The organism is Bacillus sp. WP8 (assembly GCF_000800825.1).
GTDB classification, from domain to species: Bacteria; Bacillota; Bacilli; order Bacillales; family Bacillaceae; genus Bacillus; species Bacillus safensis.
Window position 1 is genome coordinate 2,128,804 of sequence record NZ_CP010075.1, and the last position, 57,671, is coordinate 2,186,474.

At 42.0% G+C, this 57,671-nt stretch carries 61 protein-coding genes and 1 other annotated feature (2 of these 62 only partly in view); of the genes, 15 read left to right on the plus strand and 46 right to left on the minus strand.

Annotated elements, in window-relative coordinates:
- On the minus strand, nt 1–81 hold the 5' end (the start) of the coding sequence (locus QR42_RS10590) for a YqkE family protein (protein ID WP_039179706.1). The gene continues 144 nt to the left of window position 1, outside the view; only the first 81 of its 225 coding nucleotides appear in the window; its start codon is at nt 79–81; its stop codon lies off the left edge, out of view.
- A 123-nt stretch (nt 82–204) separates the two neighbouring features.
- Here QR42_RS10590 and QR42_RS10595 point away from each other — a divergent pair, with 123 nt between their 5' ends.
- Nucleotides 205–1,131: an alpha/beta hydrolase gene (locus QR42_RS10595; protein WP_039179708.1), complete on the plus strand. Its 927-nt coding sequence runs from the start codon at nt 205–207 to the stop codon at nt 1,129–1,131.
- A 26-nt stretch (nt 1,132–1,157) separates the two neighbouring features.
- On the opposite strand, the gene QR42_RS10600 is transcribed toward QR42_RS10595, so the two are convergent.
- The 5 genes from QR42_RS10600 to QR42_RS10625 all read right to left on the minus strand — a co-directional run bounded on the left by QR42_RS10600 (nt 1,158) and on the right by QR42_RS10625 (nt 4,829).
- Entirely contained in the window at nt 1,158–2,420 is a 1,263-nt protein-coding gene (locus tag QR42_RS10600; RefSeq protein ID WP_024428051.1) for a response regulator aspartate phosphatase, read from the minus strand.
- 300 nt (nt 2,421–2,720) lie between these two features.
- Nucleotides 2,721–2,960 carry a YqkC family protein gene (locus tag QR42_RS10610; protein ID WP_024422884.1) on the minus strand — a complete coding sequence of 80 codons (240 nt, stop codon included), beginning with the start codon at nt 2,958–2,960 and terminating at the stop codon, nt 2,721–2,723.
- A gap of 12 nt (nt 2,961–2,972) precedes the next feature.
- Nucleotides 2,973–3,299, minus strand: coding sequence for an iron-sulfur cluster biosynthesis family protein (locus tag QR42_RS10615; RefSeq protein WP_039179713.1), 327 nt, complete (start codon nt 3,297–3,299; stop codon nt 2,973–2,975).
- 79 nt (nt 3,300–3,378) lie between these two features.
- Complete coding sequence (locus QR42_RS10620) at nt 3,379–4,353, minus strand: GNAT family N-acetyltransferase (protein WP_039179717.1); 975 nt, start codon at nt 4,351–4,353, stop codon at nt 3,379–3,381.
- Complete coding sequence (locus QR42_RS10625; protein ID WP_024428048.1) at nt 4,350–4,829, minus strand: GNAT family N-acetyltransferase; 480 nt, start codon at nt 4,827–4,829, stop codon at nt 4,350–4,352. Before QR42_RS10625 ends, QR42_RS10620 begins: the two co-directional genes overlap by 4 nt.
- A gap of 273 nt (nt 4,830–5,102) precedes the next feature.
- Here QR42_RS10625 and QR42_RS10630 point away from each other — a divergent pair, with 273 nt between their 5' ends.
- The 4 genes from QR42_RS10630 to QR42_RS10645 all read left to right on the plus strand — a co-directional run bounded on the left by QR42_RS10630 (nt 5,103) and on the right by QR42_RS10645 (nt 8,732).
- Nucleotides 5,103–5,552, plus strand: coding sequence for a YfmQ family protein (locus QR42_RS10630; RefSeq protein WP_039179719.1), 450 nt, complete (start codon nt 5,103–5,105; stop codon nt 5,550–5,552).
- A gap of 152 nt (nt 5,553–5,704) precedes the next feature.
- Nucleotides 5,705–6,937: a DNA polymerase IV gene (locus QR42_RS10635; protein ID WP_039179722.1), complete on the plus strand. Its 1,233-nt coding sequence runs from the start codon at nt 5,705–5,707 to the stop codon at nt 6,935–6,937.
- Between the two features lie 15 nt (nt 6,938–6,952).
- A complete protein-coding gene (locus QR42_RS10640) occupies nt 6,953–7,297 on the plus strand; it encodes a YolD-like family protein (protein WP_039179725.1) in 345 nt (114 codons plus the stop codon).
- Nucleotides 7,298–7,496: 199 nt separating this feature from the next.
- Entirely contained in the window at nt 7,497–8,732 is a 1,236-nt protein-coding gene (locus QR42_RS10645) for an MDR family MFS transporter (protein ID WP_039179728.1), read from the plus strand.
- Between the two features lie 34 nt (nt 8,733–8,766).
- On the opposite strand, the gene coaA is transcribed toward QR42_RS10645, so the two are convergent.
- Complete coding sequence (coaA, locus tag QR42_RS10650) at nt 8,767–9,726, minus strand: type I pantothenate kinase (protein ID WP_039179731.1); 960 nt, start codon at nt 9,724–9,726, stop codon at nt 8,767–8,769.
- A gap of 188 nt (nt 9,727–9,914) precedes the next feature.
- Between coaA and QR42_RS10655 the strand changes: the two genes are divergently transcribed.
- On the plus strand, nt 9,915–11,243 hold the full coding sequence (locus tag QR42_RS10655) for a CoA-disulfide reductase (RefSeq protein ID WP_039179734.1): 1,329 nt from the start codon (nt 9,915–9,917) through the stop codon (nt 11,241–11,243).
- A gap of 63 nt (nt 11,244–11,306) precedes the next feature.
- On the opposite strand, the gene QR42_RS10660 is transcribed toward QR42_RS10655, so the two are convergent.
- Nucleotides 11,307–12,083, minus strand: a complete 777-nt coding sequence (locus QR42_RS10660; protein ID WP_039179737.1) for an SDR family NAD(P)-dependent oxidoreductase — start codon at nt 12,081–12,083, stop codon at nt 11,307–11,309.
- Nucleotides 12,084–12,095: 12 nt separating this feature from the next.
- The gene (locus QR42_RS10665) at nt 12,096–13,046 is read right to left on the minus strand and encodes an MBL fold metallo-hydrolase (protein ID WP_039179739.1); all 951 of its coding nucleotides are present in this window, start codon (nt 13,044–13,046) and stop codon (nt 12,096–12,098) included.
- Between the two features lie 167 nt (nt 13,047–13,213).
- Nucleotides 13,214–13,425: a binding site (T-box leader), on the plus strand.
- Nucleotides 13,426–13,466: 41 nt separating this feature from the next.
- Between QR42_RS10665 and proC the strand changes: the two genes are divergently transcribed.
- Nucleotides 13,467–14,294: a pyrroline-5-carboxylate reductase gene (gene proC / locus QR42_RS10670; protein ID WP_039179742.1), complete on the plus strand. Its 828-nt coding sequence runs from the start codon at nt 13,467–13,469 to the stop codon at nt 14,292–14,294.
- Between the two features lie 35 nt (nt 14,295–14,329).
- On the opposite strand, the gene QR42_RS10675 is transcribed toward proC, so the two are convergent.
- On the minus strand, nt 14,330–14,809 hold the full coding sequence (locus QR42_RS10675) for a DinB family protein (protein WP_039179745.1): 480 nt from the start codon (nt 14,807–14,809) through the stop codon (nt 14,330–14,332).
- A gap of 129 nt (nt 14,810–14,938) precedes the next feature.
- Nucleotides 14,939–16,552, minus strand: a complete 1,614-nt coding sequence (locus QR42_RS10680; protein ID WP_039179748.1) for a M20/M25/M40 family metallo-hydrolase — start codon at nt 16,550–16,552, stop codon at nt 14,939–14,941.
- A 140-nt stretch (nt 16,553–16,692) separates the two neighbouring features.
- Between QR42_RS10680 and namA the strand changes: the two genes are divergently transcribed.
- Both namA and QR42_RS10690 read left to right on the plus strand, forming a co-directional pair.
- On the plus strand, nt 16,693–17,709 hold the full coding sequence (gene namA, locus QR42_RS10685) for an NADPH dehydrogenase NamA (RefSeq protein WP_081258393.1): 1,017 nt from the start codon (nt 16,693–16,695) through the stop codon (nt 17,707–17,709).
- Nucleotides 17,710–17,829: 120 nt separating this feature from the next.
- Nucleotides 17,830–18,594, plus strand: coding sequence for an alpha/beta fold hydrolase (locus QR42_RS10690; protein WP_024422899.1), 765 nt, complete (start codon nt 17,830–17,832; stop codon nt 18,592–18,594).
- Between the two features lie 46 nt (nt 18,595–18,640).
- Here the strand turns inward: QR42_RS10690 and QR42_RS10695 are convergent, their stop codons facing one another.
- Together QR42_RS10695 and rnz are read right to left on the minus strand one after the other, a co-directional pair.
- Complete coding sequence (locus tag QR42_RS10695) at nt 18,641–19,948, minus strand: aspartate aminotransferase type Ic (RefSeq protein WP_039179751.1); 1,308 nt, start codon at nt 19,946–19,948, stop codon at nt 18,641–18,643.
- A gap of 139 nt (nt 19,949–20,087) precedes the next feature.
- Nucleotides 20,088–21,017: a ribonuclease Z gene (gene rnz / locus QR42_RS10700; protein ID WP_039179755.1), complete on the minus strand. Its 930-nt coding sequence runs from the start codon at nt 21,015–21,017 to the stop codon at nt 20,088–20,090.
- Nucleotides 21,018–21,238: 221 nt separating this feature from the next.
- Here rnz and zwf point away from each other — a divergent pair, with 221 nt between their 5' ends.
- Nucleotides 21,239–22,714 (plus strand): glucose-6-phosphate dehydrogenase, encoded by a 1,476-nt coding sequence (gene zwf, locus QR42_RS10705; protein WP_039179758.1) that lies wholly within the window; start codon nt 21,239–21,241, stop codon nt 22,712–22,714.
- Between the two features lie 47 nt (nt 22,715–22,761).
- On the opposite strand, the gene QR42_RS10710 is transcribed toward zwf, so the two are convergent.
- The 10 genes from QR42_RS10710 to QR42_RS10755 form a co-directional block, all read right to left on the minus strand.
- Nucleotides 22,762–23,484, minus strand: a complete 723-nt coding sequence (locus tag QR42_RS10710; protein WP_024428032.1) for a GntR family transcriptional regulator — start codon at nt 23,482–23,484, stop codon at nt 22,762–22,764.
- A gap of 189 nt (nt 23,485–23,673) precedes the next feature.
- Nucleotides 23,674–25,080 (minus strand): glycoside hydrolase family 1 protein, encoded by a 1,407-nt coding sequence (locus QR42_RS10715; RefSeq protein WP_039179761.1) that lies wholly within the window; start codon nt 25,078–25,080, stop codon nt 23,674–23,676.
- Complete coding sequence (gene celB, locus QR42_RS10720) at nt 25,064–26,410, minus strand: PTS cellobiose transporter subunit IIC (protein ID WP_039179764.1); 1,347 nt, start codon at nt 26,408–26,410, stop codon at nt 25,064–25,066. Before celB ends, QR42_RS10715 begins: the two co-directional genes overlap by 17 nt.
- Nucleotides 26,411–26,435: 25 nt before the next feature.
- Nucleotides 26,436–26,768, minus strand: coding sequence for a PTS sugar transporter subunit IIA (locus tag QR42_RS10725; protein WP_039179767.1), 333 nt, complete (start codon nt 26,766–26,768; stop codon nt 26,436–26,438).
- A 3-nt stretch (nt 26,769–26,771) separates the two neighbouring features.
- The gene (locus tag QR42_RS10730) at nt 26,772–27,083 is read right to left on the minus strand and encodes a PTS sugar transporter subunit IIB (protein ID WP_039179770.1); all 312 of its coding nucleotides are present in this window, start codon (nt 27,081–27,083) and stop codon (nt 26,772–26,774) included.
- Nucleotides 27,084–27,219: 136 nt separating this feature from the next.
- Complete coding sequence (locus QR42_RS10735) at nt 27,220–28,005, minus strand: glucose 1-dehydrogenase (RefSeq protein WP_039179773.1); 786 nt, start codon at nt 28,003–28,005, stop codon at nt 27,220–27,222.
- Between the two features lie 12 nt (nt 28,006–28,017).
- The gene (locus QR42_RS10740; protein ID WP_039183192.1) at nt 28,018–28,866 is read right to left on the minus strand and encodes a GRP family sugar transporter; all 849 of its coding nucleotides are present in this window, start codon (nt 28,864–28,866) and stop codon (nt 28,018–28,020) included.
- A gap of 113 nt (nt 28,867–28,979) precedes the next feature.
- Nucleotides 28,980–30,389, minus strand: a complete 1,410-nt coding sequence (gene gndA / locus QR42_RS10745; protein WP_039179776.1) for an NADP-dependent phosphogluconate dehydrogenase — start codon at nt 30,387–30,389, stop codon at nt 28,980–28,982.
- 98 nt (nt 30,390–30,487) lie between these two features.
- Nucleotides 30,488–31,732 (minus strand): DNA polymerase IV, encoded by a 1,245-nt coding sequence (locus tag QR42_RS10750; protein WP_039179779.1) that lies wholly within the window; start codon nt 31,730–31,732, stop codon nt 30,488–30,490.
- Nucleotides 31,733–31,846: 114 nt separating this feature from the next.
- Nucleotides 31,847–32,839 carry a carbon-nitrogen hydrolase family protein gene (locus QR42_RS10755; RefSeq protein WP_039183195.1) on the minus strand — a complete coding sequence of 331 codons (993 nt, stop codon included), beginning with the start codon at nt 32,837–32,839 and terminating at the stop codon, nt 31,847–31,849.
- A gap of 180 nt (nt 32,840–33,019) precedes the next feature.
- On the opposite strand from QR42_RS10755, the gene QR42_RS10760 reads away from it, so the two are divergent.
- Both QR42_RS10760 and QR42_RS10765 read left to right on the plus strand, forming a co-directional pair.
- Complete coding sequence (locus QR42_RS10760; protein ID WP_039179781.1) at nt 33,020–33,301, plus strand: hypothetical protein; 282 nt, start codon at nt 33,020–33,022, stop codon at nt 33,299–33,301.
- Nucleotides 33,302–33,329: 28 nt separating this feature from the next.
- Nucleotides 33,330–34,148, plus strand: coding sequence for a membrane protein insertase YidC (locus QR42_RS10765; RefSeq protein WP_039179784.1), 819 nt, complete (start codon nt 33,330–33,332; stop codon nt 34,146–34,148).
- A 36-nt stretch (nt 34,149–34,184) separates the two neighbouring features.
- Here the strand turns inward: QR42_RS10765 and QR42_RS10770 are convergent, their stop codons facing one another.
- Genes QR42_RS10770 through mce form a run of 4 tightly spaced genes read right to left on the minus strand, consistent with a single transcriptional unit; the run spans nt 34,185 to nt 37,680 of the window.
- Nucleotides 34,185–34,649, minus strand: a complete 465-nt coding sequence (locus QR42_RS10770; protein WP_039179788.1) for a chemotaxis protein CheW — start codon at nt 34,647–34,649, stop codon at nt 34,185–34,187.
- A 14-nt stretch (nt 34,650–34,663) separates the two neighbouring features.
- The gene (locus QR42_RS10775) at nt 34,664–35,785 is read right to left on the minus strand and encodes a M20/M25/M40 family metallo-hydrolase (RefSeq protein ID WP_039179792.1); all 1,122 of its coding nucleotides are present in this window, start codon (nt 35,783–35,785) and stop codon (nt 34,664–34,666) included.
- Between the two features lie 16 nt (nt 35,786–35,801).
- Complete coding sequence (locus QR42_RS10780) at nt 35,802–37,265, minus strand: acyl-CoA carboxylase subunit beta (RefSeq protein ID WP_084096408.1); 1,464 nt, start codon at nt 37,263–37,265, stop codon at nt 35,802–35,804.
- Nucleotides 37,258–37,680: a methylmalonyl-CoA epimerase gene (gene mce, locus QR42_RS10785; RefSeq protein WP_039179796.1), complete on the minus strand. Its 423-nt coding sequence runs from the start codon at nt 37,678–37,680 to the stop codon at nt 37,258–37,260. Before mce ends, QR42_RS10780 begins: the two co-directional genes overlap by 8 nt.
- A 101-nt stretch (nt 37,681–37,781) precedes the next feature.
- On the opposite strand from mce, the gene prli42 reads away from it, so the two are divergent.
- Nucleotides 37,782–37,874: a stressosome-associated protein Prli42 gene (gene prli42 / locus QR42_RS19730; protein WP_149126490.1), complete on the plus strand. Its 93-nt coding sequence runs from the start codon at nt 37,782–37,784 to the stop codon at nt 37,872–37,874.
- Nucleotides 37,875–37,912: 38 nt separating this feature from the next.
- On the opposite strand, the gene QR42_RS10790 is transcribed toward prli42, so the two are convergent.
- The 6 genes from QR42_RS10790 to QR42_RS10815 form a co-directional block, all read right to left on the minus strand.
- Nucleotides 37,913–38,422: a L,D-transpeptidase gene (locus QR42_RS10790; RefSeq protein ID WP_039179801.1), complete on the minus strand. Its 510-nt coding sequence runs from the start codon at nt 38,420–38,422 to the stop codon at nt 37,913–37,915.
- A 52-nt stretch (nt 38,423–38,474) separates the two neighbouring features.
- On the minus strand, nt 38,475–39,428 hold the full coding sequence (locus tag QR42_RS10795) for an aromatic acid exporter family protein (protein ID WP_039179804.1): 954 nt from the start codon (nt 39,426–39,428) through the stop codon (nt 38,475–38,477).
- 120 nt (nt 39,429–39,548) lie between these two features.
- A complete protein-coding gene (locus tag QR42_RS10800; RefSeq protein WP_034280282.1) occupies nt 39,549–40,271 on the minus strand; it encodes an arginine ABC transporter ATP-binding protein ArtM in 723 nt (240 codons plus the stop codon).
- Nucleotides 40,264–40,920, minus strand: a complete 657-nt coding sequence (locus QR42_RS10805) for an arginine ABC transporter permease ArtQ (RefSeq protein WP_039179807.1) — start codon at nt 40,918–40,920, stop codon at nt 40,264–40,266. The genes QR42_RS10800 and QR42_RS10805 overlap by 8 nt, the downstream gene beginning before the upstream one ends.
- 115 nt (nt 40,921–41,035) lie before the next feature.
- A complete protein-coding gene (locus tag QR42_RS10810) occupies nt 41,036–41,800 on the minus strand; it encodes a transporter substrate-binding domain-containing protein (protein WP_039179810.1) in 765 nt (254 codons plus the stop codon).
- A gap of 195 nt (nt 41,801–41,995) precedes the next feature.
- Nucleotides 41,996–42,433, minus strand: a complete 438-nt coding sequence (locus QR42_RS10815) for a BrxA/BrxB family bacilliredoxin (protein ID WP_039179813.1) — start codon at nt 42,431–42,433, stop codon at nt 41,996–41,998.
- Nucleotides 42,434–42,602: 169 nt separating this feature from the next.
- On the opposite strand from QR42_RS10815, the gene QR42_RS10820 reads away from it, so the two are divergent.
- Entirely contained in the window at nt 42,603–43,496 is an 894-nt protein-coding gene (locus QR42_RS10820) for a YegS/Rv2252/BmrU family lipid kinase (protein ID WP_039179816.1), read from the plus strand.
- Nucleotides 43,497–43,510: 14 nt separating this feature from the next.
- Here QR42_RS10820 and QR42_RS10825 read toward each other — a convergent pair whose 3' ends face one another.
- The 9 genes from QR42_RS10825 to QR42_RS10865 form a co-directional block, all read right to left on the minus strand.
- Nucleotides 43,511–43,804, minus strand: coding sequence for a YesK family protein (locus QR42_RS10825; protein WP_039179818.1), 294 nt, complete (start codon nt 43,802–43,804; stop codon nt 43,511–43,513).
- Between the two features lie 66 nt (nt 43,805–43,870).
- Entirely contained in the window at nt 43,871–45,127 is a 1,257-nt protein-coding gene (locus tag QR42_RS10830; protein WP_039179821.1) for a dihydrolipoamide acetyltransferase family protein, read from the minus strand.
- Nucleotides 45,128–45,146: 19 nt separating this feature from the next.
- Entirely contained in the window at nt 45,147–46,130 is a 984-nt protein-coding gene (locus tag QR42_RS10835; protein WP_024422925.1) for an alpha-ketoacid dehydrogenase subunit beta, read from the minus strand.
- A 12-nt stretch (nt 46,131–46,142) separates the two neighbouring features.
- Entirely contained in the window at nt 46,143–47,135 is a 993-nt protein-coding gene (locus tag QR42_RS10840) for a thiamine pyrophosphate-dependent dehydrogenase E1 component subunit alpha (protein WP_039179824.1), read from the minus strand.
- 17 nt (nt 47,136–47,152) lie between these two features.
- A complete protein-coding gene (gene lpdA, locus QR42_RS10845) occupies nt 47,153–48,577 on the minus strand; it encodes a dihydrolipoyl dehydrogenase (protein WP_039179827.1) in 1,425 nt (474 codons plus the stop codon).
- Nucleotides 48,567–49,688 (minus strand): butyrate kinase, encoded by a 1,122-nt coding sequence (buk, locus tag QR42_RS10850; protein ID WP_039179830.1) that lies wholly within the window; start codon nt 49,686–49,688, stop codon nt 48,567–48,569. The genes lpdA and buk overlap by 11 nt, the downstream gene beginning before the upstream one ends.
- A 33-nt stretch (nt 49,689–49,721) precedes the next feature.
- Nucleotides 49,722–50,816 (minus strand): branched-chain amino acid dehydrogenase, encoded by a 1,095-nt coding sequence (gene bcd, locus QR42_RS10855; RefSeq protein ID WP_003215658.1) that lies wholly within the window; start codon nt 50,814–50,816, stop codon nt 49,722–49,724.
- 26 nt (nt 50,817–50,842) lie between these two features.
- On the minus strand, nt 50,843–51,736 hold the full coding sequence (gene yqiS / locus QR42_RS10860) for a phosphate butyryltransferase (RefSeq protein WP_039179832.1): 894 nt from the start codon (nt 51,734–51,736) through the stop codon (nt 50,843–50,845).
- A 123-nt stretch (nt 51,737–51,859) separates the two neighbouring features.
- On the minus strand, nt 51,860–53,932 hold the full coding sequence (locus tag QR42_RS10865) for a sigma-54 interaction domain-containing protein (RefSeq protein ID WP_039179835.1): 2,073 nt from the start codon (nt 53,930–53,932) through the stop codon (nt 51,860–51,862).
- A 149-nt stretch (nt 53,933–54,081) separates the two neighbouring features.
- Between QR42_RS10865 and QR42_RS10870 the strand changes: the two genes are divergently transcribed.
- On the plus strand, nt 54,082–54,318 hold the full coding sequence (locus tag QR42_RS10870; protein ID WP_039179838.1) for a DUF2627 domain-containing protein: 237 nt from the start codon (nt 54,082–54,084) through the stop codon (nt 54,316–54,318).
- Between the two features lie 36 nt (nt 54,319–54,354).
- Here the strand turns inward: QR42_RS10870 and QR42_RS10875 are convergent, their stop codons facing one another.
- The 4 genes from QR42_RS10875 to spo0A all read right to left on the minus strand — a co-directional run.
- Complete coding sequence (locus QR42_RS10875; RefSeq protein ID WP_039179841.1) at nt 54,355–55,092, minus strand: glycerophosphodiester phosphodiesterase; 738 nt, start codon at nt 55,090–55,092, stop codon at nt 54,355–54,357.
- Between the two features lie 228 nt (nt 55,093–55,320).
- The gene (locus tag QR42_RS10880) at nt 55,321–56,421 is read right to left on the minus strand and encodes a Rap family tetratricopeptide repeat protein (protein WP_039179845.1); all 1,101 of its coding nucleotides are present in this window, start codon (nt 56,419–56,421) and stop codon (nt 55,321–55,323) included.
- Complete coding sequence (locus QR42_RS10885; RefSeq protein WP_039179847.1) at nt 56,409–56,606, minus strand: hypothetical protein; 198 nt, start codon at nt 56,604–56,606, stop codon at nt 56,409–56,411. The genes QR42_RS10880 and QR42_RS10885 overlap by 13 nt, the downstream gene beginning before the upstream one ends.
- Before the next feature lie 271 nt (nt 56,607–56,877).
- Nucleotides 56,878–57,671, minus strand: partial view of a sporulation transcription factor Spo0A gene (spo0A, locus tag QR42_RS10890; protein WP_024422935.1) — the 3' portion only. The gene runs 10 nt beyond the window's last position; only the last 794 of its 804 coding nucleotides appear in the window; its start codon lies off the right edge, out of view — the gene reads right to left on this strand; the stop codon is at nt 56,878–56,880.

Here is a 57,671-nt window from a genome sequence, read left to right on the forward strand (position 1 = left end):
TTTCATTTGAAGAAGCTGCTGTTTGACATCGTCCTTTATGCCGTCCTTTAATTTCGCTTGATCCTGCTTGGTCTTTTTCATTGTGCCTCTCTCCTTTTGACTTAGTGTATCATCCGTTTTATTTTCTGAGCAAGAGGCACGCCCATCTACCAAGATGTGGTATGATCGTCATAGAAAAAACTCTGGAAAGGAAGAATCGGCTAGATGAAGAAATGGATTGCTATATTTGCCTTCATATTATGTCCACTCGCTGTAATCGGCATTTTTTTCACCAATAAAATGATGTATATTCGAAAATTAACGAATGAAGAGCTCATCAAACGAGAATCAGATGGAGGCCATTATCATCACGAGGAATTTCAGCAGCTTAAGAAAGAGAAAGTGTGTATTCCTTCAGCATTTGGTTATAATCTACATGGCTATTTTGTACCGTATCCTCATACAACACGCACAATCGTACTTTGCCACGGTGTGACAGTCAGTTTGATTAATTCCGTTAAGTATATGAAATTATTCCAAAAGCTCGGGTGGAATGTGCTGCTTTATGATCATAGAAGACATGGGATGAGCGGCGGGAAAACCACGAGTTATGGATATTATGAAAAAGAAGATCTAGCAAAGATCGTAAAGTGGCTCAGACAAAGACTCGGAGAAAGTGCCATCATTGGAATACACGGAGAATCAATGGGTGCAGTCACGACCTTGTTATATGCCGCAAAGCCGGAAGCAAACGCCAATTTTTACATAGCAGACTGCCCTTTTGCTTCATTTGAGGACCAGCTTCTGTATCGATTAAAAACAGATTTTCGCCTTTCAGGAGAGTGGATTCTTCCACTAAGTGATCAAGTGTTAAAATGGCGGGACGGATACCGCATCCGGCAAGTTTCCCCTCTTGATGTGATCGATCATGTGAAAGTACCTGTACTTTTTATTCATAGCCGCCATGACGACTATATCCCCTGTGAGCAAAGTCAGCAGTTATATGCACGTAAAAAGGGTGACAAACAGTTGTTTATTGCGCCACACGGTGCGCATGCAATGTCTTTTAGCGAAAATAAGGAAGCTTATGAGCAAGAAATTCAAGCATTTCTTCAAAGATTTGAATTGAATGAAAATAAAAGAGGAGAATGAACAGCAGTTCGTCCCCTCTTTTTGAGCTAACTTATGCGATAGTCACCACTGTTGTATGGTGTCTGCCCGCAAGCTCCATATGGCTCTCTTCCGATTGCTGCTGACTCATGACCGATAATCCTGCAGTTGCTGCCAATAAAAGAACTATCAAACTCGTTTTCATATAAATGACCCCCATTTTGAATTTTTGATATGGCTTGAATTTTCCTTTCGTAAAACCGGGTAGATACTTCAAACAGTCCAAGCTCATTGTAATAATGAGCCGCATCAAGTGCCAATTCCTCAATATCTGGGTATAAGCGCTTGTCCTCGAGCAGGTCTAATGTATCGTCTATGATTGTTATGTCTGCATCAACGTACAATGCTTTTAAGAACTGAAATTTGCAGATGTAAATTTCATCTTCTAATTCACAGGCCTTCATAATACCTTGTTGATAGAGGGTTAACGACTCTTCTATTTGTTTTTGTTTAAACAGGATTTGTGTCAGCATAAATAGTGGGTCTAGAGAGCGATTAAGATGGGTTAAATTCTCCTTTTCAAACACTTCAATAGAGTCTTTCAGATAACGGCTTGCTTCCGCAAGATCGTTCATTTGATAATAACAGTTACCTAAGTTGAAAAGGGCCGAACCTATGACTCGAGGGTTTCCAATTGAGCGTGCTCGCTTTAGAGCATTTTTAAAGTAGGGCAATGCATGTTCATAGCATTTCAAATCATCATAGTTTGCACCAATGACAAATTCACAGTGGATGATTCTCAGCGTGTACGTTCTGTAGGCAGAATACGTATCTAACGCTTGCAAGGCATAGTGCATCGAAAAGTGGGTTTGTTTCATGTGGTAGTAAATTTCTGCTAATTTAAAGTAAAATTCTGCTCTTTCTATATCATCTGATATGAGATTGAGCTTTTTTTCTGCTGAGCGGTAATAAGCAATAGCACTTAAGTAGTTTCTCTGTTCAAATTCAAACATTCCTGTGAAAAAATGAACATAGTATTCAAGCATATCCGTTAATTTCGTTTGTGAATGTTCGATCGTTTCTAGCAAATTCTTAATCTCTTCATCATTCGAGGCTTTCTTTGCCGGTTCAAAATATTCAAGCATTACCTTGTGGCGAAAATCCATCAGCTGGTAAAACAATAACAAGTTTTGATCCTGCTCCATTTCGAGGATTTCCTGCTCGATCTCCGCCTTCAGCTTCTCTGCTTTCATCACATGAAATCCGCAAATCTGCCTATACCATTCGTTTATTTTGATTCCAACCTGAGGCGATGACAGCTTGAGCTTCAATTCACTTTAGCACCTCCCTTCTCATATACGATACATGTTGTATTCTATCACATTTCCTCGAATGGAAGAAATATGAAATGTCATTTTTCGCAAAGTTTTCGGTATCCCGCAATAAACGCTGCGAATGCCTATTTTTCGGCATTTACAGCCATTTTTTTTTATTTCCAGCTTGCTCATTTTGTCGAATTGTTTGTTGAAAAACTGCTTTTTTTGCTTCAAAAGATCATTTTTCAGATTAGACAACCGTGCCGTTTGATGAGATGATGAACGCACGAAAAAAACCCTTTCGAAAAAGGGCTTTTATAATACATCTGTTACTTGGTCCATATTCTCTTTGATCCAATTGACAGCTAATTCGAGCGTTGGAAATTCTTCCGTTTCAAATGTGACTTCATCTTGAAGAAGCCAAACGTCCTTTTTCACCGAATCCATTCCACCTATTGACCAGTGCAAAAGGCTATAGGGATGATTGTTATTTAAAAACGACACCCATGTTTTATTTTGTGCCGTATTTTGTATCACTTTTAGCTTTTGATCCACTACATTTCCACCTTACTTTACAAGTATACCCATTCTCGGGCTGAGTATTTGTTGAGGACTTTTCAACATGAGTGTGTTGGCTTTTTCATTAAAATCAATCGTCATTTCCTCGTCAAAAAAGACCTTTTGTGCTGTGTGTATGTACAGCTTAAAGAGCTGATTATGCTTGAGCTCTTCCCATTCGCCTGTTCTTTCACCTGTGAGCCAAATCATTGGGACACCGCTTACCGCACAGCCGCACCCATCTGAATCATATCGAAGGAGCAGTTCTTTTGTTTCATGCCCTGCTTGTTGTTTTGTAAGGTACGCTGCTGCTGGTTCTGTTATATGAATATACATGCCGAACATCCTTTTTTCGTTGATTGTTACATTGTAACATATCAGTCATCAATTAAACATGTTCACGTCCTGCCAGCTCTTATGTCTGATCGTTTTTCTTTAACTGGTCTGACCAATTGTACGCTTCTTGTTCAATTTCTTTAATGAGCCCATCTTTTCCTTTCATATAACTTGCCATATCTTCAGGATATGCTTTTGCCAATTGACGCTTTTTATCGGCATAGGCTTTGGCACGATCAGGTGCAGCTTTTAAATAATCTCGGAACACCAAATGCCTTTTTACATCATCATGTCCAGCTTCATAGGCGTGAACGTGATGTGTTCGATTCAAGCCGCCTTTTCTAAAAAAACGTCTTCCCTTGAGTCCATTTTCTCCGAGCGGTTCATATCCAAGCTGACGAAACAGGTGGTTACATTCATCTAAGCGACTGATATGCTTCACCTCTAGCAATATATCAATAATTGGCTTAGCCGCCATTCCTATGACTGACGTACTGCCAATATGATGGCCATATACCCAGTTGTCGCCAACTATCTTTTTCAGCTTATCATGCTCATCTTGAAATTGTTTTGGCCAGCTCGCTTGGTATTCAATCACTTCCACTTTTCGAAGCATCAAACGTTCCATCTTTATTAACATCAGATTGTTTTCCACCTGCAAACGATCCTTCTGTTTAAACCCTAGTTTTTCATAAAGCTTGATTGCTGGTATATTTGCTTCCGCTGTTGTGAGCTCAATTGTTTTTTGATGCTGGATGATGGATTGCAGGAGCGCTGTCCCGATGCCTTGATTGACATGATGTGGATGCACAGCTAACCGGCTGAGGATGATCCGGTCGTCATGCAGTTCATATGAAGCGATCCCTAACAAATGCCCCTCTTTTTCAAATCCTATGAAAATCTCATTTGTTTCTATTATGTCTTTCACCGTTTCTTTTAAGGGCGGTAAATCTTGATAGCCTATTTGTTCTGCCTCCCGCTGATATGCGGCCAATTGGATATGTAACAGCTCTTTTGCTTGTTCTTTATTTTTTTGATCCAGTCTAATGATCATGCTTTCGCCTCCAGCTTTTTCACAAATAGCACCCTGTCTTCATGAATGCCGTCGTAATCTGAAAAAACTGAAATGCCATCGACCGTCTTATCTCCCTTTTCTATCTGAAAACCGAGCTTTGTATGGTAAGCAATCGAGACTTTATTGACAGGAGCTGTGATGGCCTTAATCGTTGTTCTTCCTTCCTTTTCAGCCGCTTCATAAAACGCTTGATAGAGAATTTTGCCAATCTTTAATTTTCGGTGGTCTGGATGTACCCCCACAAAGTGAATATACGCTTCATCTGAATGCGATTGCGATAAAAAACCGACTAAAAAGCCGATCAGTTCACCTTTTTCAACAACGACAAAACTTGTTTGCTGAAAATGTTCGAAAAATAGCTTTGGCAATTTTGCGCGCAAATCTCTGCCTCCCCACCAGCTTTGAATGACGGATGTGACCGCATAAAAATCTGACGGCTTCACTTGACGTATCATGATGGCCTCGCCCCTTTTCATTTTTAGCTGTACCGTTTCACAAAAAATCAACTGTTTCAATAGTCTACCTGTCTGATCAATTGTTTGTAAAGGTGATGTATCAGCCTTTTTTCCTTTCAGCTTTGTTGGTTCTTCGTTCTTTTGCTGTCATCTCCTTTTAAATCTTCACACTTATTTCAAAAAGTTCACTTTTTGTGCGAAAGATCCATTCTTTTGTTATGTTAAAATTATTCATATAAGAAATGTAACAAAAGTTTATTGGAGATGATGATATTGGTTTGGATTGTTACTTCACTTGTTGTGTTTAGTCTTTTAAAGCTGCTTGTCACTTCGCTGCCTTCTGGTGTTGTTGAACGCCTTTTTAGTCGTTATGCGGTGCATGCAAAAGTAACAAGTGATCAAACAACGATGACGTTTCAAGGACGTCCACTCGATGATCAGCGAACATCTGAAATTATTCAACATTTTAATGATGCGATCTTTATTGAACGTTATTATATTTATCCTGGTGACGAAGAGCGTTTTCTTCATCCGCAGGAAGGACCAGCGCCGCTTACCATGCAAACAAAGCTTGGCAAGCATGATGTGACCCTTTATCTGTATCATTACGATGACCACGTGGATGTGGTGCGGCAGTTTACCCATAAGCCTAAGAAAAAGCTAACGGCCTATCGTTTGCGTTCTGAGCCGCTCCAAACATCCAATAACTTGGCACATGCTTAAAATGACTCATTTTACAAAGATGAGACGAAGTGGAGACACTTCGTCTTTTTTGTATGGATTTACACTCTTCTCTTTGAATGATTTACCAGTATCAATTTCACCTTCTGGCGGTTAAAATATATACAGAACATACGTTCTAAGAGGTGAAAATGATGAATGAACGAGCCATTCTGCTTGTGGATATGCAGTCATTTTATGCGTCGGTCGAAAAAGTGGAGGCTCCTCATTTGAAGGATGTGCCGCTCATCGTCTCAGGAGATCCTGAGCGGCGGAGCGGGGTCGTACTTGCCGCCTGCCCGCTCGCTAAAAAACGGGGCGTACAAAATGCATCAAGATTATGGGAAGCACAGGAGAAATGCCCTGAAGCCGTCGTCGTACGTCCACGTATGCAGCGCTACCTTGATGTTTCTGTCATGATGACAGAACTGCTTGAACAATACACAGATCTTGTCGAACCCTATTCAATTGATGAACAGTTTCTCGATATTACGGGGAGTGTGACACTACTCGGTTCACCCCGCGAGATCGCCCAAAATATACAAACGACTATTATGAACCAGACGGGCATTTACGCACGCGTTGGCATTGGTCCTAATAAAGTGCTCGCTAAAATGGCCTGTGACCATTTTGCTAAAAAAAACACATCTGGCATCTATGAGCTTCGTGCAGACCGGGTGGCGGCTGATTTATGGCCGCTTCCGGTTGGAAAACTATTTGGCGTCGGTAAACGAATGGAGCACCATTTAAAACGAATGGGCATCAGTACCATTGGGACACTTGCTACTTATCCGTTAGACCGGCTAAAAAAGCGCTGGGGAATCAACGGGGAGCTTCTGCAGCGAACTGCTTTAGGACACGACCCTTCCCCGGTCACTCTTCACACACATGATCAGCAAAAGGCGGTTGGGCATCATATGACCCTTCCCCATGATTATGCGTCCTTTGAGGACATCAAAGTCGCCCTTCTTGAATTGAGTGAAGAAGTGGCAAGACGTGCGCGCTTTAAGCATTATGTTGGGCAAACGGTGTCTGTTGGCGTAAGAGGCGCTGATTTTTCTCATCCGACTGGATTTCATAGACAAATCAAGCTCCATTCACCCACACAGTACGGGACAGATATTGCAGACGCAGCCATTCAGCTATGTCAGCAGCACTGGGACGGCCAGCCCATTCGCAGTGTAGGTATTACTCTCTCGCAGCTGCAGCCTGACAGCCAATATCAGCTGAGTTTATTTGATCACCATTTAAAAAAAGACAGACTCAGCAAAGTATTTGATGCCATCCATATGAAGTATGGACCTGCTGCGCTCTTGCACGCTTCGTCACTAACAAGCGCAGGGCAGGCGTATCACCGCGCCGAAAAAATTGGTGGACATTACAAATAACGGAGGCGAACAGCCATGAATCCCAATAAATTAACACCTGGATACAACATCATGTGGGAATCAAGCCGAATGATGCTACCAGAGCACCGTGAACAGCTGCTTGCTCAAAAACGGAAGAAAAAAGAATACACGCCTCCTCCGCTGAGCACTGATCGGCTAGAGGAAATGAATTTTTTGATCACACAGTCGATTACAGAGGACCAAGCGATTTGCGTGACATATGCTGCAGCAGGTATGAAACAGCAGTTTTGGGGCTGGGTGAAAGCCATTCATTATGAAACGCAGCGCATCAAAATCGTCAATGATGAAGATGTTCTCCACCTGTCCTTGCAGCAAATTGTCGCGATTGATCTTGATTAAATTGTCTTTAAATGACCATACGAATCAGAAGATCTAAAAGACATAGAAGCATCGGCAGAAAAAACATGCTCTCCAAATTTGCGGGCTATTCGGAGCTCCTCTGTCATATGGCGGATGTCCCCTCCATCAAATTGTGTATTTAATTTGCACAATTTTTCATGTATGATTGGAACATCTTAACACTCAGGGGAGAAACAGCATGAAAAATAATTTACGTACTTTACATCCACTTAGTTGGACGATCATCATCGGCACCATATTCGGCCGAATGGCGACGTCCATGAGCATTCCTTTTTTGGCCGTTTATTTGACACAAGTCAAAGGGGCTTCAGCTTCTTCAGCTGGGTTAATCATTGCCGTCAGCTCCCTTATTGGGATCGTTGCGAGTTTTTACGGCGGCTATGTTTCTGACCGAATCGGCAGAAAAAAAGTCATGCTTCTATCCATCTTTGGCTGGTCATTTGTCTTTGTTGGCTTTGCGTTTGCAGATGCCATTTGGGTCTTCTTCCTCATGAACGCTTTAAATGGACTGTGCCGGGCACTGTTTGAACCGACGTCTAAAGCACTCTTATCTGATGTCACCCCATCAAGTATTCGGTTGTTTGTTTTTAATTTACGGTATACGGCCATTAATATTGGTGTAATCTTCGGCCCGCTGCTTGGCTTATATCTCGGGTCATCGAAAACAACGTTTCCATTTCTTGTCGCTGCCTTCATTTATTTGTTATACGGATTAACACTGGCCTGGCAATTTCAAAAACATCCAGTTGCTGCTCCAGAAAGCACAAAACAAATCAGCGTCAAAAAAGCCCTTTCCATTATTCAAAAAGATACGGTCTTTAGCATCATCCTCATCGGCGTTACCTTATGTTCGTTCGGGTATTCGCATTTAAGCTCAACACTGCCTCAATACTTATCAGCGTCACCTATGATTGAGGATGGTCCTAAACTGTTTGGATATCTTTTGTCTTTAAATGCAGTGGTTGTCATTGTCGTACAATACCCGCTCATCATGATTGCGAAGCGCTACTCCACCATTTTGTCGCTGACCACTGGGAATATTCTCCTTGCCGGCAGTTTGTTTGCCATTGCTTTTTCACAGAGTCTCGGCATGCTTGCTTTCATCATTGTCGTGTTTACGATTGGCGAGGTTCTGCTGTTTGCGATGATGGATCTTTTTGTAGACAATATTGCAAAGCCTGAAGTGAAGGGATCGTACTTTGGTGCGATGGGATTTTCTCAGCTCGGCAGCGTCATCGGACCATTTGTCGGCGGACTGTGCATTGACTATTTTGGCGCAGCCCATCCCCTCTCCATTTTTACGGTCTTGTCGATGATCACCATTGCAGGCGTTCCATTCTTACTCATAGGATATTACCGTTTAAAAAAGCGATCGGCTGCGGCCGTAGCTGTTAAAGTAAGTGGAGATCATTAAAAAAAACCGCTCTCTCGTTTGAGCGGTTTTTTCTTTATACCCGGCGGATGGCGATCTCTTCCACCTTGTGCTGATCACCTTTTTTCAAAATGAGATCAGCTCGATATTTTGTCGGCAAAATATTTTGATATAAATTAGGCCGATTCACGGTATTCCAAATCGTGCTTGCCATCTGATCTGCCTCTTCATCCGTCAAATCTTTATATTGATGAAAGAAGGATTCAGGGTCTTGGAAGGCTGTTTCCCTTAGCAAACGAAACCGTTCTTTATACCATAATTGAATTTGCGTTTCAGCGGCGTCTACATAAATCGAAAAATCAAAGAAATCTGATACAAACACACGCGGTTCATCCTTCAGATCATCCAACGCTGGTGATTGGAGCACATTGATTCCTTCAATAATGACAATATCTGCATCCTCTACTGTTTCATACACCCCTTCAAGCCGATCATAGGTCAGATGCGAATATACCGGGGCATGCACAGTTTGTTTACCTGATTTTAATTCATTTAAAAAAGACAGCAGGGCTTTGACATCGTAGCTTTCTGGAAATCCCTTCTTTTCCATCAGCCCTCGATCCTTTAATTCTTTTTGAGGATATAAAAAGCCATCTGTTGTCACAAGACTTACCTTCAGCCCATCTCCAAGCCTCGATAAAAGCGTTTCAATGATACGAGCCGTTGTGCTTTTCCCGACAGCTACACTTCCAGCAATCCCAATTAAAAAGGGAATTTTGGCATGATGCGGGTAGTTTAAAAAGGCATTCACATGCTGGTTTTTTTGTTTTTCTGCAAAGACATGTAATGTCAGAAAACGAATAAGCGGTATGTAAATATCTCGAACTTCTTCAAGCGATAAATAGTCATTTAATCCTTGCAGCGCTCTCGCTTCCTCTTCTGAAACAGATACCGGCATATATTCTCCAAGAGCGGCCCAGGCCTCTCTCGTATGGCGCGTGTATAGCGTATTAAAATCTAGTCGCGTGTCACTCAAAGTCTTTCCCACCAATCTTCACTAAACTCGTAACCCAAAAAGACGATAATCCGATTGTAGCTTAAAATGAAGGCGCTGTCTTTATTTTTCAGCGAAAGTTTGCTTGTTTTGCGAAAAAAAGCATTAAAAAAAGGAATATGAGGGTAAATAAGAGTATTCAGTACGATAGATAGAAGGGAGCACACCAAATGAAATATGTGATGATTGGCGGAGATGCAGCTGGAATGAGCTGCGCTATGCAAATATATAGAGAGGATCCAAATGCATACATTGTTGCTTTTGAAAAAGGAGAGATTTTCTCATATGGACAGTGCGGACTCCCCTACTTGATCGGCGGTCTCATTGATGATCACAGAAAGCTGATCGCACGCAGTGCTGAAACCTTTCGTGAGAAATATGGAATTGACGCCAGATGCTTACACGAAGTGACCTCCATTGACCCAGAGCAAAAAACAGTGTCGGGTCATCATACGAAAACAAAAGAACCCTTTACAGAAAGCTACGATCGCCTCTTAATTGCGACAGGAGCAAGCCCTGTCACACTGGATTTAGACAGCCAGCCATTAGAAGGCGTACACGTATTAAAAACCATCCCGCATGCGCTGTCCATTTTAGAACATTTAGAAAAGGACATCACACATATCACGATCATTGGCGGTGGATATATCGGCCTTGAAATGGCTGAAAATTTAAAAGCGCTCGGAAAAAACGTACATATCATTCAGCGGGGAGCAGCACTCGGCCCAGGCTTTGACTCCGATATGGCAAAATACCTTAAAGAAGAGGCTGACGCCAAGGGCATTCACGTATCGCTTGGAGAAACAGTGCAGCAATTAGAAGGCAAGTCACATGTCACAGCTGTTATCACAGACAAACAAACCATTCAAACAGATATGGTCATCATGGCCATCGGTGTCACTCCGCAAACCTCCTTTTTACATCATACCGGTATCAAGCGTCTTCAAAATGGCGCTATTGCAGTAAATCAATACATGCAAACCAATATAAAAGACATTTATGCTGCTGGTGATTGCGCGGCGACCTATCACCGCATCAAAAAATCACTGGATTATATTCCGCTTGGCACAACTGCGAATAAACAAGGGAGAATCGCAGGCTTTCATATGACAGGAACAAACCGGGCGTTTCAAGGCGTGACTGGAACAGCCATCATGAAATTTATGGACGTGACAGCGGGAAGAACAGGCTTATCAGAAAAGGAAGCAAAAGAAGCGGACATTCCTTTCTCCGTGATCACCATTGATAGTACGGACCACGCAGGGTATTACCCAGATACGCAGAAAATGAAAGTGAAACTAATCTACAGAAGCGATGACCATACCTTGCTTGGTGCCCAAATCATCGGCAGAAACGGTGTAGATAAACGGATCGATATCGTGGCGGCTGCCCTTTACCAAGAGCTGACCATAACAGATCTTGAAGATTTAGATATTAGCTATGCACCGCCCTTCAACAGTGTATGGGACCCGCTTCAGCAAGCGGCAAGACGGATATAGAAAGTGGCGCAATGAAGCCTTACCTCAAAAAAAGAAACCAGTTCAAAACCGGTTTCTTTTTTGTTACTTTTTCATCAACGCTTTGCGTGCTGCTTTTTCAAATAAAAATGGGAATAACTGATACAATTTGCTGCCAGCGTTCATCCACCCGGGCAGATTAATCTCTCTCTTTTTCGTCATCATGGCAGATACGACTTTGCCTGCCACCTTGTCCGCACTCAGCATCATAAAGTCAACGTTCTTCACATATTCACCGCTGCGGTCAGCGATGGTAAAGAAATCTGTTGCAATCGGTCCTGGATTGACTGTCGTCACGTGAATGCCTGAGTCTGCCAGCTCCATTCTAAGGCTGTTTGAAAATCCAAGAACGGCATGCTTTGATGCGGAATAAATGGCTGATTTTGGCGTCGCAACCTTTCCTGCCTGGGATGCGATATTGATAATATGTCCCTGCCCTCTTTGCTTCATCTCAGGGATGACCTTTTTCGTGCAGGCGATTAAACCAAACACATTCACCTCAAACATCGACACCATTTCTTCGATGGACGCATCTTCGACGAGATCGAATACACCAAAGCCGGCATTGTTGACCAAAATATCGACCGGCCCCACTTCTTCATACGCGCGATCAATGTCCTCGAGCTGACTGACATCAAGCTGAGCGATGTGACACACACCGCCAGCGCTCACAATTTTTTCTTTCACATCTGTAAGCTTTTCTGTTCGTCTTGCTGAAATTATGATTTCTGCGCCTTCTTCTGCTGCCAAGTACGCCATTTTTTCACCAATGCCCCCAGATGCGCCTGTAATCCAAATTCTCTTTCCTGTCAATCGCCCCATACGTTTCACTCCTTAGTTTGCCCTGTAATAGACGATTCCGTCTTTTTCTATTTCTTCAATTTGCCCAGCTGCTAAGAGCACATCAAGCTGACCGACTGTCTCTGACATCGTTAAAAACAAGGCCTCTTCATATAGCACTGGAAATAGCTTACGGCAAAGATGAAAGGCCGTCATTTCTTTTTGTTTGAGCAGCTGATACATTGTGTTTGCCCGTTTTCCTTGTTTCTTAAATCTTTCTTCGATCAATTCATGGTGAGCCGTGATGAGCTGACCGTGTCCCGGATAAATCGTTTTGATTGGCAGACGCAATAACCGATTAAGTGATGCTTTATATTGAAGCAGTGATTTTTGACGTTCCTCACCTTCATACGGTGCTTCCATTAACGGATTTGAGGAAATGGTCGTCAAAAGCAGGTCGCCGCCAATAAAATTCCCCGTTCTTTCGTCTAGAAAGGAAAGGTGAGACTGTGCGTGTCCGGGTGTTTCCATCACAAAGAAGTGTTCATGCCCGCTTAAACAATCACCTTCTTTTATGACCTCATCTACATGTGAAGTACAAGAATATGTATAAGATTGCTTCACCATTTTTTCACACTCATTTTGTCGAAGCGGCACACCTAACTGCTGAAAAAAAGGAACCATAAAGTCCACTTGGCGCTGCTTAAACACTGGATCCTGACTAATATACGGCTCATTTAGCTGGTGCCCGATCACACGGACATGAGGTTTCATCAAATTCAATAGACCGACATGATCTGCATGATGATGGGTCAGCACCACTTGATCAATATCGTCTATCGATAAACGATGTTCCTTTAGTTGCGTGACAAAGGCATGCTCTGCCTCTTCTGTCATCGGCCCGCAATCTACTAAGGTTACGGCCTCTCCTTTTAATACATATGCATGCACATCCCCAACGGCAAACGGCGTCGGGATGGATAATTGAATGATGTCTTCTTTCACTTTTATATGTCATCTCCTGCTTTTTGACTCATGATTGTGGGACTCAGTCTTCTTACTTCATTGTATCTTGCAAAAGGCAGACTGTCATGCGGTTTAGATGGGCAATTTTTTTAACTGCCCCTATTGACATAAACTTGTCCATCGTTGCATAATGAACAACAAATATATGATGCGCGATGACAAGGATTAGTAAGCAAAATAATGATGCAAGAGAGTGAGGTCCGCCGGCTGTAAGACTTCACCATCCTCTTATTTGCTGAACCTGCCCTTTGAGCTGTTAGGCAAACCTAAACGTTTCCCGCGTTAAGGGACTAGAGCTGAGTATGCATGTTTGCATGCTAATTGAGGGTGGTACCGCGAAAAACCTTTCGTCCTTTTCAGGCGAGAGGTTTTTTTATTTTCTACAAGGAGGCACAGCTTATGAGTAAAATTGGATTTATCGGTGCAGGCTCGATGGCAGAGTCTATGATCAAAGGTTTATTAAAAAGCGGCATGATGTCGAATGAAGATATCATTGTCACAAACAAAACGAATGAAAAACGATTAGAGGAATTACAGGCCCGATATGGGGTCAAAACGGATTTCGCTCGGTCCTTTATTTATAAAGAAGCAGATATTCTCGTATTTGCCTTAAAACCGAAGGATGCAGAAAGCGGAATTTCTGAAGTCCAGCCTCATTTACATGGCCAGCTGATCATTTCGATTTTAGCGGGTATTTCCATTGAAACGATTCAACACTACGCTGGCGGCAAGAGTGCAGTCGTTCGTGCGATGCCAAATACATCAGCGGCAATTCAGCAGTCAGCAACAGGTATTGCCGTAAGTCGTGAAGTTACTGAAAAGCAAAAGAAAAAGGCCGTCGAACTGTTTGAAACAATCGGGCACGTCACCGTATTAGATGAATCACAGTTAAATGCGGTGACAGCCATCGCAGGCAGCGGCCCTGCCTTCATTTATCATTTGATAGAAGGAATGGAGCGAGGTGCTTCGGAACTTGGAATGGACCAAGCAACTGCGAAATTACTCATTTGCCAAATGATTGCAGGCGCCGCCAATATGCTTCAAGACAGCGGAAAAGAACCTGCCGAACTGCGCAAAGAAATCACAAGTGAAGGCGGAACAACAGAAGCCGGCCTGAACACACTGGCTGCCTATCAATTTGAAGAGGCCGTTGTCGATTGTGTCAAAACAGCCACTAAACGCGCAGCAGAATTAAACGAAATGTTTTCAGCAAGCACGTATAAATGAATTTGAAAAGCACCTGTTTTGATGCAGGTGCTTTTTCACTGCCTCATTGACATGATGGCTTTGATTTGATCCAGATGATGTTGTTCATGTAAAGCGATGGTTTCAGCTAATATTTGAACGGTCATCAGTCCTTCTTCCGGATGCAGGCCTGATTGTTCCCATATATCTTTTTCTAATAGCCTAAGCGTGTTGTATCTTCTCTCTTTCATCCGTTTGATCAATGCTTTGATCTCCTCTGCGTTATACCATTCATACGCTCTTTCTTTCACATACATTTCAGGATCATACGATTGAAAGGGCGTTTGATCATCTGATATCGCCTGCTCTATCCGCTCTGACCAGACTTCTTCTGTGTCATACAAATGACCGGCGAGCTGCTTGATTGACCATTTCCCCTCCCCTAAAGATTGATCCAGTGTGTTATCATCACAAGCCTTCACTAGCTTCTCAAGTTCACGCATACTTTCCTGAAGCGATGTGATGATGTCTGTTTTTGTTAATATCCCAGTTTCCATTTAATGTTCTTACCCCCTACAAATAATTGTAAGTCTTCATCAATATCATACTCTATTTATCTAAGTGGAAAGATCGTTTATTTAAAAATAGAAGCCCTATCATCAAGATAGAGCTCTTCACACATCTACTTACTTTTTCTCTAATAAAGCATGAATCGTTGATTCTAGTAATTCTGGCAAAATGCCAAAAGAGAACGGGACGTGCAGCCGTTCTGTCCATTTGTGCGGGTCCTTTCCTAATGGACCCACGTTGATGACTGGAACGTAAAGGGCTTCCTTTTCTCCTTGCGGTAAAGAATAGCCCTTTTGGTAAAGCGGCATATTGGTCGTGTAATGACCTACCTCCTGCTTTTCGAGCTGTAAGTAACTTAAATCAGACAATCCCGGGAAATATTTCACTTCCTCTACTTCAAGTCCGTACACCTCTTTTGCCTCTTCTTGAATCTTCTTGAATGTCTTCTGAATATGCGGATCTTCTGTTGAGGACACAGAAGGGTAAAATGGCGGACTATAAAATAGAACAATCAGCGGTCCTTCTTCCTTACAAAGCGTCGTCAGCTCCGAGACAATTTTCGTTGAAAAATCACGATCTCCAAGCTCACCCTGGTTGGCAAAGGCATAGTTGACAATGCGCTCAACCTCCTGTTCACCAGAGCGTTCTGCGGCCTTTTGATACAGCTCGTGATACGTGAGTACCGTAACCCGGGTGTCAATTGGTGTAAAGTGTTTGAATCGCTGAAAGTCAGCTGTTTTTTGCTGAAGATTGGCCTCGATTTGGTCTGCTGCTTGCTTCGCAGTATCATAGAGAAGGCCGTGCAGTTCTTCACTTGAACGTTTCATCATGAGCACATTAAATAAAGATACGGCTGTGTGAGGTGTTTGAACGGAATAGGCTTCTTTCAAGTCCTTTTGCATTAAGTTCGTTGGGGGCGGAGTTACTTCACCATCTACTTCCTCACAATAATCACTATTGAGCTCTAACAGCCGGTTTAGTTCAGATACCATAAAATTCGCATTTAAACCTGAGAATGGCTCTCCTACATGCGTTTCAATCCCTTTACAGAAAAATCCGGCTAATACCTTTCCTATACTGCCTGTATACATATAATGATGTTCATCCCCTGGATACTTTTCAAACATGGGCTCACTGTTTAAACACGCGGTATAGTCAAGGTCATGCTTTTCTTTAAGCTCCTTTAGTTTCGGGACAGCCTCAAGCATTCCTTGTGAATTCACTTCTTCATCAGGAACTGTGACAAGCAGGACATTTCCATCAAATGTTTCTGTCATCGCTCTTTCCAGCATAGAAAGCTGCACGGTGAGCCCTGCTTTCATATCCATGGCCCCTCTCCCAAACAGCCAGTCGCCTGAAGCAAGGTCCTCTCTTGCCCTCTTTGGAAGAAGCGCAATTTTTTGCGAAAAGGATGCCATTAACTCTTCAGGCTTGCATGCCATGTTTTGAAATTCGCCGTAATCTTCTGTATCAACTACATCAAAGTGACTAAGAAGCAGCACGGTACGCCGCAGCGTACTGCGCTTCACAAGTGCCGTTAAATAATACCGGCCATCTTTCATCGGATGCAAAGCCAAATGATCAGGGTTCTGCTCAAAATAAGGCCGTTCCCTTAGCAAATAATATAAGTATTCCGCTAACGCGACTTCTCCTGTTGTACCTGATATGCTTTCATATTGCATAAGAGCTGTCAGGAGCTCCTTTAGTTCACTCTCTGTTTGCCATTTCATCCGTTCTCCCCCTTTGATGTCTCTATCTCTCCATTATACAAAAACGTGTATAAAAGCTATATTCTTTGAGCACCTTTTATGACGAAAGTTTGAATGGCTGTTATAATCGGCTATACAATTCCATGAGGAGGCGAAGGTATTTGGAAACAAAACTCTTTTCACCTTGGACATTAAAAGGTGTTACACTGAAAAACCGCATCGTGATGTCCCCGATGTGTATGTATTCATCTTATGACCGTGATGGGAAATTACAGCCTTTCCACTTCACACATTATATTTCCCGTGCACAAGGTCAGGCTGGCCTCATCATGGTGGAAGCAAGTGCTGTATCTCCTGAGGGAAGAATTAGTGATCAAGACCTCGGTATTTGGAGCGATGAGCACATTGAAGGTTTCGCTTCATTAAACGAACAAATCAAAGCATACGGAACGAAGACAGCCATCCAGCTAGCCCATGCAGGACGTAAAGCTGAACTTGATGGGGACATCCTTGCACCATCAAGCATTCCATTTGATGAAACATCTAAAACCCCTATCGAGATGTCTGTTGATCAAATCAAAGATACCGTTCAGGCGTTTCAGGATGCAGCTGTACGGGCAAAAAAAGCGGGCTTTGACATCATTGAAATTCATGGTGCACATGGCTATTTGATCAATGAATTTCTTTCACCGCTTGCGAACCACCGATCAGACGACTATGGCGGTTCACCAGAAAACCGCTATCGTTTCTTAAGAGAAGTCGTAGACGCAGTCAACGCCGTATGGGACGGACCTTTATTTGTCCGTGTGTCGGCTTCTGATTACACAACAAAAGGACTTGATATTGCAGATTATATTGGGATTGCCACTTGGCTCAAAGAGCAAGGTGTCGACTTAATTGATGTCAGCTCAGGTGCTGTCGTACAGGCGAAAATCAACACATTCCCCGGCTACCAAGTAACATTCGCAGAGAAAATAAAAGAAGGGGCCGGCATTCAAACAGCTGCTGTCGGTCTGATCACATCTGGTGTACAGGCAGAGGAGATTTTACAAAATCAGCGTGCGGATTTGATCTTTATTGGCAGAGAATTTTTACGGGATCCATACTTCCCGAAAACAGCTGCTCAAGAGCTCCGTACATCCATCGAAAGCCCGCGTCAATATGATCGCGCTTGGTAAAAGCTCTTAGGAAAAAAGGTGTCTATTTTTCGAAATAGGCATCTTTTTTGTTTTTAAGAGAAACATATCTGCCTTTTGTGCCGTCTTTTAGCTAAAGAACCACTTAGAGGAGATGGAAGAATGAATTCGGCAATGATTGAAAAAATGTATCATATAGATGGACACCATTTTTATACAAAACATCGTCAAGGTAAAAGGCAAGCCACGATTATCTTTGAAGCTGGCTACGGCATTTCTAGTGATACGTGGTCGAATATGGCCCGTGATATTGACCCAGAGCTTGGGGTTTTCTTATACGACCGTTTAGGAAATGGAAAGAGCAGTGAGAGCGGTGAAGGAAGAACCTTGCATGACCTCGCTGATGATTTAGATGCGCTGCTGAAAGAAGCCAATATTCAGCCGCCATTTCTCATCGTCGCTCACTCATTCGGCTCTCTTGTCAGCCGGCTATGGGCAAGCCGAAGAGGAGATGATGTCATCGGCATGGTGCTGCTAGACCCAGCAAGTGAGGAACAAGAGCAGGTGATCCTGCCGCTTTTATCAAAGGAAGAACGCACTTCATATATGGCGCAATTTACAGCAGAATGTACGCATGAGGACTTTCAGCAAATGTTAAGCACAATCAAAGAGGAGCAAACCCATTATGGGATGATGCCGCTTCTTGTCATTTCATCAGGTAAGAGCCGATTGTTTCATCCAGCGCATGAAGCTTGGCTCAGACTTCATAAACGCATGCTGTCTTTGTCATCCCAAAGCGGATGGATTCAAGCGCAGAACAGCTCGCACTATATTCATCATGATGAACCGCATATTGTACAGCTTGCCATCTATGATGTATGGTGCGCAGCCAAACAACCTGTCTCCTATTATCAAACTGCTAATTAAAACGAAAAACTCCTTGACCCATTATGAGTCAAGGAGTTTCTTTTATTTATGCCGTTGGAGCAGATTGACTTTTTTCTGAAAGCAGCTTTTCAATGCTGACAAGCTGAACACATAATGTAAAGATGTCAATCGCTTGCTCTAGTTCTTCAAGAGCCGGGAATGTTGGTGCAATGCGAATGTTACGATCAAGCGGATCTTTTCCATATGGATATGTTGCACCTGCACCTGTCATTGTGACACCTGCTTCTTTAGCTTTTTGCACAACCGCTTTTGCACAATGATCAAGTGTATTTAAACTAATGAAATATCCGCCATTTGGCTTGTGCCATTCAGCGATATCTTTTCCGCCAAGTTTTTCGTCAAGAATGGAAAGAACGAGGTCAAATTTTGGCTTAATGATCGCTGCATGCTTTTTCATATGTTCCTTCAAACCTTCTGGATTCTGGAAGAAACGAAGATGTCTTAGTTGATTGATTTTGTCCGGTCCGATCGTTTGAATCGATAATTGCTTTTGAGTAAAGCTCACATTGTCCGGGCTAGATGCCATCAGTGCAACACCTGAGCCTGGGAATGTAATTTTAGACGTAGACGCAAACATAAACACACGGTTCGGGTATCCTGCCTCTTCAACTGCTTGAAAAATATCTTTTAACGTATCAGGTGTATCCGTTAGATGGTGGACTGCATATGCATCATCCCAAAAAATGCGGAAGTCGTCTGCTTTTGTTTTCATTGAAGCTAGGCGGTCAACGACTTCATCTGAATACGTAATGCCGTCTGGATTGCTATATTTTGGTACACACCAAATGCCTTTAATCGCTTCATCTTCTGCGACCAATTTTTCTACCTGATCCATATCAGGTCCATCAGCCTTCATATCGACCGTGATCATCTCTATGTTAAATAGCTCACAAATGGCAAAATGACGGTCATACCCTGGGCTTGGTGCAAGGAATTTTACCTTTGGCAGCTCTCCCCAAGGTGTTTTGCTGTCACATACGCCGTGAGTCATCGCACGTGCAATGGTATCATGCATCATATTCAGGCTTGAGTTACCGCCGATGATGATTTGTTCAGGCTTTAAATTAAGTACATCTGCAAAAAATTTCTTCGTTTCAGGAAGGCCTGTCAAGCCGCCATAGTTTCGCACATCTGTGCCATCTTCAGCTGTCATTGCATCCTTTGATGTCACAACATCGAGCATGCCCATAGACAAATCGAGCTGTTTTGGTGAAGGCTTCCCTCTAGACATGTCTAAGTGCAAGTTTTTACTTTTGTAAGTTTCATACTCATTTTGTAGTGCCACATATAGGTCATTCAATTCTGCTTCACTTAATGCTGTAAAACCGCTCATCTTTGATTGTGCCTCCCGTATTCTTCATAGTTTAATTCGTCATTTGTTTTTTCTTCACCATTTTACCACTACCTGAAAAAGAGCGTCATCATAAATATCAAAAAAATCACACAACTTTTTTTGACGATTCATCCATTTTTTACAGGGTGCGTTCAATGGGGAAAGAAGAGAAATCATGTGCAGCTTCTGTCAGCGGGAATATATCGCGGGCTTCTTTCAACAGTTGTTTCAGTGCCTCTTCTCCTTGGTAACGTGCACTTATATGGGTCAAAATGAGCCTTTTTGCGCCTGCTTCCTGTGCTGTTTTCGCTGCTTGTTCTGTTGTACTGTGATAATAATTGTAGGCTAAATCTGCATCTTCTTTACCGAATGTTGCTTCATGGACTAACACATCCGCATTTTTGGCAAGCCTTGTTATATTCTCGCACAAACGGGTATCTCCTGAAAATGCAACGATTCTCCCTTTTTTAGGGGGTTCCAAATAATCGGTTCCATCGATGGTTCTTCCATCTTCGAGTGTCACGGTTTCCCCATTTTTCAACTTCTGATACAAAGGTCCAGGTTTTACACCGATTTCTTTTAGGTCTTCGGCTTTTAATGAACCAGCCAGATCTTTTTCCACAACCCGGTAGCCGTAAGCTGGAATCCCGTGAGAGACTCTTCTTGCTTCTACTTGAAAGGTATCATCTTCAAATACGATCCCTTCTTCTATTTCTATGATATGCAGCGGATATGTCAAATGCGTTTGCGAGGCTGAAAGTGATGCGTTTACAAAGGCCTTGATGCCCTTTGGTCCATAGATCGTCAATTCATCCTCCCCGCCTTGAAAGGATCTGCTGCCAAGAAGTCCCGGAAGGCCATATACATGATCTCCGTGCATATGTGTGATAAATATTTTCTCGATCTTTCTCGGTTTAATCGTTGTATGTAAGATTTGGTGCTGTGTTGCTTCTCCGCAATCAAAAAGCCACACGGCATTTCGTTCTTCTAAAAGCTTTAGCGCTGTGCAAGTGACGTTTCTTGTTTTTGCAGGAATGCCTGCACCTGTTCCTAAAAAGAGCAGTTCCATTACTTTTCCTCCTAAAGCCGGTATACAATATCTTCATTCATATAGAATACATGAAGACAAGGTAAATGTGAATTCAGCGGAATTTTTGAAAAAAGTGAAACGAGAGCAGAAAAAGTCGAATCAAATGTTTGCTTTACGAACAATGAACCTTTAAAATAAAGAAAATGTACATACATTCTCGGTTTTTACAACAATGCTACGAATAAAGTGAGGTACTTCTCGTGAATACAGAAACTAATAACCCTAAAGCAGTCATTGTCATTTTTGGCGCAACAGGAGACCTTGCCAAACGCAAGCTCTACCCTTCTATACATAGACTTTATCATAGCGGAAAGCTCGGTGATCAATTCGCTGTTGTCGGAGTTGGACGCCGTCCGTGGTCTCATGAGGACCTCAGATCTGTGGTAAAGGAATCTGTTTCTTCTGATGATGCAGAAGCGAAAACAGAAGAGTTTATTTCACATTTCTATTATCACGATTTTGACGTATCAAGCCCTGCTTCCTATCAATCACTTAACACGCTTCTAACAGGCCTTGAAGATACGTACAGTATTCCAAATAACCGCATGTTCTATTTAGCTATGGCACCTGAATTCTTCGGAACGATTGCGAAGTTCCTAAAGAGTGAGGGCGTATCAGAAACAACCGGCTGGTCACGACTTGTCATTGAAAAGCCATTTGGGCATGATCTGCCAAGTGCGAAAACATTAAATGAAGAAATTCGTGATGCATTCACAGAAGATCAAATTTATCGTATTGACCACTATCTTGGTAAACAAATGGTTCAAAACATTGAGGTTATCCGTTTTGCGAATGCCATCTTTGAACCGCTTTGGACAAACCGCTATATTTCAAACATTCAAATTACATCCAGTGAATCATTGGGGGTTGAAGACCGGGCTCGATATTACGAAAATTCTGGTGCACTAAGAGATATGGTCCAAAACCATATGCTTCAAATGGTTGCCCTTTTAGCAATGGAGCCGCCAATTAAACTGAATACAGAGGAAATCCGCAGCGAAAAACGGAAAGTATTGCGCGCTCTTCGTCCTTTATCTAAAGATGAGGTCGATCAATTCTTTGTCCGCGGACAGTATGATACGGGTACGATTGATGGCAGCGTGGTTCCTTCTTATTTGGAAGAACAAAATGTTGACCCGAACTCAAACACAGAAACATTTGTTGCTGGGAAGCTGCTGATTGATAACTTTAGATGGGCCGGGGTGCCATTTTACATTCGTACAGGAAAACGGTTAGAAAAGAAATCTACTCAAATCGTGGTTCAATTTAAAGACATTCCAATGAACCTGTACTATGGTAACGGAAATGCCATGCATCCAAACCTACTTGTCATTCATATTCAGCCAGATGAAGGCATCACCCTTCACCTGAATGCTCGCAAGCTGGATGGCGGCACGTATGCGAAACCGATTAAACTCGACTACCAAACAAACTATAACGACATCATGAATACACCAGAAGCATATGAAAAACTGATTCATGACTGCTTACTAGGCGATGCAACAAACTTTGCTCACTGGGATGAAGTAGCACTTTCTTGGAACTTCGTTGATCCGATTTCTGAGAAATGGGCAGAAAACAAAACATTAAAACCAAACTATCCTGCTGGTTCTATGGGACCGAAAGAAGCGGATGAGCTTCTAGAAAAAGATGGATATCATTGGTGGAACATATAAAATCAAATGAAAAAAGAGCAGTCTCCCTTGGGGGTTCTGCTCTTTTTTTAACGTCCTGTTTTCGTGATTTCAACCGTTGAAAAGTCAAATTTATCATAGCGATGATGGCTAAATGAATATTCAAATGGCTGCCCTGCGTTTAAATAAGCAACCTGCTCGACTTCAAGCACAGGATCTGTTGGGTCACACCCTAAATACTGCTGATCCAGCTGATCTGATTTAGCGGCTCTAATTTTCTTGTGCGCTCCTGCTATTTTTAAATGAAGCTCATTTGAAATATAGCCATAGATAGAACCAAGTAGAACTTCTTCATCTATGCCCTTAATGAGATTGACAGGCATAAACGTTTTTTCTAATACATAAGGCTCTTCATCCACAAGACGGAGCCGGATGATATCATAAACAGGTGTGGTTGAGTCAATAGATAGATGGGCTGCCACCTCTTCGCTTGGAAAATGGACATCAAAGTGAATGATTTGAGTCGTGACGTTTTTATCCGCCATGACTTTTGTGAACCCTTTATTTTCATGGCCTGATACATTGATGGCCCCTTGATTGAGCGCTGCCTTCACAATAAATGTACCGTGGCCTCTTTTTCTAAAGAGCAGACCTTCTGCAACGAGAAGATCAAGCGCACGCTTCATCGTCATTCTGCTGCATTGAAATTCAGCGGCAAGCGAGTTTTCATCTGGAATGGGTTGATCTTCTGGATAATATGCTGTTCCTATTCGTTTTCTGATTTCTTCTGAAATGAGTTCGTACTTCTTCATCTCACACCACCAACTGACTTGTTTTTTCATAGCGCCTTATTTCAAGAAGGAATATGGCGTTTTTTAGCCTTCTTCTCATTCTACACTAAGGGATGTGAGCTTAAAAGGTGCCAGCCATTTTTGTTTCATCCACTTACCGTCACATAAGAAAAATACTTGCCCTTTTCAAGGAAAGAGCAAGTATTTTGATTAAAAACCGTTATTCTTTGAAACTGATTGAAACCAGTATCCACTCTTCTTAATCGTTCGTTTCCCGTCTTTTTGAAGATCAACTGAGACAAATCCATAACGATTTTTATATGCATTCGACCAGGACCAGTTGTCCATAAATGTCCACAGATGATAACCTTTCACATTGCTTCCTTCTTGAATGGCTTGATGCACCCATTTGAGGTGCTCAGATATAAAATCAATACGGTAATCGTCATGAATCATTCCTTCTTCATCCTTAAATCGCTCTTCTCCTTCGACACCCATACCATTTTCAGAAATAAAGCATTCGATATTATCATAGTCTGTCTGGACTTTTTTCAATATATCGTAAATACCCTTTTCATAGATTTCCCAGCCTCGATACACATTCATTTTTCTTCCCGGCATTTCAAAAGAATCAAAGTAATGGTTCGGCATAAAGGGCGCTTGAGGATGCGGCATATGCTCTTTCGCTTTCACTCTTCTTGGCTGATAATAATTGATGCCAAGAAGATCAATCGTATTCTCTTGAATCAGCTCAAGGTCCCCTTCTTCCATACTTGGCATAAAGCCTTCTTTCTTTAAGACTTCTACTAGTTTTTCCGGGAAGTGTCCTTTCACCGCAGGATCTAAGAAGGAGCGGTTAAAGAAAGCATCGGCCATCTCAGCTGCTTCTACATCGCGCGGATTCTGGCTTCGCGGATACGAAGGGGTCAGGTTTAAGATGATGCCAATCTTACCCCCTTGCTGCATCTCTTTATAAGCCGCAATCGCCTTCGCATTTGATAAAAGTTCATGAAAACCGACCTGCACAGCCTTTTGGAAATCGACTTCGTTTGGATAATGAAAGCTATACATATATCCGCCCTCTACAGGAACAATCGGTTCGTTATGGGTAAACCATTTTTTCACCCGGTCACCAAATAATTGGAAGCATAATGTCGCATAGCTGACATAATCGTCGACCACCTGTCTGTTCACCCAGCCGCCTTTCTCCTGCAGCGCCATTGGCATATCGAAATGGTATAGGTTCACAAATGGCTCGATATCATGTGCAATCAGTTCATTGATTACATCATTATAAAAGGACACCGCTTCTTCATTGACGGCACCTGTTCCTTCAGGTAAAAGGCGTGACCATGAAATCGACAGCCGAAATGAATTGTGGCCAATTTCTTTCATTAGACGGATATCTTCTTTATATTTTCGATAAAATTGAGATGTCACGTTCGGCCCTACGCCATCAAAAAAACGAGTCGGCTCTTGTTCAAACCAATGATCCCAAATGTTCGGTCCCTTTCCATCACCAGGGACGCTCCCTTCCGTTTGCGTCGCAGAAGCAGAAGATCCCCACCAGAAACCTTCTGGAAATGTATATGATTGCTTGTTAGTTTCCATCGACATGTATTGAGTCTCCTTCACCTTTGATGTTTGCTGCCTTCGTATTTTCTGTTGTCGTTATTTTTTCATTTTTCACATTCATCCGGTCAATAAATTTCAGGAACGGGAACCAAATGACAAACACAATCATCAGGTTAAACAACTGAAGCAGACCGCCAGCTAGTGAATTAGTCGCCATCATTCCGCTAATAAAGATCGGTACTGTCCACGGGATATTCACGCCTGTAGGCGGCGGTACAATGCCTGATGCCATCGCAAAATAAGTAATACATGTAATGACCATTGGCGCCAAAATCCACGGAATCAGAATAAGCGGATTCATGACAATTGGTAAACCGAAGATAATCGGTTCATTGACGTTAAATAATCCTGGTCCTAAGCCGAGCTTGGCTACTTGTTTTAATTGCTTGCTTTTCAGGAAAATTAAAATGGTAAACACAACAGCAAGCGTCATACCGGTTCCACCCATTCCAACCGTATAGATTTCAATAAACTGCTTGCTGATGATATTAGGAACCTCACCTGTTTTTGTATAGCTCTCTAGGTTTTGAATGGATAATGTATTCCAAATCGGATCCATGACAGAGTTGATAATAATTTGACCGTGAAGCCCAAAGAACCAAAGAATTTGTATAAAGAAAACAGCGATCAACGTCGGAATGATACCGCTTCCAAGACCGACAAGCGGCGCCTGAATTGCATGATAAATCAGATCATGCATATTTGTTTTGAAGCCTTGTGTAATGATGATATTAATTAATAAAAAGGTTGTAAGTGTCAAAGTAGCCGGGATCAGTGCAGCAAAAGACTTGGAAACAGCTGGCGGAACCCCTTGCGGCATATTGATCACAAATTTCTTCTGGACAAAATAACGATAAATTTCAGCAGATAAAAAGCCTGTGATCATTCCTAGGAACATCCCCTTTGCACCTAAACGATCGACTGGGATGACGCCTGCAATCGTTGCACCGCCTTCTTGTTCTAGTAAAAACGGAGTTAGAAGCAAGAAAGAGGCTAAAGCAATCACGCCGCCAAAGACAGCTTCTACATCATAGCTTTTTGATAAATAGTAGCCAATCCCAAATACAACAAACACACTCATAATGCTGATGGTCGCACTCGGTGCGATATTCAGTGCAGACTGGACGCCTTCCAGTACGGTTTTACTCATGATTTTATCTAAAAATGGCAAATTCATCAGCACAACCATAATGGAACCAAAGATGGTGAGCGGGAACGCAAGCATAAAGGCATCCCGTAATACGCCTAAATAGCGGTTGTTGTTCAATCTCCCAGCAATCGGAACCAAAATGGCACTTATTTTATCAAACATTGGTTTCCCCCCTTGTTTACACCCTTTATTGTTTCAGCGATTGGAATATCGGCAGGAGCTCTCCCACAAGCTCCTTGATGGTAATGGTCGACATTAAGTGATCCTCGGCGTGCATGAGCAGTAAGGAAAAGGATGTTGTTTCTCCTCCTGCCTCCTTCTGCACGAGTTGAAAATGGATGTCATGTGCATGCCGTAAATCTTCTTCCGCTTCTTTCATGAGACCAAAAGCCTTTTCTTCTAGACCTTCTCGATATTGTTTCAGAGCCTCGAGCAATTTACTGCGTGCATTCCCGCTGTGTAAGATCAATTGAAAGCTGACTTGTTCCTCCGTGAGCCCTTCGAGTGTTTTCTTTTCCATCCTTTAAGATTCCCCCATCAGTGCAAGTGCCTGTTCATACGCTTTTTGTCCATCGGCAAGCCCGTATGCCTGCATATCAATGACTTCTACCTCAATCCCGTATTTTTTTGCTTCTTTTTGCAGATCTCCTTTTAAAAAGCTCATTTGCGGTCCAATTAACACAACATCCGCATTCGCCATTTCTTTTCTCGCTTGATCTTGCCCAACTGCCCAAATTTCTGCTTCGTCCCCAATTGAATCGGCATGTGCTTTCATTTTTGTCACTAGTAAACTCGTAGACATTCCTGAACTGCATGCTAATAAAATACGTTTCATTTCTCTCACCCCATCGTTGTAATAAAAGCGCTTCCAATTAATATTATATATTTTTATTTTTAAATGTCTAGACATTTAATTTTATTTGTCTGTATTTAATATAAAAAAAGAGCGTATTGTACGCTCTTTTTTTATATTATCCTTTTCCTGCCTGAAAACCTGGATACTTTGTCATGCCGCCGTCTACATATAACGTTAGGCCCGTAACATAGCTTGCTTCTTTTGATGCCAGCCAGACAGCGCATGCTGCCACTTCTTCCGGCTTTCCAATATAGCCAATTGGAATCAGCTCAATCACGCCTTTTTTCAAGGCTGGATCATCGAATTTCTCCGCATTAATCGGGGTATCAATGGCGCCTGGTGCAATACTGTTTACACGGATTTTTTTAGGGGCATATTCAAGCGCCAATGTTTCTGTCAAAAGCTTGGCGCCTCCTTTACTAGCTGCATAATGCACAAAATGAGGCCAAGGAATTTGCTGATGAACCGACGACATATTAATGATCGAGCCTTCTATCCCATGATCCGTCATATACTTTAGTGCATCACGGCATCCTAGAAACATACCTGTTAAATTGGTAGACATCACTTTGTTCCAATTATCCAGCGTCATTTCGGTGGAAGGCACTTCATTTTCAATGCCTGCGTTATTGATCATCACATCAAGACTACCGAATGTATCAACAGCTTTATTAATCATTGCCTGCATATCCTCTTCTTTTGATACATCTCCCTTGATTTTCACAGCCTGTCCGCCATGTTTTTGAATTTCTGCAATGGTGTCATCCGGATTTTCTTTATCAGAAAAGTAATTGATCACCACATTGGCTTTTTCTTGTCCAAATCGGCGTGCCATCGCTTGGCCAATTCCTGTACCTGCGCCTGTAATCAGAACTGTTTTTCCTTCTAAATCTGGATACATTCGTGTTACCTCCTATTTTGTAAAGCCTAGCAGCACACCGCCTGCAATAATCATCAAGCAGCCTGCAATGACAAAGCTTGTTCTAGATGCTTTCTCTTTTAATAAGTAAATGCCGCCTAGTGTTGAGATGACAATCCCTGTTTGTGACATTGAAAAGCTTACGGCTACGCCAATTAATGGAATGGCCAAAAGCAGTCCAAGATTTCCTGTTGACCAAACAAGACCGGCAATGATATTTCTAAACGTATATTTACTAAATGGATCCTGCTTTAAACTAATCGCTAAGGATGAAAGCAGCATGCCGACAGATTGCGGGACGAGTGCAGACCAGCCATCAATATCAAACCATCTTAAAATGACAACATATCCGACGTAGCCAACGGTGGATATGAGTAGAATAATGATCCCTTTTTTAAAATTGCCTCTGCCATTCTCGCCGCCATTCTTTTTTTGACCGAGCGATGTCATGACAACACCTGCAATGATCAGTAAAATGGCGCAGGAACCAATGAGTATGACCGTCATTGTCTGCCATTCTTTGAAGACCATGACGCCAAATAGGGTGGTGCTCACAAGCTGCATGCCCGTTGATAAAGGAACCGCTTTAGACACGCCGAGAAAAGCGACACTTGAAAGCTGATTCATTTGTCCAATACTCCAAAAGATGCCTGAAATGACGGAAACCGCAAATATAAGCGGTGTCAGCTCTGGCATTTTGATGAAAAAAGCTACAATCGAAAATAAAAATGCGCCGAGCGTAATGCCGAGGGTTTGCTGATACGCATTCCCGCCTAGTTTGACACTGATGAGAACAATACTTCCCCAAAATATCGCTGGGAGAAGTGCATATAAGATGCCCACTTCTATCCCTACTTTCTTGTCTTTTTTACATAGCATCCCTCTTTTTCTCATTTTTAGCCGAAAATATGCAAACAAAAAACCTTACCAAAGGTAAGGTTTTTCAGTCGTTCTGTTTATTTCATCCATTCAGTATGGAATACGCCTTCTTTATCTGTGCGCTCATACGTATGTGCACCGAAATAGTCACGCTGTGCTTGAATTAAATTCGCTGGAAGGACAGCTGTGCGATAGCTATCAAAGTAAGCAAGTGCACTTGAGAATGAAGGAACAGGAACTCCTTGTTCCACTGCAAGTGAAATGACTTTACGAAGTGATGATTGATAGTTTTGAGCAATATCCTTAAAGTATGGATCAAGCAATAAGTTTTTCAGTTCAGGATTACGGTCATATGCTTCTTTAATTTGTTGTAAGAAGGCTGCACGAATGATACATCCACCACGGAAGATCATCGCAATTTCACCGTATTTTAAATCCCAGTTATATTCATCAGACGCTGCTTTCATTTGCGCAAAGCCTTGTGCGTAAGAACAGATTTTACTCATGAATAGGGCTTTTCTAACCGCTTCGATCAGCTCTTGTTTATTCTCAGCTGATTGCGCAGGCTCAGGACCTTGGATCAATTGACTTGCTTCCACACGCTCATCTTTCATAGCTGAAATGTAGCGCGCAAAAACAGATTCAGTAATGATTGGAAGCGGGACACCTAGATCAAGTGAGCTTTTGCTTGTCCATTTTCCAGTTCCTTTTTGACCAGCTTTATCTAAGATCACATCCACAAGCGGCTGGTTTGTTTCTTCATCCACTTTTGTGAAAATGTCAGCTGTAATTTCGATTAAATAGCTGTCAAGCTCGCCTTTATTCCACTCTGAGAATACTTCATGAAGCTCCCCTGCTGACAATCCAGCAACATGCTTCAAGATAAAGTATGATTCAGAGATCAATTGCATATCTCCGTACTCGATACCGTTATGAACCATTTTGACATAATGTCCTGCTCCATCTGGGCCGATATACGTTGTACAAGGCTCGCCATCTACTTTCGCAGAGATCGCTTCTAAAATTGGTTTCACTAGCTCATGCGCTTCTTTTTGACCGCCTGGCATGATGGAAGGACCTTTTAGCGCGCCTTCTTCACCGCCGGAAACACCTGTACCAATAAAGTGAATGCCACTTTCTGCAAGCTCTTGATTACGTCTTTGTGTATCCTTGTAATATGTATTTCCACCATCAATTAAAATGTCACCTTTCTCTAGGTGAGGAAGTAATGATTGAATGGTTGCATCTGTTGCTGCACCAGCTTTTACCATTAAAAGAATTTTACGCGGTGTTTCAAGCGACTGAACAAATTCTTCGATGCTGTATGTGCCAACAACGTTTTTTCCTTTTGCTTCTTGAAGAAACTCTTCTGTTTTGCTGCTAGATCTGTTATAAACGGATACGGAGAAACCGCGGCTTTCAATATTGAGGGCAAGGTTTTTCCCCATAACGGCTAGTCCAACCACACCGATTTGTTGTTTTGACATAATTCTGACGTCCCTTCTAACACACTATATTGATTACTGCTGAAATGATGTACCCTTTGAAATTACCACAACATCACCTCTTTTATCAAGTTTTCAGGCTAGTCATTTCCTCTTTCGTCCTGAAAAAAATCTTTATTAAAACTTGTCCCGCTTGTTTTACTCTCTTTTTCCTTAATGGTGATCCCTCTTTGCACCAATGGTTTTCCATATTTTTCTTTCAGTCCATCTAAAATGGTTTGGAGGGGCTCTTCTTTTGCATCTTCTGTATATGAAAATAAATCAAGCTGTTTAACGGCTGCTTTTCGTTCGACTAGGTCTGTCCCCGTTACACCTAAGAGCCTCACTGGCTGATCATTCCAATGTTTCAGGAATAACTGTTTTGCCGCTTCAAATATGTCTTCCTTTCGATCCGTTGGATTTGTGAGCATGATACTTCGCGTGATATTTTTCCAGCTTGCATACCGAATCATGATGAGCAGCCGATTCGCCATCACTTCTTTTCTCTTTAACCTTGCACTCACAGATTGTGACAGCTTATCAATTAACGTGACAAGTTCATCTGAATCATCCGAATCATGAGGCAGAGTGGATGAATTGCCGACGGATTTAAATTCGTATATTCTTTCTGGGTCCACGATGCCGTCATGTTCACCATTCGCCTTTTGCTTTAATCTCGGTCCATTAATGCCAAGCAATTCTTTTAGCGTATACTCATTCGCTTTCGCTAAGTCTTCTATAGTATGAATTCCGATGGTTTTCAATTTATCTGCCGTTTTTTGTCCAACCCCGTGCATGTCACCAGCAGGTAGCGGCCAAAGCATGTTCGGAACATCTCGTTTACGCAATATGGTGATGCCCATTGGCTTTTTCCAATTAGACGCCATTTTCGCTAAAAATTTATTCGGTGCAATGCCGATACTTGAAGGAAGCATCAGCTCCTCTACTAGCCTTGTTTGAATATCATGAGCCGTTTTTACCGCATGCTCGGCATATGGCGTATGCGTTAAATCAATGTAGCCCTCATCAATCGATACAGGTTCGACTAAATCACTGTATTCTCTTAGTATTGTAAACATCTCTTGTGAGGAGCTGCGGTACCGGTCAAAGTTCGGTGTGCGGACAATGAGTCCCGGACATAGCCGCTTCGCCTCCCACAAGGGCATCGGGGGCTTCACACCTAATGCTCTCGCCTCGTAGCTGCACGTCACAACAATCCCTTTACGCTCTTTTGCATTTCCGCTGATGGCTAAAGGTTTCCCTCGCAAAGAAGGATCATACGCCATTTCTACATTGGCATAAAAAGCATTCATGTCTATATGAAAAATAATATTTGACATTGGCATAACCCCATTTTCTTGTCTACCTGAATTTTGATCAGTTATTTTTGATTATACATTGATTTATTTCATCTTTCCTCAAAAAAACCTTCTCTAAAAAAGAGAAGGTTTCACGTTCATTTACACTTTTTCTTCAAGTATACCATGTTGATATTGAATGTCCTCATATGTGAATACTTCATTTTTTTGAGGATATAATTGTTTCACAACCGGAGTAGGCTGTTGATTAAAATTCATACTCAAACTTTGATTGGAGTAGTGTCCAGCCGGATCAATATAATACTTGTAATCAATGACTCTTTCTACATCAATGTCAGCGTAAGCAATTCCCTCTGTTTCAGCTGGAACCATATCACTGATCGGCTCCCCATCCGGCCCGTAAATGCACGTATGCCCGCTCTTAAATGTTTCAAAGTAATCTCTTTGCTCCTGCGTTAAACAAATCATCTCTTTCATTTCTTCCGTATATATAGATGATGTCATCAGCACAAATGTCTGTGTCGCGATGGCATAATATCTGCTTGATATTTCATCATCAAAATAACCTGGCCAAGAGGCTACATGTACCTGCTCATTTTGGGCATTCATCGCCATAAGATCTAGCGGGACTTGATGCTCCCAGCACATCAATCCGCCTAGGTTTCCAATTTCAGTTTCAAACACTGGCATCATACTGCCACTTCCATCCCCCCAAATGAGTCTTTCTGCTACAGAAGCTCTCATTTTCCGATGTTTTCCTATTAAATCTCCATTTGGATTAAACCAAAGCTGAGCTAAATAGAGAGAGCCGCCATCTTTTTCATTGCATGATATACAAACGTACGTTTCATTTCTTTTTGCTGCTTCACTGATTTTTTGAATGGCTAAGCTAGGGATTTCAACTGCATTTTTATATAATTCATGATAGAACTTTCTTGTATATTCTGGATGACCAATAAAAGCAAACCAAGGATAACCTGGTAAAAATGCTTCTGGGAATGCCACAAGCTTTGCACCATTTGAAGCTGCCTCGTCAATCAGGTCACATGATTTCTCAACGGTTGCTTCCAAATTTAAATAGACTGGTGCTGCTTGTACCGCAGCTGCTCGAAACTTTGGGTAAATACTTGTCATATTCAAAACCTCCATTTCTTTTCATCCCCCTCATTATAGGATAGGAAATATGAAGTTTGGATGACATTTACTATTTTATACATAATAAGGAATTTTATTTAATGGAGAAAACACGCGGTTCTGTTAGACATTTAACCATGTGTATAGTACACTGTGAGTAATGAAATGGATGTGATAATCATGATTATTGATACATTCAATGAAGTCTTTTTCCTTGTTGAATTCTTTACGATTATTCTTCCAGCGCTGACGGCCATCGGCATTGCTTTTTTACTAAAAGACTGCCGTATGAACGAACACCTTGGTGGGCATCGTTTGGAAGAGTTGGACGCATCTTGCTTGAATCGAACAGACTTTCTGTTTATCATATATGATCGCATTACAACTTGGATTAGTAAAGTCATTCGAATGAAAAGATCATCTAATGATGATGAAGACCATTCGCTTCCTCTCGCTAATTAAATTTTTTTAATCATGAGGAGGAAACGAATTGAAACGTTTATTGACTGTTTTTACGACTTTATGTTTGATGATGATTGCGTCACCTGCATTTGCAGCGAGTGCGCAAACGAATACGAGCTCTGATGGGTTTTTCCATCATTATTTTGTTCAGCCTTTTTCTGAGCTGATCATTTGGCTTGCGAACTTCTTTCATGATGATTATGGTTTATCGATTATGTTCGTCACCTTGATTGTCCGCCTGCTGATTTTCCCACTTTTTGCGAATCAATTTAAGAAGCAAAGAGTCATGCAGGAAAAAATGGCATTGGTGAAGCCTCAGATTGACCAAATACAAAACAAATTGAAGAAAACGAAAGAACCTGAAAAACAAAAAGAACTGCAAATGGAAATGATGAAAGTATATAAAGAGAACAATGTGAATCCGCTTGCCATGGGCTGTCTGCCGATGCTGATTCAAATTCCAATTGTTCTTGGCTTTTACTCAGCAATCCGCTCAACACCTGAGATCGCAACTCATACGTTCTTATGGTTTAACTTAGGACAAACCGATTTATTGGTGGCGATTTTTGCAGGGGCTATGTATTTCTTACAATTTTATGTCACGCAAAAATATGCGAAGCAATCAGGCACCCAGACAGAGGCTGCGCTGAAGCAGGCGAAAGTAATGGGCATGATTTTCCCAATCATGATGCTGTTTCTTTCAATTAATGCACCCGCTGCTCTTCCTTTATACTGGATGACAAGCGGACTACTACTCACGATTCAAACGATTATTTTAAATGTCATGTACCAAAAATCAAAAACGAAAGCTGCGGCTAACGAACAAGCCAAACCAGCTGCTGAATAAAAATAAACCCCTTATCTAAAGATAAGGGGCTTTTCATTATGCCAATTCTTCTTTCAACCGGTCTGGCAATTGATCGAGGTCCTCAATTTTCCCAAGGAACTTATTTGGGTCCACTTGTAAAATCATTTTGTTTTCTCTCTCAACAACGCCGAAGAAATATTCAGAGGCCTTCGTGTTCATATGAAATGGCTTGATCTCGCTTTGCTCGATATCGATAATATCTTTTGCATCTGAGACAAGACAGCCAATCATTTGATCGTTTACTTCAAATAGCAGTACCTTTGACTGCTCGTTTACATCAAGAGGCTTTCCGTGAAGCATCACACCTGTGTCACTGACAGGAATGACCTCTCCTCTTAATGACATCAGCCCTTTAATTTCTTTTGGAAGGTTCGATACTTCTTGTAAGTAAGGGACCTTTTCAATCGAACGAATATGCTCTACACTGATGCCAAACTCCTCTTGCCCCACCTGAAAAATAATAATCTTTTGCGCGCTCACAGAGTCTCCTGCCTTTACGATGGATTTGTCGTTTCTTCGATAATGGCGAGAACCATTTCAGCTGTTTTGACTAATTCTTCAATCGGCATTTTCTCATTTTTCGTATGAATATCTTCATATCCAACAGCTAGGTTGACAGTTGGGACGCCGTTGCCTGCAATGACGTTTGCATCACTGCCTCCGCCGCTCGTCTGCAGTTCTGAAGGACGGCCAATTTTTGCTGCCGCTTTTTTCGCCACTTCTACGACTTGATCGCCGTGTGAGAATTTGAAGCCTGGATACATGATGTCAATTTGTACATCGGCACTTCCGCCCATTTCTTTAGCGGTTTTTTCAAAGGCTTCTTTCATCTTCGCTACTTGAGCTTCCATTTTTGCTGGTTCTAAAGAGCGTGCTTCCGCCAAAATATCGACTTGATCGCACACAATATTCGTTTGTGTTCCGCCTTCAAAACGGCCGATATTCGCTGTTGTTTCTTCATCGATGCGGCCAAGTGGCATGCTGGCAATTGCTTTTGATGCAATGGTAATCGCAGACACACCTTTTTCAGGCGCGACACCTGCGTGAGCGGTTTTTCCGTAAATCGTTGCGCGTACTTTTGCCTGTGTTGGTGCAGCTACGATAATCGTACCAACCTTGCCATCTGAATCAAGGGCATAGCCGTATTTCGCTGTCATCAAATTTGGGTCTAACGCTTTTGCTCCAACAAGTCCTGATTCCTCGCCTGCTGTGATCACAAATTCAATCTTCCCGTGCTTTAAATTTTTCTCTTTCAGCACACGGATCGCTTCAAACATAGCAGCAAGTCCTGTTTTATCGTCAGCACCAAGAATAGTTGTTCCATCTGTTTTCACATAGCCGTCCTCAATGACTGGTTTTACGCCATTTCCCGGCACAACTGTATCCATATGAGAAGTGAAATAAATCGTATCTGCCTCTTGATTTCCTTCTAATGTGCAGACAAGGTTGCCTGCGCCGTGGCCTGTTACCGCTTTTGAATCGTCTTCAACCACTTTTAGACCAAGCTGCGAGAATTTTTCTTTTAGGACTTCAACAATTTTCTCTTCGTGTTTTGTTTCTGAATCAATCTGAACTAATTCTAAAAATTCGTCTAGTAAGCGTTTTTCATTGATCATGATGATGCTCCTCCTCTTATAGCGGCATGTTGCCATGCTTTTTTAACGGTCTATCTTCTTCCTTACTGCGCAGTACATCAAATGAGCGGATCAATCGCTCTCTCGTTTCAGCCGGCATGAAAATATCGTCTATCAGACCTGCCTGAGCCGCTTTCCATACACTTGGTTTGTTCATAGACTCGCGCGAAGCAGGATGAACGATTTCGTCTGCGAACGTTTTCCCCATGACATCAATTTCGGCCTCTGGCCATGCATAAACAAAGTCAGCGCCTAAGCCCTTACTATTCATCGCGACATAAGCACCGCCAAACGCCTTTCTTAAAATCACAGTGATTTTGGGAACGGTTGCTTCAGCATACGCATATAAAAGCTTTGCACCGTGGCGGATAATTCCTGCATGTTCAGCTTTCTCCCCTGGTAAAAAACCAGGAACGTCCACAAGGGTTAAGATCGGAATATGAAACGCATCGCAAAATCGAATAAACCTGGCCGCTTTATCGGCAGCGTCAAGATCAAGGCTGCCTGCCAGCACCTTTGGCTGATTGGCAACTACACCAATGGAGGCTCCTTGTAATCTGGCAAAACCTGTGACAATATTTTTTGAGAAACAAGGCTGCGTTTCAAAGAATGAGTCTGGATCGGTTATTGCTGTCACCACTTGTTTGACATCATAGGTGCGTGATGGATTCTTTGGCAGAATTCTGCCTGGATCGGCGGAATCGTGCTTTCGTGCCCCAGCGCGTGTGACAGCCTGTTGTTTCGTTTGTATGTACGTTAAAAGAGTTCGAACCGCTTTTAACACGTCCTTCTCATCTTTCCCAGTATAGTGCACATTCCCGCTTGTCTGATGCTGAACACTTGCACCGCCAAGACGGTCAGGACAGACCGTTTCTCCTGTTGCTTTTTCTATTACTTTCGGACCAGTTAAAAACATATGAGCTGTTTGCTCTGTCATGAAGACAAAATCAGTCAATGCAGGAGAATAGACTGCACCTCCAGCACATGAACCTAAAATAACAGATATTTGCGGGATTCGACCAGAGTACAGCACATTCCGTTTAAAAATCTGTCCGTATCCTTCTAATGATACCACACCCTCTTGAATTCTCGCACCACCTGAGTCTTTTAGACCTATGACCGGCATTTGATTTTTAGCGGCCAGATCCATTAAAGAGGCTATTTTTTTCGCATGCATTTCGCCTAAAGAGCCTCCGTATACTGTTGCATCTTGTGCATAAACACATACTGGTTTTCCATGAATGAGTCCCGTTCCAATGACGACACCGTCACCAACATGCTCTGAGAGCTCGCCTGTTGCAAATGACTGAATTTCCATCAAGCTGCCCTCGTCAAGAAGTTCATGAAGCCGCTCTCGAGCCGTCAGCTTTCCTTTGTTCTTGTGAGCCGCTGCTCGTTTTTCGCCGCCGCCCATTAACGCTTTCTTCCGCCATTCAGACAAGTCATTGAACGATTCATTCATCACTATGTTTCTCTCCTTTCAAGGACTCGCACAATTCAAATAACACACCTGACGTTTCTTTAGGTGAAATAAATGCAATTTGCTTTCCGCTGGCGCCCATCTGTGCTGTTTTTTGGAGAAGCTGCACGCCAAGGTGATCGAGACGGCTAAGATCAGCCTGAATGTCACCCGACTTTAGCGCAATATGATGAAGCCCCTCTCCTCTTTTTTTTAAGAAATTATGTAGTTTACTGCGGGCTGAGATCGGCTCAATTAATTCAATGTGCAGATCATCTAGTGAAGCGAAGGACGCTTTTATCTCCTGCTCAGGAATCTCTTGTATGTCTGAAAAATGCCAATTAAATAGCTGATGAAGCGTTTGAGATGTTTCTTTAATAGAAAAGACGGCAATGGCAATATGATCGATTTGTGTCATCCGTTCACTTCCTTTGCTGATCACTTGTCGCATATGAAAAAACCAGATAAAATAAAGACAACTGCGCTTGTCGCAAAAATCTTCGGTTATAGGGGTGCGATATGTCTCAAAAATTCATGAAATTTATGGTATTGCTTATGATTAGCCTGCTGTTAGTTTCTTCACTTTTAGCAGGAGCAGCAGCCTTTTTATAAGGATTGAATAAAAGCAGACAAGCAGGTGATTCGGGATATCAACGAATGGCCTGTTTGTCTTTGGCAAGCGTTTCAAAGGAAGCACTTGATTTTGTAATCCATACATTTGTTCCAATTGGAAGCTGATCAAACAGCAGCTCTACATCTTGATTATGAAGTCTCACACAGCCTGCCGTGATAAATTTCCCAATCGAAGTTTCATCACTTGTTCCATGAATTCCATAGGTTCTGCCATCTGTTCCTCGTGCATCAAATCCAATCCATCTTCGTCCAAGAGGATTATTCTTCGCACCGCCTTCAATATTTTTTCTTCTGTAATAGGGATCTTTCGCTTTGATCATAATGGTAAATTCACCTTCTGGCGTTAAATCTGCTGTTTTTCCTGTAGAGGCAGGATATACTTTTTGAATTTTCCCATGATCAATAAAGGCAAGTTCATTCGTTTGTTTATTAATAATGACAAATGGGTCACCTGGCAGCGGGTTTTGTCCAAGCGGCCAGATAGGTGAAAGGGACATGGTCAGTACGGTATAAAATAAAAGACGCATAGGCTCCTCCTTTTTCATTAGATTGACCAATGAAGAAGGAACTCATGCGTCTCTATTCTTTCATCCCTTTAAAATAGCTTTTCAGTACTAAATATTGTTCCATTTCACCGAGGAAATGAAAGAGTGCCGCTCTTGCCTCAAATTCTTCTCGTGTTTGCGGGAGCGGAAGTGCGTCGAATTCTTCTTTCATATCAATGAGACGTCTTAAAAACTTATGCGCTGTGTTCCCTGGGTGAATATGTTCGCGTAAGTCTCTAATGTATTCTGCAATGATTTGTCCATGCTCCGTTGTGACGGAAATCGACGTAATTTTGGGCAGTACACGCTCAATGATTTCAAATTGCTTTTGTCTCATGTTGAAATAATGATAGTACAGGTTTTCATGTCTTAATACATGGTTTTCAACATCACGATATGCAAGAGCTTTTGCTTCTTTAATCAATTGATGTGTCTCTGGTATTTCTTTTCCTGTCCAGTCTTGCTTCCCTGTTATTAAGTATTGCTCGATTTCTTCAAAGATTTTAGCAAAGTTGGCTTCAATCTGTTCGCTGTAGCGTTTGAGCTTTTTATCAACACTAGGCATATATAGGTTCATAATCAGCGCTACCCCAACACCAATGGTAATCAGCAGCAGTTCATTCCAAATGAGATGCAGGGTAATCCCGCCAGACATGTATAAATGGAGAATGATGACTGAACTTGTGACAATCCCTTCTTTAATTCGAAGCAGAACCGTTGTTGGAATAAAGACAAGCAGCATCAAACCGATCACAAAAGGATGATACCCGATCAGATCGAAAAATAAATAAGAAAATAAAATAGCGAGACTGCATGCTGCAAAGCGGGCTCCCGATGCTAAGAGGGATCTTTTCTTTGTCACCTGAATACACAGGATCGTAATAATCCCGGCAGCTGAATAATTTTGCAAGCCAAGCAATTGTGCAATATAAATAGCGATCGCTGTTCCTAATGCTGTTTTCAGCGTTCGGTAGCCGATTTTAAACATGATGTGATTCACTCTTTTCTGTCTTGTTTCCATTCACTTTTGTGAAATGGTGAACTTTTTTTACTTTCCCCATTATAATCAAAAAAAGAAGGAGATGTTAAGTCTCCTTCCCTTTTTTCTTTATAATATTTTTTGTAAGAAGTCTTGCGCACGCTGTGAAGACGGTGATTCAAAAAATTGTACAGGGTTTGCATCCTCTACAATTTTCCCGTCATCCATAAAGATCACACGGTCAGCCACTTCTTTTGCAAAGCCCATTTCATGTGTGACGATGACGAGTGTCATTCCAGATTGAGCCAGCTCTTTCATGACCTCTAATACTTCCTTGACCATTTCTGGATCTAGGGCAGACGTTGGTTCGTCAAACAGCATAATGTCTGGTGTCATTGCAAGCGCACGTGCAATCGCCACACGCTGCTTTTGACCGCCGGACAAACGGTTCGGGAAATCATCTTTTTTCTCTAGAAGCCCTACCTTTTTGAGCAGGTCTTCAGCTTGCTTGATGCTGTCTTCCTTCGATTGATTCTTCACATTCATTGGCGCATACGTAATATTTTCCAGCACGGTTTTATGCGGGAACAGATGGAAATGCTGAAATACCATTCCGATGTTCTCACGCACTTTTAGTGCATTCGTTTTTGGATTGGTGATTTCGGTGTCCTTAATTGTTATTACACCGGAAGTCGGCTTTTCAAGTAAGTTGATGCAGCGGAGGAAGGTCGATTTTCCTGAACCAGATGGTCCAATAACCGCAACAACTTCCCCTTCTTTAATGGTCGTGTCGATCCCCTTTAAAACTTCGTTTTTACCAAAAGATTTTGTGAGTTTCTCTATTTTAATCATTTGATTTTAACTTCCTTTCCACCGATTTGCCGACAAAGGTGAGAACAAGCACGATGACATAATAGATAAGACCCGCAAAAATAAGCGGTTCAAGATAATTATACGTGACGGCCCCAGCTTGATAGGCTCGTCTCATGACATCACCCAGTCCGATGACTGTTACAATTGCTGATTCTTTTGTCAGTGTAATCGTTTCATTCACAAGTGCAGGTGAAATATTTTTAAACGCCTGCGGAAGCAATAAGTCCTTCATCATTTTAGCATAAGGGATGCCTAAAGCAACGGCCGCTTCTTTTTGACCTTTATCAATGGCATTAATACCCGCACGAATAATTTCAGATACGTATGCTGCCGAGTTGAGTGAAAATGCCGCTACAGCAGCCCAGTATTGATCGATTTGGAACCCAAGAAGCTGAGGCAGACCAAAATAAATAATGAGCAATTGAAGCACAAGCGGTGTGCCTCGGAAAATTGACGTATAAAAGTCTGCAATCCAAATGAGCGGTTTAAACACACTAATTTTACAAAGCGTTAATAATATTCCTAAGATAAATCCAAGGAAAAGGGATACCACTACAATAGAAAGTGTGACCTTAAGCCCTTCTAAAATAAAGGGCATCTGAGGTATTACATCTTTAAAATCAAACATGACATTCTCCTTTTTTTTGCCTTCATACAAAACAGGAAAAAAAGTTCAACACGAGTTGAACTTTTCAGCGCTTTTCTACTTGATTTTCTTGAATGACGCTGATCCTTTTCCTGACTTACTTTTCATCAGCAAACCATTTTTTAATTAATTTATCAAGTTCACCATTATCTTTCATTTCTTTTAATGATTTATTAAACTTCGCTGTTAAGTCGCTATTTTTCTTGAATGCAATGGCTGAACCTTCGTTTGAGCTGTTCAATCCAAATGCTTGGAAGTCTTTTTCCTTTTTCAAGTAACCAGCAGCTACTTTATCTTCAATAATTGCTGCATCAAAACGGCCTGCTTTGATCTCTTGAATGATATCAGAAATTTTATTACGGTCTTCAACTGTAAGGTTATATTTCTTTTGCAATCCATTTGCTTCATCTTGTTGAATAGAACCTAATTGAACGCCGACTGTTTTATCTTTTAAATCTTTCTCTACTTTAATACCGCTAGATTTCTTTGATACAACCAAGTTTTTAGCATTGTAATAAACATCAGAGAAATCAACTTGCTTTTTACGTTTTTCTGTAGGTGTCATTCCTGCAAGGACAATATCAGCTTTGTTTGTTTTAAGGGCTGATACAAGGCTAGCAAAGTCCATATCTTGAATTTCTAGCTTGTAGCCGTTCTTTTTCGCTAGTGCTGTTGCAAGATCTACATCAAAACCGACAATTTTATCTCCGTCTTTTGATTCAAATGGCGGATAATCTGCTGATGTCGCCATCACGAGTGTCTTGTCATCTCCTGATGCGTTTGAATTATTAGAAGAAGTTCCGCATGCTGCGAGTGCAGCTGCAAGACCAGCTGTCATAAGTAATAATAACCACTTTTTCATATGATGATGCCTCCCAGTATTTAAAATCATGTATTGATTTGAATATTTATTCACTATAATGTATTTTAAACACTTTCTTTTTAAGATGCAATAGTATTTTGCTAAAATTATTTTGATTCTATTGTCTTATAAAACAAAAAGCAGACCGATCTAAAGACCGGACTGCTTTATATTTATACATTCAAAAGTCATATGTTAGATTTCTTCGCAATGCTCATCAAAAGCGGCTTGTAGTTTTGACACGACTTCCATTGGCTCGTGCCCTTCAATTTCATGACGCTCGACCATTTTGATGATTTTTCCATCTTTTAATAAGGCAAAGGATGGTGAAGATGGCGGGAAGCCTTCAAAGTATTCACGAGCTCTTGCTGTTGCCTCTTTGTCCTGCCCAGCAAACACTGTCAGCAATTGATCTGGACGCTTATCGTAATGAACAGAATAGCCGGCAGCTGGTCTTGCAATACCGCCTGCACAGCCGCATACTGAATTCACCATAACAAGTGCCGTTCCTTTTTTAGTCAGTGCTTCGTCTACTTCTTCAGCTGACGTGAGCTCAGTGTAGCCTGCCTGCCTAATTTCTTCTCTCGCTTGTTTTACAATATCATTCATAAATAAATTAAAATCAATATTCATGTCCGTCCACTCCTTTTGCGTACCAAAACCATTTTAAATCCATCATATCAAGGAAAACGCCTGCGGGCAAATGTGTTGTCTTATCCATCGCCTCTTTTTCCGAACATCGTTTATGAGCTGTCAAATTGGGGAAAAGTGATGATAAAGAGATGAAAGGGAGAACTGCGTGATGGCACAATTCAAAAAAGCGATGCTCATTTATAATGGAAATGCTGGACAAAAAAACATGGAAAAAACACTCGGTCAAACAGTGCCTCTTCTTTCTCTACATATTGATGAACTCATTCTTAAACCAACAAAGCAGCCAAATGATGCTTATGATTTCTGTCGTCATATTGATGAGACGGTGGAATTGCTCATCATATTAGGCGGAGATGGTACCGTGCATGAATGTATGAACGGTATTGGCGGCTTAGAAAAAAGGCCCGCTGTAGCGATATTACCAGGCGGGACATGCAATGATTTTTCTAGAACACTTGGTATTCCTCAACAGATGCAAAAAGCCGCTCAAATGATTGTAGACGGCAAAGAGAAAAAGGTCGACTTAATCAAAGCAGAGGATCGATACGTATTAAACTTTTGGGGAATTGGGCTGATCGCAGACACGTCCAACAACATTAACGACAAGGAAAAAGCCGTACTCGGTAAAATCAGCTACTTCACAAGTGCCCTGCGCACACTGCAGCAAACAGATCCTTTTCACGTACGGATTGAGACCGAAGAGGAAAGCTGGGAAGAGGAAGCAGTCATCGTTCTTGTCATGAATGGACATTTTATCGGTACAAATAAAATTGATTTGCCTAATGCATCCATTGATGATGGAAAAGCTGACATCTTAATTTGCAGAAATACAAGTTTCTCTGCTTTAAAAGAAATTTTCTCAATGAACCGGGAAGAGCTGGAGGATTTCACCGGCGATCTGTCTCTCATTCAAGCGTCCAGTATTCGTATCCACACAAAAGAGGAAATGGATGCTGATACGGATGGTGAGGTTTATATGAAGGCTCCCTCTTCTTTAGAAGTGTTAAAGCAGCATTTGACCTTTATTGTTCCAGCAGAATAAAAAAATGCCCGACATCATTTTGATTCGGGCTTTTTTTTGATATAGCGTCTGTATAAATATTCAAGTGCATATCCGAGAAGTGTACCAGCGAGAAGTGATATTCCTAAAAAGCTATTGGCAGCTCCTTTGAAGCCACCGACAATCAGCAGACAGTACACGATTTGAATGATTGAAACGATCGATATGATAAGCAGTAATCGTTCAGGATGATTGCGTGATTTAGAAATGTACCGCAGAAAAGCGAAGGCAATCGCTGTGATAAACATGAGACCAATCGTTAGAAAAGCAAAAAAATCTAGTCCAGACATATCATCGCTCCTTTCTCCTAGATGTGGAAATCCCCCTCTCATGCCGGGAGGGGGAAAATGATTGTTTTAATAAACAGATGTTTGCTCGTCGATGCCTTCAAGGATTTGTTTAATTCGCTGAAGGAATCTGCCGCATACAAGACCGTCTAGTACTCTGTGATCTAATGAAAGACAAAGATTGACCATGTCTCTTGCCGCAATCATTCCGTTTACTATCATTGGTCGCTTCACGATCGATTCTACTTGTAAAATCGCCGCTTGCGGATAATTAATGATTCCCATAGATTGTACTGAACCAAATGATCCCGTGTTGTTGACAGTGAATGTACCGCCTTCCATATCACTTTGCTTGAGCGTTCCTTGTCTCACCTTAGACGCCAGCTCATGAATTTCTTTGGCGATGCCCTTAATGGTCTTTTCATCCGCATCCTTAATGACTGGAACAAAAAGCGCGTCATCTGTAGCGACAGCAATTGAAACATTGATCGCTTTCTTCTGCACAATTTTATCTCCAGCCCACATACTGTTCATTTCAGGGAATTCCTTTAAGGCCTGAGCCACTGCTTTGACAAAGAACGCAAAGAACGTCAAGTTAAAGCCTTCTTTTGCTTTAAACTGATCCTTCAGCTGATTTCTTCTTGTCACTAGATTTGTCACATCGACTTCCATCATCGTCCATGCATGCGGAATTTCATGTTTGCTTCTCAGCATATTAGCCGCAATTGCCTGCCGGATCGGCGTGACTGGCAGCTCAACATCACCAGGCATGGAAGGGATGGCAGGAGTCTCTTTTGCTTGAGATGGCTGCGCAGGCTCTGGTTGAACAGCACGTTCATTGACAGGTGCTGTCTTCTCTTTAACGCCGCCGTTTTCAATGAGCTGCAGCAAATCTTTTCTAGTAATTCGACCGCCTGCTCCCGTACCTTGAACAGCCGCTAAATCAATGCCATGCTCATCTGCTAAACGAAGAACGGCTGGAGAGTAACGTTTCTTTTGACTTTGATTCTCATTTGTTTGATCTGCTTCAGGCGCTTTGCTTTGCTCAGGTGCCGCTTCTTCTTTCCCGCTCTGCTGCTCGCTTCCTTCAACTTCAATTTCACAGAACACTTCTCCTACTTGCAGCGTTTCGCCTTCCTCAGCCGATAGTTTTGTAATCGTTCCTGTAAAAGAAGACGGGACTTCTGCGTTCACTTTATCCGTCATGACTTCCGCAATCGGATCGTATTTATTCACATGATCGCCAGGTGAAACGAGCCATTTGCTAATAGTTCCTTCTGTTACACTTTCACCTAGCTGAGGCATTTTCATTTGTTCAATTGCCACTTTGAAACCCTCCTCTTTCTTAAAACGCCGCTAGCTCTCTCATTTCAGCTTCTACCTTATCCGGGTTGACCATGAAGAATTTCTCCATTGTCGGCGCATAAGGCATTGCCGGAATATCTGGTCCTGCCAAGCGTTTGATTGGTGCGTCTAAATCAAATAAGCAATGCTCTGAAATGATTGCCGCAACCTCACTCATGATGCTGCCTTCTTTTGTATCTTCCGTTAACAGGAGCACTTTACCTGTTTTAGAAGCCGCTTCTATAATCGCTTCCTGATCAAGCGGGTACACTGTTCTCAAATCGAGAATATGAGCGGAAATACCGTCTTTTGCAAGGCGGTCTGCTGCTTGCAGCGCAAAATGCACACAAAGGCCATATGTAATGACCGTAATATCATCGCCTTCACGTTTCACATCTGCTTTTCCAATCGGAAGAGTGTAATCCTCTTCAGGCACTTCTCCCTTAATAAGGCGGTATGCACGTTTATGTTCAAAGAACAATACAGGATCTGGATCACGCACTGCAGCCTTTAAAAGACCTTTGACATCATAAGGTGTAGAAGGCATCACAATTTTCAAACCAGGCTGGTTAGCAAAAATCGCTTCGACCGATTGTGAATGATAAAGTGCCCCGTGTACTCCGCCTCCGTATGGTGCGCGGATGACCATTGGACAACTCCAATCATTATTTGATCGGTATCTAATTTTTGCAGCCTCTGAAATGATTTGGTTGATTGCAGGCATAATGAAATCCGCAAATTGCATTTCTGCAATTGGGCGCATTCCATACATCGCTGCCCCAATACCTACACCAGCAATAGCTGATTCTGCAAGAGGTGTATCCATGACGCGCGCTTCTCCAAATTGCTCGTAAAGACCCGCTGTCGCTTTAAATACGCCGCCTTTTTTCCCGACATCCTCTCCGAGCACAAACACTTTCGGATCTCGTTCCATTTCTTCTTTCATCGCCAGTGTAATGGCGTCTATATATGACATAACAGGCATTTTTCTTCCCCCTTACTCCGCATACACGTAACGAAGTGCGCTTTCTGCTTCAGCATAAGCTGCGTTTTCCGCTTCATCAGTGGCTTCGTTTACGATTTGCATGATTTCTTTTGTCATCTCTTCTTTCATTTCAGAAGTCATGACGTTTCCTTCGATTAAATACGTTTCATATTGGATGAGCGGATCTTTCTTTCTTGCTTCGAGCACTTCTTCTTTTTCTCGATAGCTTGAGTCATCGTCATCACTTGAATGCGCAGTTAAACGGTAAGAGATTGTTTCAATCAATGTCGGGCCTTCGCCTCTTGCCGCACGGTCTCTCGCTTCTTTGACAGCGGCATATACTTCAAGCGGATCATTTCCATCTACAGTTACGCCAGGCATCCCATATCCAATCGCACGATCTGAAATGCGTTCACAGGCCACTTGTTTGTCATATGGTACGGAAATCGCGTACTTATTGTTTTCACACATGAAAATAACAGGCAGTTTATGCACAGCAGCGAAGTTAGCGCCTTCGTGAAAATCTCCTTGGTTTGATGAGCCTTCACCGAACGTGACAAAGCTGACAAAGTTTTTCTGCTCTAATCGTCCAGCAAGGGCAATTCCCACCGCGTGAGGAACCTGCGTTGTTACAGGTGAAGATCCGGTCACAATTCGATTTGCTTTTTGTCCAAAATGCCCCGGCATTTGTCTTCCGCCTGAGTTTGGATCGTCTTGTTTTGCGAAACCAGACATCATTAAATCTTTTGCTGTCATCCCAAAAGCAAGGACAACCCCCATATCACGATAGTAAGGTAAGACGTAATCTTCTTCTCTATTAAGGGCAAATGCAGCACCGACTTGCTGCGCTTCTTGCCCTTGACAAGAAATGACGAATGGAATTTTCCCTGAACGGTTTAAAAGCCACATCCGTTCATCGATTTTTCTTGCTAGAAGCATTGTTCTATATATATCAATTGCTTGTTCATCTGATAATCCTAATTCCTGATGACGCATGTTACTCATCATGTTTCCCTCCTTGATTAAAAATGGATCGCCTTCCCGTCAACAGCAAGGGCTGCCTCGCCAATCGCCTCTGATAAGGTCGGATGCGGGTGTATCGTCTGTCCCACTTCCCATGGGGTTGCATCAAGTACTTTGGCTAATCCAGCTTCAGATATCATATCTGTTACATGAGGACCAATCATATGAATTCCTAAAATATCATCTGTCTTTTGATCGGCAATGATTTTGACGAATCCATCAGACTCCCCGTACACAAGCGCTTTTCCAATCGCCATAAATGGGAATTTCCCTATTTTGACTTCAAAGCCCTGCTCTTTTGCCGCCTGTTCAGTGAGTCCTACACTAGCGGTTTCTGGGTGAGAGTAAACACATTTAGATACGAGCGTTTCATCGAGCGGCTTTGGATCTTTCCCAGCCATATGTTCAACAGCAATCATACCTTCGTGAGAAGCCACATGTGCCAGCTGAAGCCCGCCGATGACATCTCCTATTGCGTAAATATGCGATTCTTTCGTTTGATAATGTTCATTCACGACAATGCCTTGTTTTTCGGTTTGGATGTCCGTGTTTTCAAGACCTATGCCTTCGATATTAGGTACTCTGCCGACTGAAAGAAGGAGTTTTTCCGCTTCGAACGTCTGAATGTCTCCATCCTTTTCCGCTTGAATTGTCACGAGATTTTCCTGCTTTTCTACGCTATCTGGCAGTACCTTCGCATTTGTCACAAAGGTGATGCCTTTTTTAGATAATAGCTTTTCCATTTCTTTAGAAATGTCATGATCCTCTGTTGGTAAAATACGGTCTGCAAACTCAATCACAGTGACGTTCACACCAAAATCATTGAGCATAGACGCCCACTCGATTCCGATCACTCCGCCTCCGACAATGAGCATCGACTGCGGAAGCTCTGGCAGTTCAAGTGCATCATCTGATGTGAGGATGTGTGTTCCATCTGCTTCAAGCCCTGGCAGCACCCGCGGTCTTGAGCCTGTCGCGATGATGACCTGCTTTGGAATAAGCATTTCATTTTCCTCTCCATTTGCCATTTCTACGGAGATCGTTCCTGGCATTGGCGAAAAGATAGATGGGCCAAGAATACGGCCAATTCCTTCATATACATCAATTTTCCCTTGTTTCATTAAGTGTTTGACGCCGCCTGCTAGTTTTTCGACAATCTCTGTTTTTCTTTTTTGCACACTCGCAAATTGCAAGGCAATGCCGCCTGCCTCAACTCCAAAATCAGCTGCGCGTTTGACGGTTTGATATACTTCTGCACTTCTGAGCAGCGCTTTAGACGGAATGCAGCCTTTATGAAGACATGTTCCGCCGAGCTTTTCTTTTTCTACAACTGCTGTTTTCAATCCAAGCTGTGAGGCACGGATGGCTGCTACATAGCCGCCTGTGCCTCCACCAAGAATGACGAGGTCATATTCAGTTGCCATGACTTGTCACTCCTTTCTTTTCCTGTTGATCATTTGGGTATTCTTTCGGTGATTCTTCTTCTTTTAAAATACGAAGCGCACCTTCCGCTAACGATTGCAGCTCATTTTCACCTGGATACACGACAACATCTGAAATCCAGTCAATATAGCCGCGAATACTTGATGTAATTTGTTTGCTGTACGCAAGTCCGCCTGTTAATACAATGACGTCAACTGCTCCTTTTAAAACAGCGCTAGCCGCACCAATTTCCTTGGCAATTTGATAGCACATTGCTTCATAAATGAGCGCCGCACGCTCATCACCTGCTTCAATCATGCGTTCCACTTTTACAGCGTCTGTCGTGCCAAGATAGCCCGCTAGCCCGCCTTCACCAATAATGCGTTTGAGCATTTCCTCTTGGGTATACTCACCCGAAAAACAAAGATTTACAAGATCACCTGTCGGCAAGGTTCCCGCACGCTCAGGACTGAAAGGACCTTCGCCATGCAGACCGTTATTCACATCGATGACTTTCCCTTTTTCATGAACACCAATGGTGATACCGCCGCCCATATGAGTAATAATCATGTTTAAATCTTCGTAACTTTTTCCAAAAGAAGCCGCTGTTTTTCTTGCGACCGCTTTTTGATTTAATGCATGAAAGATGCTTTTTCTTTCGATCGTTGGCAGCCCTGAAATACGAGCAATTGGCTTTAGTTCATCCACCACAACTGGATCGACAATAAAAGCTGGGATATTCAGGCCAAGTGCGATTTCTCTCGCGATGATTCCGCCGAGATTAGATGCATGCTGGCCGGCATATCCTTCTTTTAGATCTTTCACCATTTGCTCATTGACTTCATATGTGCCTCCTTCAATCGGACGAAGGAGACCGCCACGCGCGCACACTGCATCAAACTTTGAGATATTCATCCCCTGTTCATGCAGTGTTTTCAAAATGGTTTCTTTGCGGAAAGAAAATTGATCAATGATATGAGGAAACGACTTTAATTCCTCATCTGTATGTCTAAGTGTCGTTTCAAAAATAGAACGTTCATTATGAAACACACCAATTTTTGTTGAAGTAGAGCCAGGATTAATCGTGAGAATACGCCATTCTTTTGTCAGCAAAAACAAAACCTCCGTTTCAACTCATTCTTCCAATTAGCGACGACTTAAAATATGTTGACCATTTTGCAAGAATTGACTTCTTGATTTGCGCATTCTTTCAATTCGCTCTTCAGCCAATCGGTCTGCCGCTTTATAAGTTGGAATGGCATCACGGTTTGAAATTTCAATCACACGTTCAATATTTTGATAAATGCCTTCGACTTTTTTCATCGCACGATCTGCATTATAGCCATAAAGCTCATCAGCCACGTTAATCACACCGCCTGCATTAATCACATAGTCAGGAGCATATACAATCCCCATTTCATGGATAAGGTCTCCGTGATGCGTTTCTCTTAGCTGGTTATTTGCAGCACCTGCAATCACTTTTGCTTTTAACTTAGGAATGGTTACATCGTTAATGGTTGCACCAAGTGCGCACGGTGCATAAATATCACATGCTTGATCATAAATATCGTCAGGATCGACTGCTTTTGCGCCGAAGTCTTCAACAGCTCGCTTGACAGAGTCTTTGTTGATATCTGTGACAATAAGCTGTGCGCCTTCTTCGTGCAGATGTTTACACAGATTGTAGGCCACATTTCCAACACCTTGGACAGCAATTGTTTTTCCTTCTAATGAATCTGTACCGAAAGCAGCTTTGGCAGCGGCTTTCATCCCTTTATATACACCGTAAGCAGTGACTGGAGACGGATTTCCGGATGAACCAAATGCAGGAGAGATCCCTGTGACAAAATCGGTTTCTTCATGAATGAGGTCCATGTCTTCTACCGTTGTACCGACATCTTCCGCTGTAATATAGCGGCCATTCAGCCCTTGAATGTAACGTCCAAAGGCACGGAACATTTCTTCGTTTTTGTCTTTTCTCGGGTCACCGATGATCACTGTTTTTCCGCCGCCAAGATTAAGTCCTGCTGCCGCGTTTTTATAAGTCATTCCTCTTGCTAGACGCAGTGCATCCTCAATAGCTGCTTCTTCGTTTTCATACGTCCACATTCTCGTTCCGCCTAGTGCAGGTCCAAGTGTTGTATCATGAATCGCAATAATCGCTTTTAAGCCAGACTGCTCATCCTGACAAAATACAAGCTGTTCATAATCGTATCGTTCCATATATTTAAAAAGTTCCATTGTGTTATTCCTCCTATTACTTCCGCTTAATTTGATGTACAGATGGCAAGCGCAATTGAATAAAGCTTACTTTCAGCTGAATCAGACCGGCTTGTTAAAGCAATCGGCGCCTTGGCTCCTGCCACCACAGCTCCCACCTTCGCATGTGCAAAGTAGATGAGAGATTTATAAAGAATGTTTCCTGCCTCAATTGTTGGCACAAGCAAAATATCTGCATGGCCGGCTACATCACTCGTAATATTTTTATGAGAAGCTGCCGTTTGAGAGATGGCATTATCTAAAGCAAGAGGCCCATCAATCAGGCATCCAGAAATTTGCCCCCGCCGATTCATTTGCGCAAGACTTGCCGCAGTTAAAGTTGAATCCATTGCCGGATTCACGACCTCGACCGCAGAGAGCACTGCAACCTTTGGCATGTCGTTTCCTACAGCTTGTGCTACTTGAACAGAATTGATCGTAATCTCTTTCAGCATATTTAAATCGGGCGCGATGTTCATCGCAGAATCCGTGACATAAATAAAGCGGTCAAAGCCCGGTACTTCGAATGCTGCGACATGTGATAGGACACTTGCTGTCCTGAGCCCATATTCTTTATTCAGTACCGCTTTTAAAAGAACGGCTGTCGGGACATGCCCCTTCATCAAAATATCTGCATGCTTCTCGCTCACTGCCTGCACGGCTATTTTGGCAGATTCTTCGGGAGAATCTGAATGAATAATATCTATCCAGTCCTCATCGATTGCATGCTGTTTCACTAGCTCCTTCAGGTTGCGTTTGTTCCCAACCAGGAGAAAGCGAGCGACCTTTCGCTTAATTGCCATCTTGATGGCATGAAGCACTTCTTCGTCTTCTGCATGAGCCACAGCCGCCGTTTTATTCTGCAGCTGGGCGGCTTTCATAATCAGATCGTCAAGCTTCATATATGCCCACCTTTCCTTGTGCTCGGTTCATGTTTTATATGCAAGTTCCGTGCCAGTTTGAAATGCAGTAAAATGAGGCAGTTTGCATGACATTCGTGCAACCTTTTGCAGTTTACATGCATTTTATTGCATGCTATCTTTTGCAAGTTGATATTTATCCATTTTATAGTAAAGGTTCCGTATGCTGATCCCTAACGTTTTCGCTGTTTTCGTGCGATTGAATTGATGCTTTTCAAGGGTTTGTTTAATCAGCTGCGCTTCAAATGCCTCAACAGCATCCGAAAGCGTCTCTCCCTCAAATTGACTGACAGCCAGTTCCTGGTGCTCTTTTTCTTCCTGATCTTCAGACTCCATGAAAGAAATATGCCCCTCATCAATCCATTCTTCTTGTGGGTTTAAAAAGATCATGGCTCGTCCAAGTACATTTTCAAGCTCTCTTACGTTTCCAGGCCACTTATATGATCGCAGTCTATGAAGCGCCTGTTCTGTTAACCCGCGAACGTTCCGTCCATAGTCTAAATTGATCTTTTGGATGAGACGTTTGCTTAACGAATCAATATCCTCAAGGCGCTGCCTTAGCGGCGGGATAGAGATCGGGTATCTGTTCATGCGATAATATAAGTCCTCTCTGAACTTTCCTTCCGCCATCGCTTTTTCAATATTGACATTTGTCGCCGTGATGACACGAACATCGACTGGTATGGCCTTTGTTCCGCCTACTCTTACAATTTCTTTCTCCTGCATGACGCGCAGCAGCTTCGCCTGTGTACTTGGCGTCATCTCACCAATTTCATCTAAAAAAATGCTGCCTTGATTCGCCTCTTCAAACAGTCCTTTTTTCCCGCCGCGCCTTGCACCAGAGAACGCTCCTTCTTCATAGCCAAAAAGCTCTGACTCTAAAAGGGTCTCAGATAAGGCTGCACAGTTGACCCGTACAAAGCGATTATATTTTCGGTCACTTTCATTGTGAATGGCGTGCGCAAACAGCTCTTTTCCAGTACCTGATTCTCCCCGGAGTAAAATGGTGGCTGGCGTTTTTGCGCCTAGCTTTGCCTGCTCAAGTGCCACAAGCATTTGCTCACTTTCTCCAATGATGTCTTCAAATGTGTACTTTGCTTCAAGTGTCCGGATAAGCTGCCTTGCTTTATTTAATTCATTCGTGAGTGATTGAATTTCTGATACGTCATGAATGACGCCGACACTGCCTTTTAAGATGCCATCAACGATGACTGGCGCTACGTTGACGATCACATCTTTTTTATTCGGCCCGACTTTCATTCTGACGCCTCGAACCGGTCTTCTTGTTTCAAGCACCTTCAAATGCATGCTTTCTCCTTCAGAAATATCTGCACCCGCTGGTTTCCCCACAACTTCTTTATCTGTTAATCCAGTCATTTTCGTATAAGCTCGGTTGATCAAGATCCCTTTTCCCTGCTCATCAACAACCGATATGGCTTCATCCGACGATTGAATGATCGCCTCCAGCATGGTTCGCACTTCTTTAAGGTTGGTTACTTCCTCCGCAAGCTCAACGGCATCTGTAATATCTTTAAAGATGGATAAAGCACCTAGCATTCTCCCCGCGTCATCAATAATTGGCAAACGCGTTGTGACAATTTGTATTTGCTGGTTCAGAAATTGTTTTTGATTAAATTCTGGCTCTCTCGATCTTAAAATGTCGGGAAGTTTTGTGTTTGGGATCACTTCTCGTATGTCGCGGCCAATCGCATCTTTTTGCGAACATCCAACCATTTTGGCCGCTGATCGATTAAACAGGACGACTTCTTCGTCCATGTTTATAAAAATCATCCCATCGTTCGTTGCATTAAAAATGCGGTCATGCTTATAGGTTTGTTCCTTTAATATTTGAATTAGCTGTTGTTTTTCTGACATTAATTCTGATATGACGTAAGCCATTGAACTTGGAACAATGACAGCATGCTCCGGCTTTTCTTCCATCAGCTCTTTCAGCACTGCTGAACTGCCTGTTGTTTCAATGATGATATCAATGTCATCTTTTATGTATTCTTTCCAATCCGTTGTCGTATCAATTCCATTCTTTTTCGCTTCTGCCATCCCCGGTGCCTCAAGATCAAGGTCGGCGATCGCAATGATTTGAATCATATTTGTTTTCAGCAATGTTTCTAGCAATGCTGATCCACCCTGTCCTGCACCGACAATCAAGACTCTCTGCATCCCGTTACCCCTTCATATGAAAAAATTTGCACACCATATTTTTCCGTTGCAAAAAATTGCACAACTCTTATATTACCACGTTTTCCTTTCTTGACAAAATATTTTTTGAATTAGACAATGGAAGTAAATGACGTTTAAGGGGACATTTGATGGGGAGAATACTTGCACTAGTGATTATTTTAATACCTGGCGCGCTTGCTGCACTTGGGATTAAGCTGCTGCGTGACACTGTTTTCGGCATCATCATTGCACCATTTCCATTTTTATGGCTGCAAGGAATTGCAGGGTTGTTATTTTTAGGGGGAGGGCTTTATGTAGTGGCTGGCTTTATTTTATATAGAGACCGTAAACGAAATAAAGTGACTGCTCGCTTTAAGCAGAGATAAAACGTGAAAAAAAGACCCGCTGATGATAGCAGGTCTTTATTTCATTTCTTCTCTTATTTTCACGGCCCGGTCAGGAAAATCAGTGAAAATGCCATCAACACCTAAGGAAAACATGTTTTTCATTTGCTTTTCACTGTTTACTGTAAACGGCCTGATTACTTGCTCAGATGCATGGAGAGCTGACACAACCTCTTTGGTCACGCCTGCACCCTTAATATTCGGATGATAGCCTCTTGCTGGTACTGTTTTTATATACATCTCAGGCTGATGAATCACATCCATTGTGAGAACAGCAAGTTCAACATGCGGCATCAGTTTGTGAAAAAGAGCTAAACTGCCGTGATGAAACGATGAAACAAGTACACGGTCTTCTATTTGAAAATGCTCGATTTGTTTTTTTACTTTCTCCTCGATACCAGGATATCGATAAATGGAGTTTTTCAGTTCAATATTGATGATCAATGATGATTGCTGCGTCACTAGCTCTAATACTTCCTCTAAAAGAGGAATGGATACAGCACCGGTTTCTTCATAAAAAGAATGACTCGCATCTCCCGCTTTTAATTCTTCATATGTATGGTCTTTCACTAAACCTTTCATATTCGTTGTTCTGTTCAGTTTCTCATCGTGAATGACAGCAAGTCTGCCGTCTTTCGTCAGCTGAACATCCAGCTCAATTCCGTCAGCTCCCGAATGGAGTGCATGCTCGAAGGCTATCATGGTGTTTTCAGGATAAATGCCTTTAAAGCCTCTGTGTGCAAAAATTTTCGTCATAGGTCACCTCTAAATATGATGCTTCCTTTCATTATGACGTGTCTTTTTTCGTTTTTCCAGTTTTGAGCACATAAAAAAAACCTCTTCTGATTCGCATGAAGAGGTTGACAGATAAATTCGATCACGTAATCGCTCTGATGGCTTGCTCTGTCGTCTCTGCGTCAAGAGCAAAAAGGGAAGAAACAACTGCGACTGCTGTAACAACGGTTACACCTAACAACAACTTTTTCATAAGATAACCTCCACTTTCTTTTGAAGTATTTGTGCATCGAATTTCTTTTCAAGAAAACGAATGGCATTTTGATAATCATTTCGTTCCTTGAAGTATTTCGATATTTGTTCAGACAAATCCTCAAGCTCCACATATAATCTATTTTTTTCTATGTAGTCTAATTTTTCAGAGAATACGTCTGCTGCCCCACTATTCTCGCACATCAAATCCAAAATTTCAAATTTTACTATATATTCATTATTTTGGATATCGCAGCTATACAGAATACCCTCTTTAATATATTCCCTCGCCTCTTGATCTCCTAGATGCACTAAGGCGTTTGCCAGAACATATAAAGATTGGATGTAATAATGACTATTGTCACGGTGAATTTGAATGCCCATTCCTTTTTTTGCATAATGTGCGCTTTTTTCATAATCATGCTTTGCATAATAAAGAACAGCTAAATTGTGATAGCATTTCCCAATCAGCACTTCATTGTTAATGCGCTTACTTTTCTCAAGTGCTTCTTGATACTTCTCCTCTGCTTCATCGAATTGGAACAAATCAATACAATTACTTGCATGTAAAATCAAGCTGTCAATTGCCTGCGCTGTATACTCTTCATGTGCTTTGAATGTATCGATGGCTTTTTTAATATGATTAATGGATATGAAGTTTTGTTTCAGTTCGTAATAAATTGAAGCAACCTTATGGTGAAAAGTTCCTACTTCAAGGTCTTCATTCACACGTTTTAGCCGCTGTTCTGCAATTTTGTAAAAACTAATGGCTTCATCATACTTTTTCACATATGCAGCATATTGGCCTTTGTAAAAGTAAAAATAAAAATTAATAATGTCATCTGCCTTCTCATCGAGCGTTCCGACACTTTTCATAATTTGATTGGCTTTTTCAATATTTCCAAGTAACATTTCATGTCTGCCGTCAACAAGCTGATAATAAAGGAGAACTTCACGGTCTTCATCTGTATTTTTTAGCAAATTCTGAATTTTCTCTTTATAGATAGCAGATTTTTCTAAGTCATTCTGAGAAATGACCCTCGTCCACTTGCTAATTTCGTTCGCTACCTCAGCAGAGTGGATTTTCAGCTTTCCCATAACCTCACCCTCTTCTTTTCATTATTATAGCATAGTAAAAGAATGTGAAAATTATTAAATTCGACAATGGGAATATTCAGTTCAAATGGCACAATCTCTAAGAAGCCAGTGACTTTAAAACGCCAATCAATCAGGTCAATAGAAATAGAACTTTCGATCTCGTTTGCTTTAATTACCATTTCCATAAGACCTTTTCCTCTCATCCTTTTTCTTACGAATGAGCGTTTTCTTCTTCTATTTTGAAGACTTCATGATCGATTGGCGCAGCTGATTACCACTACTTTATGTCTTTTTTATTTTTTTCATGCTTTATTTTTCATTTTATTCTGAAAATAAAGCAGCCCGTTTGTCCAATTTAAACATTAAGATGATTTTATCAACCTAACCAATTTTTGACAACATGTTTCAAAATAAAAAAACGTCTCAATGAAGAAACGTTTTTTCATGAAAAATAAACTAGCTAGCTCTATGCTCTAATCGCAAACGATCAGCTACCATGGCAATAAATTCTGAATTGGTTGGTTTCGCTTTTGACATGCTGACAGTATAACCAAAGAGTGAGGAAATGGAATCAATGTTCCCTCTGCTCCAAGCGACTTCAATGGCATGACGAATTGCCCGTTCCACCCTGCTGGCGGTCGTGTTAAATTTCTTTGCAATGTCTGGGTACAACACTTTAGTAATGCTTCCGAGAAGCTCAATGTCATTGTACACCATAGAAATCGCTTCTCTTAAGTATAAATACCCTTTAATATGAGCGGGCACGCCAATCTCATGAATAATGGTCGTAATGCTCGCATCTAAGTTTTTACGTTTCGGTTCAGGTTTGTTGCGAAGAACACTGTTTTGGATTGATGAAGAGCGATGGGTAACTTGTGTGCCGTTTCCACTGACTTGACGAATATGACCTACTAGGTTTTCCATATCAAATGGCTTTAAAATGAAATAAGATGCGCCCAAATCAACTGCTTTTTTCGTGACATCTTCTTGTCCAAAGGCCGTTAGCATAATCACACTTGGCTGTTTTGTCATTTCATTGTTTTCACGGAGGCGTTCTAGTACAGCAAGACCGTCTAAATGAGGCATAATAATATCTAAGAGGAGAACGTCGGGCTCTTTATCTTTAAATAATGTCAGGCATTCCTGACCATTATACGCCACGCCAAGTACTTCCATATCTTCCTGTCCCTCAATGTACTCTGTCAAAAGGCCAACAAGCTCTCGATTGTCATCAGCTACACACACTTTAA

Excerpts from the sequence above, each read along its gene's own strand:
- QR42_RS10790 (WP_039179801.1), bottom strand. The coding sequence starts at position 38,422 with ATGCGTCTTTTATTTTATACCGTACTGACCATGTCCCTTTCACCTATC.
- bcd (WP_003215658.1), bottom strand. The coding sequence starts at position 50,816 with ATGGAACTTTTTAAATATATGGAACGATACGATTATGAACAGCTTGTA.
- QR42_RS10835 (WP_024422925.1), bottom strand. The coding sequence starts at position 46,130 with ATGCCTGTTATGTCATATATAGACGCCATTACACTGGCGATGAAAGAA.
- celB (WP_039179764.1), bottom strand. The coding sequence starts at position 26,410 with ATGTTTGATAAAATAAGTGCCATTTTGGTTCCGATTGCTGGGAGATTG.
- QR42_RS10750 (WP_039179779.1), bottom strand. The coding sequence starts at position 31,732 with ATGCCAATGTCAAATATTATTTTTCATATAGACATGAATGCTTTTTAT.
- proC (WP_039179742.1), top strand. The coding sequence starts at position 13,467 with ATGAGTAAAATTGGATTTATCGGTGCAGGCTCGATGGCAGAGTCTATG.
- QR42_RS10615 (WP_039179713.1), bottom strand. The coding sequence starts at position 3,299 with ATGTATATTCATATAACAGAACCAGCAGCAGCGTACCTTACAAAACAA.
- lpdA (WP_039179827.1), bottom strand. The coding sequence starts at position 48,577 with ATGGCAACTGAATATGACCTCGTCATTCTTGGTGGAGGCACAGGCGGC.
- QR42_RS10820 (WP_039179816.1), top strand. The coding sequence starts at position 42,603 with ATGGCACAATTCAAAAAAGCGATGCTCATTTATAATGGAAATGCTGGA.
- QR42_RS10690 (WP_024422899.1), top strand. The coding sequence starts at position 17,830 with ATGAATTCGGCAATGATTGAAAAAATGTATCATATAGATGGACACCAT.
- yqiS (WP_039179832.1), bottom strand. The coding sequence starts at position 51,736 with ATGAAGCTTGACGATCTGATTATGAAAGCCGCCCAGCTGCAGAATAAA.
- QR42_RS10680 (WP_039179748.1), bottom strand. The coding sequence starts at position 16,552 with ATGAAATGGCAAACAGAGAGTGAACTAAAGGAGCTCCTGACAGCTCTT.
- QR42_RS10725 (WP_039179767.1), bottom strand. The coding sequence starts at position 26,768 with ATGGAAAAGAAAACACTCGAAGGGCTCACGGAGGAACAAGTCAGCTTT.
- prli42 (WP_149126490.1), top strand. The coding sequence starts at position 37,782 with ATGTCTCAAAAATTCATGAAATTTATGGTATTGCTTATGATTAGCCTG.
- QR42_RS10780 (WP_084096408.1), bottom strand. The coding sequence starts at position 37,265 with ATGAATGAATCGTTCAATGACTTGTCTGAATGGCGGAAGAAAGCGTTA.
- QR42_RS10640 (WP_039179725.1), top strand. The coding sequence starts at position 6,953 with ATGAATCCCAATAAATTAACACCTGGATACAACATCATGTGGGAATCA.
- QR42_RS10840 (WP_039179824.1), bottom strand. The coding sequence starts at position 47,135 with ATGAGTAACATGCGTCATCAGGAATTAGGATTATCAGATGAACAAGCA.
- gndA (WP_039179776.1), bottom strand. The coding sequence starts at position 30,389 with ATGTCAAAACAACAAATCGGTGTGGTTGGACTAGCCGTTATGGGGAAA.
- QR42_RS10645 (WP_039179728.1), top strand. The coding sequence starts at position 7,497 with ATGAAAAATAATTTACGTACTTTACATCCACTTAGTTGGACGATCATC.
- QR42_RS10865 (WP_039179835.1), bottom strand. The coding sequence starts at position 53,932 with ATGCAGAGAGTCTTGATTGTCGGTGCAGGACAGGGTGGATCAGCATTG.
- QR42_RS10880 (WP_039179845.1), bottom strand. The coding sequence starts at position 56,421 with ATGGGAAAGCTGAAAATCCACTCTGCTGAGGTAGCGAACGAAATTAGC.
- mce (WP_039179796.1), bottom strand. The coding sequence starts at position 37,680 with ATGACACAAATCGATCATATTGCCATTGCCGTCTTTTCTATTAAAGAA.
- QR42_RS10875 (WP_039179841.1), bottom strand. The coding sequence starts at position 55,092 with ATGACGAAAATTTTTGCACACAGAGGCTTTAAAGGCATTTATCCTGAA.
- QR42_RS10775 (WP_039179792.1), bottom strand. The coding sequence starts at position 35,785 with ATGATCAATGAAAAACGCTTACTAGACGAATTTTTAGAATTAGTTCAG.
- QR42_RS10595 (WP_039179708.1), top strand. The coding sequence starts at position 205 with ATGAAGAAATGGATTGCTATATTTGCCTTCATATTATGTCCACTCGCT.
- QR42_RS10710 (WP_024428032.1), bottom strand. The coding sequence starts at position 23,484 with ATGAAGAAGTACGAACTCATTTCAGAAGAAATCAGAAAACGAATAGGA.
- QR42_RS10620 (WP_039179717.1), bottom strand. The coding sequence starts at position 4,353 with ATGATCATTAGACTGGATCAAAAAAATAAAGAACAAGCAAAAGAGCTG.
- QR42_RS10635 (WP_039179722.1), top strand. The coding sequence starts at position 5,705 with ATGAATGAACGAGCCATTCTGCTTGTGGATATGCAGTCATTTTATGCG.
- QR42_RS10870 (WP_039179838.1), top strand. The coding sequence starts at position 54,082 with ATGGGGAGAATACTTGCACTAGTGATTATTTTAATACCTGGCGCGCTT.
- QR42_RS10760 (WP_039179781.1), top strand. The coding sequence starts at position 33,020 with ATGATTATTGATACATTCAATGAAGTCTTTTTCCTTGTTGAATTCTTT.
- QR42_RS10805 (WP_039179807.1), bottom strand. The coding sequence starts at position 40,920 with ATGTTTGATTTTAAAGATGTAATACCTCAGATGCCCTTTATTTTAGAA.
- QR42_RS10885 (WP_039179847.1), bottom strand. The coding sequence starts at position 56,606 with ATGGAAATGGTAATTAAAGCAAACGAGATCGAAAGTTCTATTTCTATT.
- QR42_RS10660 (WP_039179737.1), bottom strand. The coding sequence starts at position 12,083 with ATGGGGCGATTGACAGGAAAGAGAATTTGGATTACAGGCGCATCTGGG.
- QR42_RS10695 (WP_039179751.1), bottom strand. The coding sequence starts at position 19,948 with ATGAGCGGTTTTACAGCATTAAGTGAAGCAGAATTGAATGACCTATAT.
- QR42_RS10795 (WP_039179804.1), bottom strand. The coding sequence starts at position 39,428 with ATGTTTAAAATCGGCTACCGAACGCTGAAAACAGCATTAGGAACAGCG.
- QR42_RS10715 (WP_039179761.1), bottom strand. The coding sequence starts at position 25,080 with ATGTCGATGGAAACTAACAAGCAATCATATACATTTCCAGAAGGTTTC.
- QR42_RS10815 (WP_039179813.1), bottom strand. The coding sequence starts at position 42,433 with ATGAATATTGATTTTAATTTATTTATGAATGATATTGTAAAACAAGCG.
- rnz (WP_039179755.1), bottom strand. The coding sequence starts at position 21,017 with ATGGAACTGCTCTTTTTAGGAACAGGTGCAGGCATTCCTGCAAAAACA.
- QR42_RS10755 (WP_039183195.1), bottom strand. The coding sequence starts at position 32,839 with ATGACAAGTATTTACCCAAAGTTTCGAGCAGCTGCGGTACAAGCAGCA.
- QR42_RS10735 (WP_039179773.1), bottom strand. The coding sequence starts at position 28,005 with ATGTATCCAGATTTAGAAGGAAAAACAGTTCTGATTACAGGCGCAGGT.
- QR42_RS10810 (WP_039179810.1), bottom strand. The coding sequence starts at position 41,800 with ATGAAAAAGTGGTTATTATTACTTATGACAGCTGGTCTTGCAGCTGCA.
- QR42_RS10655 (WP_039179734.1), top strand. The coding sequence starts at position 9,915 with ATGAAATATGTGATGATTGGCGGAGATGCAGCTGGAATGAGCTGCGCT.
- QR42_RS10800 (WP_034280282.1), bottom strand. The coding sequence starts at position 40,271 with ATGATTAAAATAGAGAAACTCACAAAATCTTTTGGTAAAAACGAAGTT.
- QR42_RS10825 (WP_039179818.1), bottom strand. The coding sequence starts at position 43,804 with ATGTCTGGACTAGATTTTTTTGCTTTTCTAACGATTGGTCTCATGTTT.
- QR42_RS10675 (WP_039179745.1), bottom strand. The coding sequence starts at position 14,809 with ATGGAAACTGGGATATTAACAAAAACAGACATCATCACATCGCTTCAG.
- QR42_RS10625 (WP_024428048.1), bottom strand. The coding sequence starts at position 4,829 with ATGATACGTCAAGTGAAGCCGTCAGATTTTTATGCGGTCACATCCGTC.
- QR42_RS10730 (WP_039179770.1), bottom strand. The coding sequence starts at position 27,083 with ATGAAACGTATTTTATTAGCATGCAGTTCAGGAATGTCTACGAGTTTA.